General features: G+C 48.6%; 49 protein-coding genes, 1 tRNA gene and 1 riboswitch (2 of these 51 running past the window's edge). Of the genes, 4 read left to right on the plus strand and 46 right to left on the minus strand.

Going from position 1 to position 57,671, the window contains the following annotated elements:
- The 10 genes from LKE33_10685 to LKE33_10730 form a co-directional block, all read right to left on the minus strand.
- Positions 1–649, minus strand: partial view of an ISL3 family transposase gene (locus LKE33_10685; protein MCH3951384.1) — the start only. The gene continues 701 nt to the left of window position 1, outside the view; 649 of the gene's 1,350 nt are visible here — the first part of the coding sequence; it begins with the start codon at positions 647–649; its stop codon lies beyond the left edge, outside the window.
- Positions 650–1,133: 484 nt separating this feature from the next.
- The gene (locus LKE33_10690) at positions 1,134–2,348 is read right to left on the minus strand and encodes a glycosyltransferase family 2 protein (protein ID MCH3951385.1); all 1,215 of its coding nucleotides are present in this window, start codon (positions 2,346–2,348) and stop codon (positions 1,134–1,136) included.
- A gap of 11 nt (positions 2,349–2,359) precedes the next feature.
- Complete coding sequence (locus LKE33_10695; GenBank protein ID MCH3951386.1) at positions 2,360–3,085, minus strand: hypothetical protein; 726 nt, start codon at positions 3,083–3,085, stop codon at positions 2,360–2,362.
- 50 nt (positions 3,086–3,135) lie between these two features.
- Positions 3,136–3,624: a 2-amino-4-hydroxy-6-hydroxymethyldihydropteridine diphosphokinase gene (folK, locus tag LKE33_10700; protein ID MCH3951387.1), complete on the minus strand. Its 489-nt coding sequence runs from the start codon at positions 3,622–3,624 to the stop codon at positions 3,136–3,138.
- The gene (folP, locus tag LKE33_10705; protein ID MCH3951388.1) at positions 3,612–4,811 is read right to left on the minus strand and encodes a dihydropteroate synthase; all 1,200 of its coding nucleotides are present in this window, start codon (positions 4,809–4,811) and stop codon (positions 3,612–3,614) included. Before folP ends, folK begins: the two co-directional genes overlap by 13 nt.
- A 2-nt stretch (positions 4,812–4,813) precedes the next feature.
- Positions 4,814–5,581, minus strand: coding sequence for a GTP cyclohydrolase FolE2 (gene folE2, locus LKE33_10710; protein ID MCH3951389.1), 768 nt, complete (start codon positions 5,579–5,581; stop codon positions 4,814–4,816).
- A complete protein-coding gene (gene queD, locus LKE33_10715; GenBank protein ID MCH3951390.1) occupies positions 5,575–5,937 on the minus strand; it encodes a 6-carboxytetrahydropterin synthase QueD in 363 nt (120 codons plus the stop codon). The genes folE2 and queD overlap by 7 nt, the downstream gene beginning before the upstream one ends.
- Positions 5,934–6,401 (minus strand): tRNA (cytidine(34)-2'-O)-methyltransferase, encoded by a 468-nt coding sequence (locus LKE33_10720; GenBank protein MCH3951391.1) that lies wholly within the window; start codon positions 6,399–6,401, stop codon positions 5,934–5,936. Before LKE33_10720 ends, queD begins: the two co-directional genes overlap by 4 nt.
- A gap of 11 nt (positions 6,402–6,412) precedes the next feature.
- Positions 6,413–7,276 (minus strand): glucosaminidase domain-containing protein, encoded by an 864-nt coding sequence (locus LKE33_10725; GenBank protein MCH3951392.1) that lies wholly within the window; start codon positions 7,274–7,276, stop codon positions 6,413–6,415.
- Complete coding sequence (locus tag LKE33_10730) at positions 7,269–8,699, minus strand: sodium:solute symporter family protein (protein MCH3951393.1); 1,431 nt, start codon at positions 8,697–8,699, stop codon at positions 7,269–7,271. The genes LKE33_10725 and LKE33_10730 overlap by 8 nt, the downstream gene beginning before the upstream one ends.
- A gap of 286 nt (positions 8,700–8,985) precedes the next feature.
- Between LKE33_10730 and LKE33_10735 the strand changes: the two genes are divergently transcribed.
- Positions 8,986–9,651: a metal-dependent hydrolase gene (locus tag LKE33_10735; GenBank protein MCH3951394.1), complete on the plus strand. Its 666-nt coding sequence runs from the start codon at positions 8,986–8,988 to the stop codon at positions 9,649–9,651.
- A gap of 68 nt (positions 9,652–9,719) precedes the next feature.
- On the opposite strand, the gene LKE33_10740 is transcribed toward LKE33_10735, so the two are convergent.
- The 13 genes from LKE33_10740 to LKE33_10800 form a co-directional block, all read right to left on the minus strand.
- Positions 9,720–11,069: an ISL3 family transposase gene (locus LKE33_10740; protein ID MCH3951395.1), complete on the minus strand. Its 1,350-nt coding sequence runs from the start codon at positions 11,067–11,069 to the stop codon at positions 9,720–9,722.
- Positions 11,070–11,287: 218 nt separating this feature from the next.
- A complete protein-coding gene (locus tag LKE33_10745) occupies positions 11,288–14,590 on the minus strand; it encodes a UvrD-helicase domain-containing protein (GenBank protein MCH3951396.1) in 3,303 nt (1,100 codons plus the stop codon).
- 1 nt (position 14,591) lies between these two features.
- Positions 14,592–17,615 carry a PD-(D/E)XK nuclease family protein gene (locus LKE33_10750; protein MCH3951397.1) on the minus strand — a complete coding sequence of 1,008 codons (3,024 nt, stop codon included), beginning with the start codon at positions 17,613–17,615 and terminating at the stop codon, positions 14,592–14,594.
- A gap of 58 nt (positions 17,616–17,673) precedes the next feature.
- A complete protein-coding gene (locus LKE33_10755) occupies positions 17,674–18,087 on the minus strand; it encodes an Asp23/Gls24 family envelope stress response protein (GenBank protein ID MCH3951398.1) in 414 nt (137 codons plus the stop codon).
- Positions 18,088–18,231: 144 nt separating this feature from the next.
- The gene (locus LKE33_10760) at positions 18,232–19,047 is read right to left on the minus strand and encodes a nitroreductase family protein (protein ID MCH3951399.1); all 816 of its coding nucleotides are present in this window, start codon (positions 19,045–19,047) and stop codon (positions 18,232–18,234) included.
- 80 nt (positions 19,048–19,127) lie between these two features.
- A tRNA-Asn gene (locus tag LKE33_10765) sits at positions 19,128–19,203 on the minus strand.
- A gap of 179 nt (positions 19,204–19,382) precedes the next feature.
- Positions 19,383–20,336: a homocysteine S-methyltransferase gene (mmuM, locus tag LKE33_10770; GenBank protein ID MCH3951400.1), complete on the minus strand. Its 954-nt coding sequence runs from the start codon at positions 20,334–20,336 to the stop codon at positions 19,383–19,385.
- The gene (locus tag LKE33_10775; GenBank protein MCH3951401.1) at positions 20,336–21,766 is read right to left on the minus strand and encodes an amino acid carrier protein; all 1,431 of its coding nucleotides are present in this window, start codon (positions 21,764–21,766) and stop codon (positions 20,336–20,338) included. The genes mmuM and LKE33_10775 overlap by 1 nt, the downstream gene beginning before the upstream one ends.
- 506 nt (positions 21,767–22,272) lie before the next feature.
- Positions 22,273–23,304: a mechanosensitive ion channel family protein gene (locus tag LKE33_10780; protein MCH3951402.1), complete on the minus strand. Its 1,032-nt coding sequence runs from the start codon at positions 23,302–23,304 to the stop codon at positions 22,273–22,275.
- Positions 23,305–23,397: 93 nt separating this feature from the next.
- The gene (locus LKE33_10785) at positions 23,398–24,072 is read right to left on the minus strand and encodes a (Fe-S)-binding protein (GenBank protein ID MCH3951403.1); all 675 of its coding nucleotides are present in this window, start codon (positions 24,070–24,072) and stop codon (positions 23,398–23,400) included.
- Entirely contained in the window at positions 24,069–24,965 is an 897-nt protein-coding gene (locus LKE33_10790) for a DMT family transporter (GenBank protein MCH3951404.1), read from the minus strand. The genes LKE33_10785 and LKE33_10790 overlap by 4 nt, the downstream gene beginning before the upstream one ends.
- A 236-nt stretch (positions 24,966–25,201) precedes the next feature.
- A complete protein-coding gene (locus LKE33_10795) occupies positions 25,202–26,047 on the minus strand; it encodes an aldo/keto reductase (protein ID MCH3951405.1) in 846 nt (281 codons plus the stop codon).
- A 14-nt stretch (positions 26,048–26,061) separates the two neighbouring features.
- The gene (locus tag LKE33_10800) at positions 26,062–26,907 is read right to left on the minus strand and encodes an aldo/keto reductase (protein MCH3951406.1); all 846 of its coding nucleotides are present in this window, start codon (positions 26,905–26,907) and stop codon (positions 26,062–26,064) included.
- A 148-nt stretch (positions 26,908–27,055) separates the two neighbouring features.
- Here LKE33_10800 and LKE33_10805 point away from each other — a divergent pair, with 148 nt between their 5' ends.
- The gene (locus LKE33_10805; protein ID MCH3951407.1) at positions 27,056–27,937 is read left to right on the plus strand and encodes a LysR family transcriptional regulator; all 882 of its coding nucleotides are present in this window, start codon (positions 27,056–27,058) and stop codon (positions 27,935–27,937) included.
- A 246-nt stretch (positions 27,938–28,183) separates the two neighbouring features.
- On the opposite strand, the gene LKE33_10810 is transcribed toward LKE33_10805, so the two are convergent.
- Together LKE33_10810 and LKE33_10815 are read right to left on the minus strand one after the other, a co-directional pair.
- Complete coding sequence (locus LKE33_10810) at positions 28,184–28,834, minus strand: DUF6198 family protein (GenBank protein MCH3951408.1); 651 nt, start codon at positions 28,832–28,834, stop codon at positions 28,184–28,186.
- Complete coding sequence (locus LKE33_10815; GenBank protein ID MCH3951409.1) at positions 28,827–29,255, minus strand: MarR family transcriptional regulator; 429 nt, start codon at positions 29,253–29,255, stop codon at positions 28,827–28,829. The genes LKE33_10810 and LKE33_10815 overlap by 8 nt, the downstream gene beginning before the upstream one ends.
- Positions 29,256–29,416: 161 nt before the next feature.
- Between LKE33_10815 and LKE33_10820 the strand changes: the two genes are divergently transcribed.
- Together LKE33_10820 and LKE33_10825 are read left to right on the plus strand one after the other, a co-directional pair.
- Positions 29,417–30,883 carry a helix-turn-helix domain-containing protein gene (locus tag LKE33_10820; GenBank protein ID MCH3951410.1) on the plus strand — a complete coding sequence of 489 codons (1,467 nt, stop codon included), beginning with the start codon at positions 29,417–29,419 and terminating at the stop codon, positions 30,881–30,883.
- 3 nt (positions 30,884–30,886) lie between these two features.
- Positions 30,887–31,426 (plus strand): methylated-DNA--[protein]-cysteine S-methyltransferase, encoded by a 540-nt coding sequence (locus LKE33_10825; GenBank protein ID MCH3951411.1) that lies wholly within the window; start codon positions 30,887–30,889, stop codon positions 31,424–31,426.
- 207 nt (positions 31,427–31,633) lie between these two features.
- On the opposite strand, the gene LKE33_10830 is transcribed toward LKE33_10825, so the two are convergent.
- From LKE33_10830 to LKE33_10930, 21 genes are all read right to left on the minus strand, one after another.
- Positions 31,634–32,524, minus strand: coding sequence for a DMT family transporter (locus LKE33_10830; GenBank protein ID MCH3951412.1), 891 nt, complete (start codon positions 32,522–32,524; stop codon positions 31,634–31,636).
- Between the two features lie 433 nt (positions 32,525–32,957).
- Entirely contained in the window at positions 32,958–34,292 is a 1,335-nt protein-coding gene (locus LKE33_10835) for a M20/M25/M40 family metallo-hydrolase (GenBank protein ID MCH3951413.1), read from the minus strand.
- A gap of 16 nt (positions 34,293–34,308) precedes the next feature.
- Complete coding sequence (locus tag LKE33_10840; protein MCH3951414.1) at positions 34,309–35,133, minus strand: MetQ/NlpA family ABC transporter substrate-binding protein; 825 nt, start codon at positions 35,131–35,133, stop codon at positions 34,309–34,311.
- Between the two features lie 84 nt (positions 35,134–35,217).
- Positions 35,218–35,318, minus strand: a riboswitch (SAM riboswitch).
- A gap of 440 nt (positions 35,319–35,758) precedes the next feature.
- Positions 35,759–37,588 carry a glutamine--fructose-6-phosphate transaminase (isomerizing) gene (gene glmS / locus LKE33_10845; GenBank protein MCH3951415.1) on the minus strand — a complete coding sequence of 610 codons (1,830 nt, stop codon included), beginning with the start codon at positions 37,586–37,588 and terminating at the stop codon, positions 35,759–35,761.
- Between the two features lie 430 nt (positions 37,589–38,018).
- Complete coding sequence (locus tag LKE33_10850) at positions 38,019–39,401, minus strand: hypothetical protein (protein ID MCH3951416.1); 1,383 nt, start codon at positions 39,399–39,401, stop codon at positions 38,019–38,021.
- Between the two features lie 241 nt (positions 39,402–39,642).
- Complete coding sequence (gene rpsO / locus LKE33_10855) at positions 39,643–39,909, minus strand: 30S ribosomal protein S15 (protein MCH3951417.1); 267 nt, start codon at positions 39,907–39,909, stop codon at positions 39,643–39,645.
- Between the two features lie 232 nt (positions 39,910–40,141).
- A complete protein-coding gene (locus LKE33_10860; GenBank protein MCH3951418.1) occupies positions 40,142–41,062 on the minus strand; it encodes a bifunctional riboflavin kinase/FAD synthetase in 921 nt (306 codons plus the stop codon).
- A 14-nt stretch (positions 41,063–41,076) separates the two neighbouring features.
- Entirely contained in the window at positions 41,077–41,952 is an 876-nt protein-coding gene (truB, locus tag LKE33_10865; protein MCH3951419.1) for a tRNA pseudouridine(55) synthase TruB, read from the minus strand.
- A complete protein-coding gene (locus tag LKE33_10870; protein MCH3951420.1) occupies positions 41,952–42,911 on the minus strand; it encodes a bifunctional oligoribonuclease/PAP phosphatase NrnA in 960 nt (319 codons plus the stop codon). The genes truB and LKE33_10870 overlap by 1 nt, the downstream gene beginning before the upstream one ends.
- A complete protein-coding gene (gene rbfA, locus LKE33_10875) occupies positions 42,904–43,263 on the minus strand; it encodes a 30S ribosome-binding factor RbfA (protein MCH3951421.1) in 360 nt (119 codons plus the stop codon). Before rbfA ends, LKE33_10870 begins: the two co-directional genes overlap by 8 nt.
- 2 nt (positions 43,264–43,265) lie before the next feature.
- Complete coding sequence (gene infB, locus LKE33_10880; GenBank protein ID MCH3951422.1) at positions 43,266–45,905, minus strand: translation initiation factor IF-2; 2,640 nt, start codon at positions 45,903–45,905, stop codon at positions 43,266–43,268.
- Positions 45,906–45,924: 19 nt separating this feature from the next.
- Entirely contained in the window at positions 45,925–46,218 is a 294-nt protein-coding gene (locus LKE33_10885; GenBank protein MCH3951423.1) for a ribosomal L7Ae/L30e/S12e/Gadd45 family protein, read from the minus strand.
- Positions 46,208–46,477, minus strand: a complete 270-nt coding sequence (locus tag LKE33_10890; GenBank protein MCH3951424.1) for a YlxR family protein — start codon at positions 46,475–46,477, stop codon at positions 46,208–46,210. Before LKE33_10890 ends, LKE33_10885 begins: the two co-directional genes overlap by 11 nt.
- Positions 46,474–47,550 (minus strand): transcription termination factor NusA, encoded by a 1,077-nt coding sequence (gene nusA / locus LKE33_10895; GenBank protein MCH3951425.1) that lies wholly within the window; start codon positions 47,548–47,550, stop codon positions 46,474–46,476. The genes LKE33_10890 and nusA overlap by 4 nt, the downstream gene beginning before the upstream one ends.
- A gap of 24 nt (positions 47,551–47,574) precedes the next feature.
- Entirely contained in the window at positions 47,575–48,039 is a 465-nt protein-coding gene (locus LKE33_10900; protein MCH3951426.1) for a ribosome maturation factor RimP, read from the minus strand.
- A gap of 476 nt (positions 48,040–48,515) precedes the next feature.
- Positions 48,516–52,133, minus strand: a complete 3,618-nt coding sequence (locus LKE33_10905) for a PolC-type DNA polymerase III (protein ID MCH3951427.1) — start codon at positions 52,131–52,133, stop codon at positions 48,516–48,518.
- A gap of 12 nt (positions 52,134–52,145) precedes the next feature.
- Positions 52,146–52,823: an MgtC/SapB family protein gene (locus LKE33_10910; protein MCH3951428.1), complete on the minus strand. Its 678-nt coding sequence runs from the start codon at positions 52,821–52,823 to the stop codon at positions 52,146–52,148.
- Positions 52,824–52,843: 20 nt separating this feature from the next.
- Positions 52,844–54,559 carry a proline--tRNA ligase gene (locus LKE33_10915; GenBank protein MCH3951429.1) on the minus strand — a complete coding sequence of 572 codons (1,716 nt, stop codon included), beginning with the start codon at positions 54,557–54,559 and terminating at the stop codon, positions 52,844–52,846.
- Positions 54,559–55,629 carry a flavodoxin-dependent (E)-4-hydroxy-3-methylbut-2-enyl-diphosphate synthase gene (gene ispG, locus LKE33_10920; protein MCH3951430.1) on the minus strand — a complete coding sequence of 357 codons (1,071 nt, stop codon included), beginning with the start codon at positions 55,627–55,629 and terminating at the stop codon, positions 54,559–54,561. Before ispG ends, LKE33_10915 begins: the two co-directional genes overlap by 1 nt.
- Positions 55,630–55,641: 12 nt before the next feature.
- Positions 55,642–56,658, minus strand: a complete 1,017-nt coding sequence (rseP, locus tag LKE33_10925; GenBank protein ID MCH3951431.1) for an RIP metalloprotease RseP — start codon at positions 56,656–56,658, stop codon at positions 55,642–55,644.
- Positions 56,655–57,671, minus strand: partial view of a 1-deoxy-D-xylulose-5-phosphate reductoisomerase gene (locus LKE33_10930; GenBank protein MCH3951432.1) — the 3' portion only. 150 nt of this gene lie beyond the right edge of the window; only the last 1,017 of its 1,167 coding nucleotides appear in the window; the start codon falls outside the window, past its right edge; its stop codon occupies positions 56,655–56,657. The genes rseP and LKE33_10930 overlap by 4 nt, the downstream gene beginning before the upstream one ends.

Consider the following 57,671-nt stretch of genomic DNA (forward strand, 5'->3'; position numbering starts at 1 on the left):
TCAGCTTTGTCTGATCATATTCCTTGAAGAAATGCTCGAAGTCAGCTATCGCCCGACCTCTGCCGACCCAGAGAATATAACCTGTCGCTAAATCCATGACGCAAGTGGCATAAGTGTGTCCCTTATGGATAGCAAACTCATCGATGGCCAGAAAACGGGGCTTGTAAGAGGTCAGCTCCAATTCCATTTCATATTTATCGAGAGATTCATCCATGAGCTGTTTGTGGACATAGCGAATCGTGCTCCAGTGAATTCCTGACATCTTGGCAATTGCATTGGCAGGGATTCCATTACGAAGCAGCGTCTCAATCCAAAGGGAAGCCCTCATGGTAATGCGAGTCCCGGGATATTTAAAGGGAATAGGCTCAGTGATGGTTGCATGGCAGCAGGAGCAACGGAAGCGATGCCCTTCAAAGCGGATCATCCTGGTATGCTCAGGATACGCAGGAAAACTTTTCAAGTAGGTAGAAAATGGCTCGTAAGAATACATTTTCTGACCACATTTAGGACAACGGAAGTCGGTATATTTCTTTTCACTGCAAATAACAATCTCCTGGCTGTCATCAAAAGGGTCTTCCGGCATGAAGACATTGTAAAAGACATCTTGACATTCTGCATTATTTTGAATAGTGTAATTAGTAAAGGACATTTTCTCCTCCCAAGGTATGGTTTCGTCGCTTATATTTTGGAGGAGTTAATGTCCTTTTTCAATAGTCAAATGTCTTCTAGTCCACAAATTTCCGTGAAGAACCAAAAATTAAAAAGCGCATTTAGCTTTTGGCCTATGGCATATAGCCTCGGCGATAGCAGTGTGTTAAAGCTTTTGATTTAAATAAAATATAATAAAAAGCTGAAATTTAGCAGGTAACCTAAATTTCAGCTTTTGTTTTAAAAAGGTACTTTTATCCTTTTGTTTATGGCATTTAGCATTGGATTGGTACTATCTTCCGCCACTTCGTGGCCTCCTCCTTCCGACTGCGTGGAAGGAGGTCCCAAAGGAATACCCAACCTGACGGTTGGGTTTAATGAAAGGTCATTTTTCGTCCACAGGCGAAATGCGGGCTGCGGAAAGCGACAAGGGACTGTGAAAAAATGAAATCATTTTTTCACAGTCACCCTCTCTAACACTATATTTATTTTGTCTCCGGCCCTCCCGTGTGAGTATGGGCGATAGGAACCCATGTTCTGGACGGGAAGAAGAAGGCACTGACCGCAACAAGTGTGATCAGGATGCAGTAAAAACCGCAGGTCAGGATACCCGGCAGCATCTTTTTGACGCTGAGACCACTTTTCTTTACAGATAAATATCCTGTTCTGACACTTAAAATGTATAGGAAAATCCACCAGATAATATCCTTGGGAGCAAAAAGCGGAAGACCTTTCACAGCATTATAAACCAGCCAGCACACGTTGGTAATAAAATAAAATCCGAAAATCGTACACAGCAAAATGGGAATAAAGTTATCGATGAGCCGCATATCGAAATTGATTTTAAAATACCGCAGCCACACTCTCCAGTAGGTTGTAGCTATCTGGAAATTTCCGGTGCACCAGCGGCGAAGCTGGCTGATCATGGTATGGAACATAACAGGCTGCTCATCATAAAAGTGAGCCTTATCCTGATATTCCGGGAAGATGCCCTTGAAGTTCATCTGCATGGAAAATTCCATATCTTCCGTTTTGGTCACAGTGTGCCAGCCGTCCTTACGAATCAGGGAAATATCAAAACCGAATCCCGTTCCGGAAATAATAGCCGGCATATAAACATTGTACCTCGGAAGACAGTACAATTTATCAACCGTCAGCCAGTACATGGAATACCACTCACTGATCAGGTTGTCATAGGGATTCAGCGGCAGCCGGTTTCCCATCACAAGCCGTGCACCGTTACAGAAGCTTTCATTCATAGCAGAAAGGAAATCAGGGTCTGCCACATTATCGGCATCGAAGATGATTACATGGGTATAAGCATCTGCATACTGCTTCAGAAAGATTTCCATCCCCCATTCCAGTACAGCCCCTTTTCCGCTGCGGGGACCCGATGTACGCTCGAGTACCGTCACCTGTTCATAGCGTCTGCCGATTGCCACGGTACCGTCTTTACAATGGTCAGCCAAGAGAAAAATATGGAAATCTGCCGGGTCGTAATGCTGGCTGATAAGACTCTTGAGAAGCTTATCCAGCACGCGTTCTTCGTTATGCGCACAAATGACAATAGCGAACTTTTTGTTTTCCTGTGCCGGCATAGCGCTCCGCTTCCGCGTAATCATACCGACAAAAATAGTGCTGCACGCCCAGAGAAAAGTTACCAGCAGAATAACCTGAATGACTAATGTAAAGGTGTACATGGCTATGCTCCTTACATGCCCGTCATGACCAGAATAACCACACTCAGTGCGCCAATCGTATACTCAATGACCGGTTCTCCAAAGTTAGACTGGAAGAGCCAGCAAAAACCGAAAGCCACAGCAAGAGCCGTCAGAGAAATACGCAGGATAGCTACAGCGAGGAGATGGGAAGTCCATTTATCATCACGGATTTGCTCCCATACCGCTTTCCCGTTTTCCCGGAAGAAATAGCGTCCGGCGTACATGAAAACCGTTTGCGCACCGATGATGGAAAAAATCAAAGTCGGAATCATAATCGGTAAAAAAGCCTTAGTAAAAGGAACAATCCGCAGCATTTCACTGCCAAGTCCCATCCAAAGCCCCACTGGAACAGCAGAAATGATGGAAAGGATAAACGCCATGGTTCTCGTCCGTCCATCACAAACAAGAAGTACCGGCTCCCGTTCACTGCGCATTCCCTGCCATACCCGGAACGGCACATAGGCACTTAAAAAGGCCGTTAAAAATTCAAAAGGAAACAATATCGGCTGAGCCATGACAGCCATGGATCCCAAAAGAGCCCCCAAACCGGCCGAAAAAGCTCCCAGTCTGCCAAACACCATCCCGTAAGTCAGGGATAAAAGGGCATTAAGATGCAGATCTGGTACTCCCGGAATCAACGTAAACGCCCGTCCCGCCATGGTCACCAGGGAATACACAAAAATGAGCATGCAGCCCATCTTAATACGTTCTTTCATGTTATTACATCCAGCTTTCCCTCATTAAATTATTTTACTTCCATTCATTTCTATTGACCGCAGTCAGGTTTTTGGCCTTGATTTTGTAATTCTTCCCACAAGGTTTGAATTGTCTTTTTATATACGGGATGAATCACCTGCGGTGCTATCTCTGCCAACGGCTCAAGTACAAAAGAACGGTGAATCATATCGGGATGAGGTAAGTTCAAATCGTCGCTGTGTATGACTTCATCCCCGAAAAGAAGGAGATCCAAATCAATATTCCTCTCCCCCCAATGACGTTTGCGCTGCCGGCCCATGGCAAGCTCAATGCCGAGCAAAGTATGAAGCAATGACTCAGCGTCCCCGTTCCACAGGACTTCACATACGCCATTTAAAAATTCCGGCTGGTCCGTTACTCCATACGGCGCGGTGCGGTAGAAAGAAGACACTTTGCGAATCTGGATTCCTGCCTCTTTCATATGAGCAAGAGCCGTTCTCAGATTGTTCTCCTTGTCTCCCAAATTACTTCCGAGGGCGACATAGGCTATTTGCGGCATTCCTGAATCGCCTCCAGCATCCGAATCAAACGGACATTTTCTTTGACATCGTGCACGCGAACCATCTGAGCCCCGGCATATACGGCCGCTGCGGAGAGAGCCATGGTGCCTTCCAGCCGTTCTTCTGTCGGCTGATCTCCCAGAACGTGACCGATAAAGCCTTTCCGGGATCCGGCCAGGAGCACAGGCATACCATGCCCCGTCAATTCATAGAGTCCTTTACAAAGCTGCAGGTTGCCATCAACATCTTTGGCAAATCCCAGTCCCGGATCGAGAATCATCTGTTTTTTCGTAAAGCCCTTTTCCAGGCAGACATCTACACGCTTTAAAAGATATTCTGCCACGTCCGTAACGACGTTATGATAATTTTTCATTTCTGCCCTGACCATGCTTTTCGGGGTTCCGCGCATATGCATCAGAATGATAGGTGCCTTATATTTCAGGCACGTATCCAGCATAGCCGCGTCTCCGGTACCGGCTGTCACATCGTTAATGATATGGGCGCCTGCATCAAGCGCAGCCTCAGCCGTAGCGGCATGATAGGTATCAATCGAAAGCACGGCCTGCGGATAATACTTCTGCAGGACCTTCACCGCCGAAATGACGCGCCTTTTTTCTTCTTCGGGCGTCACAGGGTCAGCACCGGGACGGGTGGATTCTCCGCCGATATCAAGAATTTCAGCACCTTCCTGCAGCATGCGTCCCGCTTTCGTAAGGAGTGCTTCTTCGCTGCTTACGCGGGAACCGGCAAAAAACGAATCCGGCGTCACATTGAGAATCCCCATGACACACATCTTGTCATAAGACAATACCCTACCATTGGCCAATACCGTCTCCGGTTTTCCCGGGGCCAGGAACTCCTGCAAATCATCGATAACCTTTTGGATTCCGAACCAGGCTGCCATGGAAGAAAGCTTGCGAACCAGATACGCATAGTGGTCGCGCCTTCCGATTAAAAGCAAATCGGAGTATTCGGCCGAACAATTCACGGTTCCCTTCTCATCGGCGCACTCGGCTCCTATGGCCAGACATTCCTGCTTGATGATATTGGCAGCCGGCGATTTGACGTGAAGAATCCTTACCGGGTACCAAAGCGCTTTCTTGGCCATGATTTTCTGTCCGGCCGGATGTACATCCATCTTAGAAAGTTCATAAGCGACTTGGTCACATGGAATCGGAATATACATGACTATTCTCCTTTTTCGACACAGGCAAAGGCGTTGTGATTATGGATACTTTCCTGGCTTTCCACCGTCACAGAATACCATTCAATGCGTTCGTCCGCATTGAGGCGAATTGCAATTTCACGTGTTGCGTCTTCCACAAAGCGCGGATTTTCATACGCTTCTTCTGTCACAAATTTTTCGTCCGGCCGTTTCAGCAGGGAATAAAGAGGAGATGAAGCGGATTTTTCGGCAATATCGACCAGTTCTTCGATCCATACAGGTTTGGTGGAACGAATCACCATTTTGGCCCAGGCACGCTGGTTGTGAGCTCCATACTTACTGATTTCCTTAGAGCACGGGCACAGTGTATGGATAGGCACATCGACGCCGATATCCAGCTGGAACTTATCTCCTTTTTCTGCGCGGTAATGACAGGATACATCCAGGTAGGATTTCTGGCCGGACACAGGAGCAGCTTTTTCAATGAAATAAGGAAAATCCATTTCAATGAGCGCCTTTTTGGCACCCAGTTTTTCTTTCAGCGTATCCAGCATGACTTCCAAGCCGTGAGGATGGACCGGTCCCATCAGTTTCAAACATTCTACAAACCGGCTCATATGAGTTCCCCGCTGTTCATGCGGCAGATCTACCGCCAATTTAACAGTAGCCACAGAATGCTGCACCCCATTCTTGGGATCCTTTAAAAGAACAGGCCAGCGCAAGTCCTTGATACCCACGTGTTTCAGAGGAATATGTCTCACATCTTCCTGAGACTGTACATCTTTCAGCATGTTTCCCCCCTGTATACCAGACCGCTTGTCTTCGTTTCCCACACTTCGATTTCATAGAGCTTGTAATTGGGCCCCGTAAGCGGTTTTTCAAGCTGCTGCCAAACCCAAACGGCAATATTTTCCGCGGAAGGCTGCGGCAGCAAATCATTCAGGCACGTATGGTCCAGCTTATCCACGACCAGTTCCTTCACGGTTTTCTTGAATTGAACAAAATCAAGCACCATGCCTTCTGCATCGCGCGTACCTTCCACTTTGACTACCAGCTTGTAGGTATGGCCATGCAGATGTTCACATTTGCCATGATAGTTGGGAAGATAATGGGCCGCATCAAAATCAAATTCCTTAATACAAATCATATGGTTCCCTCCTGTAAGTCAAAATCATTCTGCCGCAATGCTTCATAAAGCACAATGGCTACGGAATTTGCTAAATTAAGTGACCGTGCTTCGCTGACCATCGGAATGCGTACACAGTCCTCTTCGTACTTTTCCCGGAAAGCAGGATCAAGGCCTGCAGATTCCTTGCCGAAAATCAGGAGAGAATCCGGCCCGTAATGCACCCGTGCGTACGATTTATGGGCATGGGTCGTGAGCAAAAAGCGCGGATTATCCGGATATTTGGCAAGGACTTCTTCCACGGAGTCATAATAATGGATATCTACCAGATGCCAGTAGTCAAGACCGGCACGTTTCAAATATTTATCGTCCACGGAAAATCCCAGCGGCCGCACAAGATGCAGCGTAGCTCCCGTCGCGGCACAGAGCCGGGCGATATTGCCCGTGTTCCCCGGAATTTCCGGTTCTACCAAAACAACATGCATTCCTTACACCTCTAAAATAATTTCTGACCTCCGGAAACGGAAATCATAGATTTCATCTGCTCATGGATATTCATGATTTTCTCTGAATAATAGCTGCCCATGGCCCAGGTACCGTTAAGCTGCGACCAGGTAGTCGCAAAGCCGGTGTTTTTCTTCAGGCGGACAACCATATCATAGCGCGGGTCAACAATCGGCGTCAGCGGAATCCGGTCCGTTGTGTAGGCCATCAGATGCTGGATATGTGCCCGGACGCCAAGCTCCGGCGTGGAAAAATAGGCACCGCGCACACCGCCACCCGTTGTACCCAGCCCGCAGAAGTTATTCTGCGCCGGCACCACGGTTCCGCCAAACGTAAAGAACCCTGTTTCGACAAGGGCCTGACAAAAAGCGATGTCCCAGCGAATACCTTCCCTCCGCGCTTCCTTGTAGTAAAGCTCGACGATTTCTTCCGGCGTAGCCGCAATGGGGAGTTTCGGATTATAAAGTTCCAATAAGGCAATTGCCTGCTGACGCGTCACATCGGCATCCCCCATGATCGTCATCGACTTGTAGTCTTCCGGGATATGCCAGATAGAAGCCTGCGTCATCAGGCGGTCTGAAATTAATTTTAAGTTGGGGTCGGAAATGACTTTGCCGGCCATGTTCCTCTCGCGTCTGGATTCCAAAGTGAGAGGCGCAGGTAAGGAAACAGCCTTGCCTTCAATTTCCGTGACAACCCGTCCCAGAATACCCTTAAACGGGGCCGCCGGGGAAGCTGCCTTAGCATCCGCCTTCTGGTTCTTTGCTGCCTTGTACTGCGCTTCCGAAACGGAAAACGGCATAACAAGAAGCATAAAAAGCAAAAACGGAGTCACTATTTTCATTTTATTATTCACACTTATCTTCCTCTTTTTCTGGCAGCAGCACCAGACTGACAGCCATAATGAGTGCCGCGGCAAGGATACCTGTCGATGTCGCGTTCAGGATACCGATTCCCTTCCCTCCGTTAAAAATCCGGAGTCCGAGAACCACGGCTACGCCAATTCCCGCCGACAGGAATGCTCCTTTGACGGATGCCCGTTTGGTAAACAGCCCGAAAAGGAACGGTGCCGCAAGGCAGACCGTCATAAGTGAATAGAAAATGGCCATGGCCGTAATGATATTTGCCATATAGTAAGCGGCAAATATGCCGATAATTCCACAAATCACTGTGATGATACGGGATACATGAAGCAGCTCGGCATCCGATACCTGCGGCCGGATAAAGGTCTTATACAGGTCCTTGCTGAGCGAAGTAGCGAGCATGTAGAGTACCGTATCACATGTGCTGATTTCTGCCGCGAAAATGGCAGCAAGTGCCAGCGCTGAAATTCCCACGGGGAGCATTTCGCGCATCACCTTAGGCAGTGCCAATTCCTGATTTTGCAAATCTGGAAAGGCCGCAAAGGCACACATTCCGATCAGCATCGGCAAAAAAGCAAAAAGAAGCTGAACAATGCCATTCAGAAGCGTCCCCTTACGAATAGCCGCTTCATCACGGGCACTGTAAATTTTTCCGATAAGTCCCGGGGAAATGCAGAAAGCCGGCGTCAGCATAATGAAATACCCCAGAATCGTCGAAGTTCCCATACCATCCCACGAAAAATAACGGGATACGGCCGCAGGGTCGGCAAGATGACTGCTGACGGCAGCATGAAGCCCGTTCCAGCCTCCAACATACTGCAGGGCAAAAGGAACAGCCAGGCAAAATCCAATCAAAATCACGGCAAGCTCAATGATATTGACAATCGCTGCCGATTTTAAACCGCCTGATGAAAAATAAATGGTCACGACGACGGCGGCAATCATGATACCGTATAGCTTCGGTATATCGGCGGCCACATTCAAAATCCAGGCAATACCCAGAAGCTGTCCCGAAAAAAGAGCCAGCGTTCCGAGCGACATCAGAATAGACGTTACCCCTCGAAAAGCCGGTGAATAACGGTCATCCAGATAGTCACCCATGGTAAAGAAATTTTTCTTTTTGGCCACCCGCCAAACAGCAGGGCCTACTACGTAAGCAAGAAGCAGGGAACCTAGTCCGCTGCAACCAATCCACCACCAGCTGGAAACGCCGTACTTATAGGCCAGTCCGGTCACGCCGACCGTAGAACCGGCACCGATATTAGCGGCAATCAATGTCGTAAAAAGCAGCTGCCAGCTGAAAGAACGTCCCCCTACAAAAAAGTCTGACGCGCCTTTCACGTGATGCCCGATAAGATACCCCAGCAAAACGAGCAGCGCCGCATACCCAATAATGACAATAAGATAAAAGTTCAAGCAGTTCTCCTTTTTATAGAAACTTCCTTTTATAAGTGCACAAATTGATACGTATACAATTCTACTTTACTTCCCGCAACTTGTAAAGCTTTCTTAACAGTAGAAAAAAGCAGTAAAGTACGTAAAACTATGACTATTAACCCTCTGACAAATCCCGAAGGCGGCAGGAGTTTCCGGATAAAAATCGAAGGAGTATAAAGAAAGAGCTGCTTTTTTGTAGTAAAATAAAGGCAGAAGTTTAGAAAACTTTAAGAAGTTTAAATAACGTGAGAAGGAGGATGCAATTATGACTGTTTTCCATTATATCCACCATTCCTGCTTTACCTTGAGTGACGGCAAAACGACGCTGCTCTTCGATCCCTACCTGGACGGCAACCCCGAGGGACTGCACGCCCGCGACATCAAGGCAAACTACATTTTTGTCAGCCATGCTCATGGCGACCATCTGGGTTCAGCCTATGAAATTGCTAAAAATAACGGAGCCCTCATCATCTCGACGGCCGAAATTGCCAATGACGCCCAGGCTCATGGATGCTCTTCCCATGCCATGCACATCGGCGGCACTTTTAAGTATCCTTTTGGCAAAGTGCGTATCACGCCTGCTTTTCATGGCAGCGGCATTGCCGGCGGCCATGCCTGCGGTTTTATCGTCCATTTCGACGGCAAGATCTTCTATTTTGCCGGTGACACGAGTTTGTTCGGCGATATGAAACTTCTGGGAGAACTGGAAAAAATCGATTATGCCTTCCTCCCCATCGGTGATAATTTCACGATGGGTCCCGATGACGCCGTACTTGCGGCGAAGTTTTTGGGCGCTCACACCGTTATCCCGATTCATTACAGCACCTGGCCTATTATCGCTCAGGATCCGGAAGCATACAAGGCAAAAACGGAATCAGAAACGAACGCTAAAGTTCTTGTCGCAGCTCCCGGGAGCACGGTAGAACTGTAAAGCAATTAAAATCAAACAGGCTGTGAAGAAATCAAAAGTCATTTCTTCACAGCCTTTTTTTTGGTTCTTCACGTTTTTTTCGGGAGTATACCTCTTACGGTCGGAATTGAGAGGTAGCGAATTAACGTGAAAAAGTACTCATCATCTCTGTATCCGTACGCTCTTCTTTTGGCCACTTTAATCTTGTTGTTGAAACCCTCAAGCTTCCCTGTGTTTATCGGGTACAGGGCATGGTTCACCAGACCGTCTATCCTTGGCAGCTTAATCTTAGCAAACCTAACCAGGGCCGGAATCCCGCTGCCTAGTGCAGCTTTAAACCAGCGCTTCCATCCTGCAAGAGCCTTGTCATAGTCCCTTAATTCATAGAGGGCTACCATCTCTTCCTTCATGGAATAACATATTGCCAGATCCTCGTGCTCTGCAAAGATGGCCTGCAACGCTTCTTTGTTCTTAGGATTCAGCCTATCTTCATTGGTGAGTAACGGCCAGCGGACTTTCTTCAATTTGTGGTAGCTCTTCTTTTCATTGAATATCTGCTCTTTCAAAGCCGGCTTGTCTTCATTGCTTGCGTCTTTTAATGCTTCTTGCATGTTTCTGGCTTTATCCCTATGCATTCTGGCCTCATCAAGTCTTACTACACCTAATACTTCCTTCCCGAATTGAGCCTGCATGTGGTAACGATCATACACGACCTTAGCTTGCGGCAGATGTTCTTGTACCAGCTTGTTGTAGGAAGCGTTCATATCCATGGCGACTGCCTTGACCTCTGTCAGCTTTGTCTGATCATATTCCTTGAAGAAATGCTCGAAGTCAGCTATCGCCCGACCTCTGCCGACCCAGAGAATATAACCTGTCGCTAAATCCATGACGCAAGTGGCATAAGTGTGTCCCTTATGGATAGCAAACTCATCGATGGCCAGAAAACGGGGCTTGTAAGAGGTCAGCTCCAATTCCATTTCATATTTATCGAGAGATTCATCCATGAGCTGTTTGTGGACATAGCGAATCGTGCTCCAGTGAATTCCTGACATCTTGGCAATTGCATTGGCAGGGATTCCATTACGAAGCAGCGTCTCAATCCAAAGGGAAGCCCTCATGGTAATGCGAGTCCCGGGATATTTAAAGGGAATAGGCTCAGTGATGGTTGCATGGCAGCAGGAGCAACGGAAGCGATGCCCTTCAAAGCGGATCATCCTGGTATGCTCAGGATACGCAGGAAAACTTTTCAAGTAGGTAGAAAATGGCTCGTAAGAATACATTTTCTGACCACATTTAGGACAACGGAAGTCGGTATATTTCTTTTCACTGCAAATAACAATCTCCTGGCTGTCATCAAAAGGGTCTTCCGGCATGAAGACATTGTAAAAGACATCTTGACATTCTGCATTATTTTGAATAGTGTAATTAGTAAAGGACATTTTCTCCTCCCAAGGTATGGTTTCGTCGCTTATATTTTGGAGGAGTTAATGTCCTTTTTCAATAGTCAAATGTCTTCTAGTCCACAAATTTCCGTGAAGAACCTTTTTTTTCACTACAATCCAGGTTTATTTGTCTGTTTAATTCCTTTAGAACAAAATTACCGCTGCAATTTTATTTCCATGGGCGGCCGGCGACGCGACCTGCGACCAGCGGCTTTTTACATTTTCCCTTCCGTACAGAAGTAGACGAACGGACAGTGGTCACACGTATCCGTCTTGGCCGGATAATCTACTTCCTCATGGCAGGACGCAATATGGTTCAGAAGTGCCTGCAGTTCTTCCTCCTCGGTTTTTCGGTTAGTGAGTACATAGATGGAGAGATCTCTCAAAAAATGCAGTTCTGCAGCCGAAACGGGTTTATGGTAAAGTTTTTCCGCTGCCAGCGCATAAATCACGAGCTGCCGCGTATAACCTTTTTTAGCTTCCCCGCTCGCAGGCGGCTGTCCCGTCTTATAATCAATGATTTTGAGAGTACCATCGGGCATAAAGACAAGTTTATCAATGCTGCCCTGGAAACGGACATTCTGATTTCCCACCGTAAGAAGGGGCAGGTCAAAGCCCAATTCGCCCTCTTGTTCCAAGTCTCTGACGTTCTTATAGAGATTGCTTTGTACGTAGTTTTCAATAAGAGGTGTTCCTTCTTCCTTCAGGATCCGCTTTTCAAAGGCGCTGTATTCGCCGTCTTCAAGAGCCAGCTTGACAGCATCGTCCAGCGGGTACTGCAGGGAAAGTTCCAGTGCCTTATGAACAAACGTGCCAAGCGTGGAAGGTGCGATGCGGCTCGTGCCGGCACTGACCAGATCTGGATCTTCCCCGGGCATATGCTGGTCATAAGCATAAAAGAAACGGCGCGGACAAAAATCGTAAGTAAGAAGTGCCGATGCACTCAGCTTCCATTCCCTTGGCAGTTCAATCGGCGCAGTCTGGTCAAAAACTGCATCCGGTACCGTAAACACGCCGGTATTTTTCGCGGCTTGCTCTTTTGCATCCAAAAGTTCCTTGCCTGAAACATCTTCCCACGTTACAAGGTTCTGGGTACCACGCCCAAAGACGCGCTGCAGGGATTCACTCCAATTTTCAGCACCGGAGGATTTCTTTTTAGAACTATCTGTCAGGGCTGATACGTAAAGGTATTTTTCCGCACGTGTCATGGCCACATAGAGCTGCCGTTTTTTCTCAGCATGTTCCAGGTCCTTTTCATGTTCCTTGATTTCACTAAAAAGGCTCGTTTCCACAATGTCTCCATCCGGCCCGGGCACTTTGATTCCCAGACCAGCTGACTGCATAAAATGCAGACCTGAACGGTCGCTTTGGCCGCGGTACTGCAAATCCGGCAGAAAGACGGCCGGAAATTCCAGTCCTTTTGATTTATGAATAGTCATGATATTGACAGACTGGGAATCTTCATCGAGATTGGCTGCACTTTCCCGGGCGCCAAGGCTGCGCATTATGCGGAGTTTCTGCAGAAAGTCGTCCACAGAACCCCCTTCATTCATAGCAAAGGTAACTGCCATAGAGCGCAGTTTGCGCACGTTGGCCAGTTTCTCCCGGCCGTGAGGCTGCGCGCACAGTAACGGTTCCATATGCAGTCTTTCCATGATATCGTCAAAAAGTTCCGGAAGGGAGCTCATTTTTGCTTTGATATGGAGTTCCGTCAGTGTTTCATAACAGGACACAAAAGGTTCCGTAATGGCCTGTCCCAAGGCTTCCCACAGGGTAAGATCAGGCCATTTCTCCCGCAGCTGCATAATTTCATTATCACTGACTCCGCCGTAGGGAGAACGAAGATAGCCGGCAACTGCCCAATCCTGCTGCGTATTGACAAGGCATTCAAGAAGATTGATGATGTCGACAATCTCCTGACGCTCATAAAATCCCTTGCCATCGGTAATATTGCAGGCTATTCCTGCTTCAGCAAGAGCTGCTGCATAAGGATCTGCGAGGCGGATGGCAGAAACCAGGATGGCCACATCGCCGTAAGAAATTTCGGGGTGAGCCGTTTTAAGTTTCTGGATTTTCTTTACGGTCCAGCGGGCCTGTGCCATGGCCGCTTCCTGTTTGGTCAGGTCCGTCGTATCGATAAGACCGGCCACGGGATTCGCTGTGCTCTCCTGATGCGGCACAAGATTCTGAGAGGTAACATCAGCCTGCGGATCATTTCCCAGAAGGTCCCTGAAAAGCGTATTGCAGGCAGTGATGATTTCCGGCGCCGAACGAAAATTGTCGGCCATGACGATGTTCTTGCCGCCGGCTTTTTCGATATCATCGCGCACTTTGCGGAATACGCTTACGTCGGCACCGCGGAAACGATAAATGGACTGCTTGGCATCTCCTACCACGAAGAGCTTATCTCCTTTCAACACATTCGCATCTCCGCCGCACAGAAGATAAACCAGTTCTTTTTGCTGCAAATTCGTATCCTGAAATTCATCAACCATAATCGCATCAAAACGATTCTGATATTTTTGGCAAAGTTCCGGATTATCCTTAAGGAGCTGTACAGCCCGCCCGGAAAGGAAGGAAAAGCTGAAACATTCCTGACGCAGTGCTTCCTGCATCAGCCTTTCATAAAGGTTCTTGAAAACGTGCTGCCAGGCACGGGCAATGGAAATGGCAGCCTCATCGTTTGTCAGCAGGGCATAGTCTTCTACGCTGCTTTTCCAGGCTTTGATGAGGTCAGAAACTTTACCGGCTGCCCGCACTGTCGTAAAGGTGCCAAGCGACTCAAAATCGGCGTGGTCAATCGCTGTCAGGATATCTTCTTTTTGTTCCAGCATGGCCATCAATTTTTCCTGTGTCTTTTTACCGGCCTCATTGATATGAGCGAGCAGTTCTTCCAACGCCCTGCGGCAAGTTTCAGCCAATACATCCTTCTTTGCCAGCCGCTCTTCATACGGGGCAGCCAAGTCTTGAATGGCTAATACATCGGGCAGACGTTCCACAAAGTCAAAAAGAATATCGGCAAGGCGGCGCGGGGTATAAAGATGAAGCAATTCTGCAACATCGTTATTCCCGCTTTTTACCATATCATTCAGGAAAGCAGTAATCGTGTCAGTACGAAACTGCGTCGTCTCATAATCTTCCTGCACTTCAAAATTGGGATCCATTCCTGCTTCAACCGGATTTTCCCGCAGGATGAGACTGCAGAAGCTGTCAATTGTCGTGATAAAAGCGCGGTCAGACGCCTTAAGCTGTTCCTGCCAGTGAGCTTTATCTGCACCGCTTGACGTTTCCACGCGCTCCAAAATGGCCTTTCGTACCCGTTCTTTCATTTCTTTTGCTGCCTTACGGGTAAAGGTAATGGCAAGAATCCGGCCGGCGTCAGCCTTCGGATCTTCCAGAATATGCAGGAACCGCTCTACAAGAACGCGGGTTTTTCCGGAACCGGCACCAGCTGATACGGACACATTGCAGTGAAGGGTGGTAATGGCCTGCTGCTGTTCAGGTGTAAAGTTTGCCATGTTATTCATCCTCTCCTTCCATGCCGTGCTGCGGATTATCCCGGTAGCGGCAGATGTCCCGGGCCGGGCAATAGTCCGGGCACTTGCCGTCTGCCGGCCTGGCCGGAAACTCTCCTGCACCAATGCCGAATGCTGCATTTTGAATCACAGTATCAAGAGACGCCATCACAGCTTCAGCATCTGCGGCCGTCTTCCGCTTCTTGTCCATCGCCTTCACAGTACTCGTCCAGAATCCGCCCTTGCGGGTGCCCTGCTTCAGCGCCCCATACTGGGCTCCGGCAATTTTTTCCACCGGGACATTGTTTTCGGAAACCGCTTTCACATAAAGTGGGAGCTGCACAGCAAGACCATCTGTGATCTGCGCTTTTGAAGGCGGGTCCCCCGTTTTATAGTCCATCACAGCAAATACGCTCTGATCGGGGCTGGCATCGATTCGGTCCACCTGGCCGGATACAAAGACAGTCATATCCCCGGTTTTATAACAGAGTGCGTCCCATTCACTCCCCTTACGGCCAAAAGCTTTTTCCACGGCGTAAGGACGCAGGGCAAGCGGGTCATTTGCCTCATAGGCAATCTCTTTTTTCAGCCATCTGCTCAATTGATTTTCATACTGTTCTTTTAAGTGCCTGGTAAAGGGGGATACGGGCAGCTGCCCGTCGTTTTCCATTTCTTCATACACATCGAGGAAAGACTGTTTCAGTTCGCTTTGGAGACTATTTTCATCCGCCTGAGACAAGTCTTCCTGTAAATGCTTCCCCAAAAAACGCGCCAATGTACGGTGAAACAGGTTTCCTACGGCATCCGGTGTCGGGAGCGCACCGCGTTCTTCCGGCATGTCGAGACTCCAGACATAGCCTGCGAGGTAACGAAATGGGCAGGCAAGATACACGTCCAGTGCCGAAGCAGAAAGATGCAGTTCCTTCTCTTTGCGGTCGAGGCACCCGTTAAAAGGAGACTTGCCTTCCCAGCGATTGGCATTGTGCTGCTTTTTAGCAAAAAAGTCGGCACCACACCGGCTGCTTTCAGTCATCCACTCTTTTTCCTTCTCCCCCAGTTTCGGCTGTTCGGCAAGAAAATTCATGAGCTGCGCCTGACTTGCACACCCGGAAAGAGTACTCCGAACCGAATTGACCGAAAGGGAATCTTCATCAAAGAAGCGTGTCAGCAGCTCGATATAGGAAGAAGGGCCGCCGTCATCATCGGCATACCAGGAAAGCTGTACCTCTTTTTCGGCCATTGCCACGGCAGAGGCAAAGAAATAATGATCCTGCTCAAGGTCCTGAACGGCCAGTGTCAGCGGGATTCCGAGGCTTGTCAGTGTTCCCCGTTCCTTATCGTTATAAATCCAGTTTTCATGAGGAATATACGGGAAAAGCCCATCTCGAACGCCCATGATAAATACGTAGGGAATCGTCATTCCCTGTACGTCAGAGACTTCATTGACGCGGATTCCCTGGCTGTCACCGGGCGCAACAGGCAATGTCGTTCCTCTCAGGAAATCCTGCCAGAACTCGCGGACTTCTGCAGGAGAAACCTGTTCTCCCTCATGACCGCACTGGTTGAGCGTCGTTTCCAGTTGATCAAGGCAATTTCTGACAGTTTCCTCGGTCAGTGCCATGGACTTGACCTGCTGCAGCGTTGCCTTATGCGACTTATGCCATTCACCCCACGTCTTGGTAAGATTCCAGGCGTCGAGCTGTTCTGTGAAATAGTCACGCCACTCTTTTGGTAAGTGAGAAGTCGATACGAATCCCAGCAGCTCTTTCACATCGTGACTTTTCGGCAGATTTGAAACAAGATTAATCATCTGATTCACAGAAGCCACATATTTCGTATAAAGGAGCTCATCGACGGCCTCGCGGGGAACACCCCAGACAAACTCTGCAAGAGGAGCACGGAACAAAGCTTTATAAGTCTCCAGGTCATCATGGTTCAGTGCTGCCGCAAAAAGTTTGGAAAGAAAGTCGCAGAGAGGCTGACCAGCCATATCGGTCTGATTCGTCAAGGTAGTCGGAATGCCATACTCATCAAAATAGCGGCGGAGGCCAGGGTAATCACTCATATTCCGTAAAAGGAGCATCATATCCTGCGGCTTGACTCCGGCCCTTAATTTGGCTTTTACCGCAGTGAGGACACCGCGGATTTCAGCCTCGGCACTCGGTGCTTCCCAAAGGGAAACATGCTGCGCCGGGCAGCCTGCCTTCTGCCCGCTTTGCCAATACTCACAAAATGCAGTAAGATCCTTTTCTCTCTTTCTCGCCGCAGGCACGACTTTAAGTTCAAATCCGAGACCCAAAAGAGCTTCTTCCAAATGGCTCGTCGCTGCACTGAGTTCAGGCCGATTGGCATCATAAAAAATCCCAAACGAGATATCACAGTAAGCGGCAAGCTTCTCGATCAGTTTAAGCTGCAGTCCGTTCAAGCGGTTAAATTCGCTGAAATAAAGGTGCTGCCAGGGTAATTTCAGTTCTCCGTCCTGCAAAGCTTCAACAGCAGCTTCATAAAGTCCCTGCAAGTCACACATTCTTTGGGATTGCAGCAGCGCCTGATAAGTCGTAAAGAAGAGTGCCAGTTCCTTATCCTTCTGCCGCTGCACTTCCGTCCTGTCTTCCCAGGACAAAACGACATGGCTCCATTCTTCCGGCGAGACACCCTGCTTTTCCAGTTCTTCAATGAAACGCAGGAGGCTGTCCCGGAAACCTTTTTTATCGGCCAGCTTCTGAAAGTATTCCAGCTTTCCCTTCTGATTCAGATAAGCGATGCACTGTTCGAGTAATTTGGTCTGAGTATAGCGGGAAATCAACGTGACATCCGGGGCTTTTCCGCTCATCTCCAGAATGGCCCGGGGCAGCACATCGATGGATGCGGTTCTTACCAGGCCGGTATGACCAACGACGCGCCGAAAGAATTTATTAGGGACAAGGAAAAGAGCCTTCCCGTATTCAAATCCGGAGGCTTCCTGAATGAATGAATCCCGCATTGATTCTCCCAGAGCCGTAGTATAAAGATAGTGCTTATATGGCATGCTTCTGACTCCTTTCAATCAGAGAATTAAAAAGGCGGGCCAGCGCCCGCCCTTTTTATCAATCCGCCGTCTCCGGCTGTTTTTCTGCCTCATCCGCAGCAGGCTTGTTATGATAAAGCTTTGCCACGATGACATCAACATGGTCGACATAAAAATCGGTCAAGGCCACCACTTCTTTGACAATGGCTTCCCGCAGTGTTTCAATGACGTCCGAAACGGCAACACCGTATTCCACGGAAACGCGCACTTCAAAAGAAACATGTCCTTTCGTAACCGTTCCGTTTTCATCGACAAAAGCGTCCGTCTTCGTGACGCTGACGGGCGGAATCACTTTATCCGTTACTCTTTTAGCCAGGGAAAATAAGGATCCTCCCTCGCTTTGTGCAAAGGTTACGTGCTCAATCTTTTCCGACGCTACTTTTACAATTTCAACAAACACTTCATCGCTGATAATGGTCTTGCCCTGAATCATGAGAATCCCTCCCTTAAATAAAAAGCCGGCAGCAGCGAACCTTATGAAGATTCGCCCTGCCGGGCAACCTTTTTCCTTATTGTAACATATCAAAGAACCACGTACAATTAGCTATCCCAAAAAATACCCACCATGCGATTACAATCAGTCGCGGAATTCAACTTTCAGATGCTGGCGGTCAGGCAGCTTGTGGTATTTGTATTTTGGATAGCCGACGAGCAGACAGCCCACGGCAATCTGTTTAGCCGGAATGTCGAGGAGTTCGCGGAGCGGCTTATAATCCATCTGTGCACAAGTTTCAATGAAACCCATAATGGTCGTGCCGAGACCCAGTGTCGGTGCATACAGTTCAATGTAAGCCAGGGCCTGCTCACTGTTGCTGATAGCCGTAACATTCAGACGGCGGGTCAGTACAAAGACGAGCTGTTTGGCATTACGCCCGATGATATCAATACCGCGGTCACGGTAGATATGAAGAATTTTCATGAAATAACGGCGGCGCGGCGACTTATTGTCGATTTCTTCCTGCATCCAGTCTGCCACACAATCCGTAATTTTTTTGATAGTTTCACGATTATTGATGACAAGATAATACAATCCCTGGGAATTAGCTGCCGTTGGAGCATAGCGAGCCACTTCCAGCAGTTCCTTCATCTTTTCATCCGAAACCATTTCATCGGTAAAGTTACGGATACTCCGTCTCATCCGCATAAACTGAAAAGCCGTCTTGGAATCCAGCATTGGCATCGTAATCGGATCCATTTCTGCAGACGGGCAGCGGGAATTTTCCAGTGCACCGACCGGGCAGACGGAAACGCAGTGGCCGCAGGACATGCAGGACAAGTCGTTAATGCAGACGGGCCCGTTTTCTCCCATTTCAAGGATGCAACTGGGGCAAACCTTGGCACAAGTTCCGCATTTTACACATTTACTCTGATCAATCGTGATAATTCCAGCCAAAAGTAACACCTCAACATGTTCTGCCGCTGGACACGGCATATCCAAAAAAAGCCGGACTCCCGTCCGGCCTGTTCTTAAATTGGCTCCCCGAGTAAGACTCGAACTTACAACAACTCGATTAACAGTCGAGTGCTCTACCGATTGAGCTATCGGGGAATCTTTCGTCAACGCTGATTATTCTACACTAGACAGGAAAAAATGTCAAGTTTTTTGGTTTATGATTTTAAACAAAAATTTTCCATGTCTCTGCTCGGCTTATTTGATTTGCTGTTCCCTGCTAAAAAGGAGTGCCAGCAACCTAAAACCGGTTTGACACTCCCTGATAAGTACTTGCCTTATTTTCCTGTAAATTCCTTTCTTGCTTCAACGACCTCCCCGATATGCTCAGCCACAGTCGTACAGCAGCCGCCGACAGCCGATGCACCGGCTTTCATATAAGCCAGGGCATATTCCTTGAAGCTGCGGCTATCCGGGCTGCCGTGCCAGGTTTTCGTCACAGGGTCATAGATTTCCCCGCTGTTGGGGTACACGAATATCGGCAGTGTTGTGCCCTTACGAAGTTCTTTGACGAGCCCTTCCATATATTCGGGCTTGGAGCAGTTGGCACCCATCGCTTCCAGATGCAGATACCCCTCCTTAAATGCGCATGCACAATCAACAATAGCATCGCCTTCATTGATATGAGCAGCGTCCTTGCAGGAATAGCTGATCCAGTACGTGGCTCCCAATTTTTCGGCAATCTCCGCTTCAATCTTTGACTCAGCAAGGGACGGCTGCGTTTCAAAAAGGAGCACGTCCGCGCCGGCCTGCCAAAGAAGCTCCGCTCTCCTGGCATGAAAATCATATAAAGTCTGGTCAGACACACCGTAATGGCCTTTATATTCTGAGCCGTCCGCCAGGTAGGCACCATAAGGCCCGATACCGGCAAGGCAAAGCGGATAAGCTCTGCCGGCAGATTTACCTTCTTTTTCCCACCATTCATCGCGGGTTTCCAGGAAAAGTTTGACAGAACGTACAATCAGATCTTCCGCTTCTTTTTCCGAGTAGCCTCCTGCCATGAGCCCCGGAATCGTAGCCTGATAACTGCAGGTAATGTGGGCATCAGCCCCGGCACGCAAATACATCAGATGAACCTGCTTTACGAGTTCCGGCTGTTCGGCCAGTACTTTGGCGGTCCACAATTTATCATTCAAATTGGCTCCCAGCTGTTCGAGCGCCGTACCCATGGATCCATCAATTACACAAATTTTATTTTTTTGCAAAATATCCTTTAAAGAAGCTTTCACCATTAATTACTTCCTTTCTCAATTTCAGTGCCATAAGACACTACAGGAGGATTTTCACCGCGCTCCTTTGCCGGCAGATAGCGGAACCAGAAATCGCGGAAAAGGCGCATAATTTCTCCCTGCTGCGTATAAATAAAGAGCAGTGTAAAGAAGACATAAATTGCAGATAAAATATCCGTCATGGCCCAGAGAGCGTCAGCCTTCACATCGTACATAATGACGCAGGGAATCATATAATAAAGCATGTAGATTTTCGTAGCGAGCCGGTTGCGCTTCGTGTCTCCGAACGCATAGTTGACAGACTTTTCACAGCTGTAATACATACCCACTATTGTCGTCCAGGCAAAGATGGTAATGGCAATTGCCATGAACCAGGCGCCGAATTGACCATAAGCTTCACGGAAAGCAACGGTCGTAAGACGTGCGCTGTCAACGCCCGGATAATCTATATAGACATTCGTCAGGATGATTGACAGGGCTGTAACGGAGCAGACTACAATCGTGTCCAGAAAGACTTCTCCCCAGCCCCAGGAGGCCTGACGCACGGGGTGATCCGTCTTGGCGGAAGCATGCGCAATAATGCCATAGCCCGTGCCGGCATCATTGGAGTAAAGACCGCGGGCAATCCCGTAGCGGAGTGCATCCTTTACCGTTGCCCCTGCAAAGCCGCCAACCGCGGCCATGGGCGAAAATGCGCTTTTGATAATGAGTCCGAAGGCAGCAGGCACTTCTGTCAGATGCTGCAGCAAAATGCCAAGTCCGCCCAGGATATAAAGCAGCGCCATAAAAGGAACGACTTTTTCCATGACGGAAGAAATACGTTTCAGGCCGCCAAAAATCGTCACGAAACAAGTAATGCCAAGGAAAGCAACCGTAATCCGTGAATCCATACCAAAGCCTTCCTTCATGGCACCGACTACGGACTCTGTCTGTACGCAGTCAGTCCAGGGGCCAAGCATGAAGCAGGCCACAGCGAGAACGACAGCACCTTTGGCCCATCCCAGAGCGTTTTTCATGACAAAAGAACGGTCGCACATGTATTCATCCATGGATTTTGAGTATTTCACACGGAAGCGCTGTCCCAAAATGATTTCGCAGGCCTTAGTCGACATTCCGAGAAGCCCGGAAACCCACATCCAGAACACAGCGCCCGGACCGCCGGAAACAATAGCTGTAGCTACGCCGCCGATATTTCCGACACCGATGGTATTGGCCATAGCTGTGCAGGCAGCGGCAAACCCCGATACAGTGCCGCGCCCTTCCCCTTTTTGAAACATTCGGCCAAAAGTATTTCTGAAATTAAATCCGATTTTACGGAAATTATAGCGAAAACCAAAACGGACACTGAGATACAGCCCTGTCCCCACAAGAATGACGACCATGGGCGTGCCCCACAGGGCATCAGAAATAGACGTCAGAATCGATAACAGCAATGCAATTCCCCCAATCAAATATCAATTGCTAATGATTGAGATTGTAACAAGTTATAGTTCAATAGTCAACTAAAAGATTACATTTGTATATAGCAGTCCCTTGAATAGATTTTTTTGATTGTTCAGGACGTATTAGCTACGCGGAGATGATGATTGTCTTCCATACCTCCTGAAAGGCGTGCAAATAGCGTAAAAATCTTTTTTAGGGAAGTAGTTAGTACAAGCAGATGGTTGGTCAAAACACAAGGCAGATAGCTGTTAGCAGTTAGCCGATAGCTGCAGATAGCAGTAGAGAAATTTTTTAATTTTGTTTTCATGAACGGAAGACAAAAAAGGGCCTGTGAAATATGAAACCATTTTCCAGCGACCCTTTTAGTGCTTTCCTCCCCACTTCGTGGTCCTTCCGACTGCGTGGAAGGAGGTGGCAGAGGAATGCCAAACCTAACGGTTTGGTCTATAAAAAACTGTCAATTGCCTCTGCAAAGACAATTGACAGTGCTGTTATCTCAGGTCGTGCGAATCAGGATCTTAATATTTTCTTTTTTATATTCATTAAATATTGCTTTGATGAACTGATGCTTCAGCTTCGGTTCATCGATGATATTTTTGATGCGAAGCACTACGTTAAAAGAAATTCCGTAGTCACCCATTTTGTCATAGCGAACAGCCGGCTGAAATCCTTTGACACCATATTGACTGCGCTCGAGGATGGTCTGCGCAACACGTACAGTAACTTCTTCTACATGCTGCAGGTCATTGTCATAGGTAATGGTAATAGGTATCAGCATTGTGCATTCTGCCTGAGGCTGCTCGTAGTTGGTAATCACTGAAGCCGCAATATTTTTATTCGGGACTATAATCATATTCCCAGTGCTGGTCCGGATGGTCGTATTACGCCAGTTCATATCTACCACGCGTCCTGCCTGCCCGGTAGCAAGGCTGATATAGTCCCCCATGCGAACCTGGTGAGATACAATGGTCGTAATACCGGAGAACAAGTTAGCCAAAGTGTCCTGCAAAGCCAGAGCGGAAGCAAGACCGCCGGCGCCAAGTGCTGTGAGGAGCGGGGAAATAGAGATACCGTAGGAATTGAGCAGAACCACGAAGCCCGCCATATAAACAGCAAGATCAATAACCGTCGTCAAAATGGACATGGACGACGATTCACTTTCACTGCGCGACAAGCGCGATTTAATAAGAGAAGAACACAAATGGGCACAGAAAAACGTAACCGTAAACACGACAAGTCCGTGAAAGTTTTTATTCAGGAGGTCGGTGATAAACGGAGGTACATTCACGAACCTCTCGGTCATCTTAAAACCTGCCAGAAGTCCCAGAAGTACGTCCATAAACTTAAACGTCGAACGCCACGTAGAAGTCCTTGAATGTGTAATCTTAGCAAGAAGTTTAATCAAAAACTTGAATCCCCAGTGAAAAATAACGACACCGAGAATTTCAAACAGAACAAAAGCAATAAAATGAACATGAGGGCCCCCATGCTGCAGCTCTCCAATGAATCTATCTTTATCGAAATCCATAATTGCCCCCATACTAAAAATTTGAAAGAATCTTACTCTCAATAAATGAAAATATCATGAAAAGTTCATAAAATTGACATCAGCGCTCCGGCGTCAGTGTTTCGCCTCATAAGCTTCGAGATCCCTGAACCATTGATTAACGTCGCACGGCTTTTGGTCAGACTCCCGGTGCATCAAAAGGTCCAGCAAATAATAAGACTTCTTACCCGAAAGTGCCAGTATTTTCATACAGGTCACACAATAGGTCAGTACCTCATCAAGAGGCAGACTGTCAGCACTTACCTGCATCGCCCGGCGAATGACTGCCGGATTCCCGCTGTCAAAGGCACGATTTCCGCAGCAAAGAGATTTTTCTCTTGCCCAGGCGGATTCCACGACGGTAATATGCATCTTTTGCAGCAAACTGCGGACTGTATTGTAATATTCAGTTCGTCCCCGAACCCGGCATGAGTCGTGAATTGTCACGGTAAGGCCGCTGTAATCCGGGAAAGGAAAATCATTAAATGTGTCAATAAGATGGTAAATAGAAATTGTCGAAACACCTTCATAAAGCTCCCGCCATCTCATATCGCAGCCGGGACACACATTGATGATTATGGATTCCCTCGGCAGCTTCGGATCTTTGCGGCAGCAGAGTGTATGATGTTTTAAGTGCGGGAAATGAGCCTTAAGGTATGAAAAAAGTGGTTTTTCATACTCCGGACGATATAGTGACAGTGCGCAGCTCATATTAAAGTATAAATTTTCCGCCATAGGATCAATTTTCATGATAAGCTCCTTTGCGTCGCAAATTCGGTCAAAGCGGTTGCCCCGAGAATCAGGATACCGCCCGCGATAATTTCAAGAGTCAGCGGCTCATGGAGAGCCAGCGCAGAAAGTAAAACAGCCAGAATGGGATCAATATAGGTATAAATGGCAACTGTCTGTGCCGGCAAGTACGGCATTGAGCCGAAAAAAAGGGCATACGTAAATCCGGTTACAAACAGGCTCAAAATCATGAGCAGCAAAAACTGAAAAGGCGTACAGCTAAGGGCCCACCAGGCTTCATTGCCAAGAATATAGACGGCAAGAACTACGGCCGCAGAAGCAAGCTGCCCGATGGTTGATTCGAAGGCAGACAGATTTTGAAGCTTCTTGTTGCAGATCAGCACGCCTGCATATAGTACCGCTGCCAAAAGACCATACATGACGCCCAGCGGATTGACGACGCCCTGGTTCTGCAGCAGCCCGGAAACAAGTACGGTACCGGCAAAGGCCATGGCTACCGCCAAAATCTTGACAGGGCCTAACTTTTCCTGAAACAGAAACGGGGACAGGAGCACCACGAAAATCGGGGCCATGTAATAGCAGATGGAGGCGACGGCCACTGTCGTATATTTAAAAGAGGTAAATAGAAAGATCCAATTGAAACCCAGGAGAGCACCGCTCAGCACGAGAAGTTTGGCATTCTTACGCAGCTGCTCCCGGGAAAGCGGAATACGCCGCAGCCGCGTGATAACGTAGAGAAACAGCCCGCCGAACAGGGCTCGGGAAAAAGCAATCACACTGGAGGGCAGCGGAATGTAATGGACCAGGATTCCTACACTGCCAAAAATAACCATCGAAAAAATAAGGGCCGCTTTGGCCTTTCTGACGGTTTGCTGATTCACGTTACGGTTCATTTTCCATTTCACCTGTCCATGCACTTTTTACATTGCTTCTATTTTAATGGGAAAAACAAAAATTTCAAGTATTTTTGATAGGGTTAATTACCTGGAAAGTTCAATTCTTCTTTCCGGCTCCTTTTTCAGCAAAAAACACCATTGGAACTTTCCGTCCCAATGGTGTTTTGAGGAAAGATGAATGCACTTTAAAAATCCGCCAATAAAAATGCCTGCACGATTGCACTAATCCACTCTCACGCTTTGATGGAATGGAGCAGTCTGATGAATTCCGGATCAAAGTGATTCACAATTTCACTGTGGCCGATATCAAGTGCGGCGATTTTTTTCATATCGTCTGCATCGAGGGAAAAATCCCAGATATCGAAGTTCTGTGCCATCCGATCCTTATGGATTGATTTAGGAATCACGGAAACACCGCGTTCGATGTTCCAGCGCAAAGCCACCTGAGCCGCGCTCTTACCGTATTTTTTACCGATTTCCGTAAGTACGGGATGCGTAAAAATCCTATGCTTACCTTCGGCAAAAGGACCCCATGCCTGCGGCACCACGCCGTATTCCTTCATTGTCTTGAGATTCAGCGGCTGCTGGAAGAACGGATGAAGTTCAACCTGGTTGAGCATCGGTTTTTCCTCCACGGTTTCACAAATATCCGTCAGTACATGAGGATAGCAGTTAGCCATGCCGATAGCTCTGACTTTCCCTGCCTTGTAAGCTTCTTCCAATGCTCTCCAGGCCCCAATGTAATCTCCCATGGGCTGATGAAGCAATACCAAATCAAGATAGTTGAACCCAAGTTCTGTTAAGATACGGTCAACGGCCTTGCCGCATTTTTCATAGGAATTATCCTGAACCCAGACCTTGCTCGTGACAAATATTTCTTCACGTTTCAGCCCGGACTCCCGGACAGCATCGCCGACCGCCTTCTGGTTACCATATGCCTGTGCGGTATCAATCAACCGGTAGCCCACGGAAAGTGCGTCTTTCACTGCTTTTTTGCATACGTCGTAATCAGGAACCTGATACACACCAAAGCCTTCCTGGGGCATCTTTACTCCATTTCTAAACGTCAAATATTCCATCGTGCTGCCTCCTCTTATTCCTGTCCGTCAAAATCCAGATCCATGTCCGCATATTTTTGGACTATCTCCGGCGTTGCATAATAATATCTCTTGTTCTTATTGACACTGGCAATAGCCTTCATATCTGCTTCGGTCAGTTTAAAATCAAAGAGGTCAAAGTTGGCACGAATATGTTCCGGATTTTTGGAGCCGGGGAACACCACGTCGCCCATCTGAATGTGCCAGCGCAGAATGATCTGAGCCGGCGTCTTGCCGTACTTCTTGCCAAGTTCGGCAAAAACGGGCTCCGACAGCAGCGCTGTGTCACCATGTCCCAGCGGATACCACGCCATCATACCGATACCGTAAGGAGCCAGTTTTTTCTTCAGTTCGGTTTCCGGGAAATAAGGATGTGCCTCTACCTGCACCATCTGCGGTTTGATTTCCATTTCATCCAGTGCTTCCTGCAGCATATCATCCGGAAAATTTGAAAGACCGATTGCCTTGATTTTGCCTTCTTTGTACGCTTTTTCCAGCTGACGGTAACCGGCTTTCCAGTTCTTCGTCGGCTGATGGAGGAACATCAGATCCACATAGTCCGTATCAAGACGACGCAGGGTGTCATCGACAGCCGTATCCGAATCATAAACGGTCGGCCACAATTTAGATACGAGGAAAATATCGCTGCGCTTTACGCCGCTGGCCTTTATGGCACGGCCTACCGCTTTTTCATTCAGGTACGCATTGGCCGTATCAATCAGGCGGACGCCATCCTTCAGTGCCGTTTTAACAGAAGCTTCCGCTTCAGCGGGGCTGAATAAAAACACACCGATCCCAGCCATTGGCATTTTGATTCCGTTGTTCATAACAAAATATTCCATCTGTCATACCTCCCTGATTTATTTCTTATGCGATTTCGCTTTTAATTATCGTTTTCACGTATACTTTACCGAAAAATTTCTTTCTTGTACAAGGCTTTTGAATCATATATACTATTACTGACATGCATAATAAGAGGGAGGTATCTCCGTGCGGATTGAAACTTATCTGTTAGAACAGCTCAGCGCGTTCCGCAAAGCCGGTACCATATCCGGTGCGGCCGAAGCACTTCATATGTCACAGCCCGCTCTTTCCCGTTCCATGCAAAAACTGGAGAAGATGCTGGGCGTCACCTTGTTTGTGCATCAAAAAAACAGGCTATATCTGACGGAAATAGGGAATCTGGCTGCCGATTATGCCGACCGCATTCTCCGTGACCAGGACGAAATGATAGAGACACTGCTGGCCCGGGACGGCATGCTGCGCACGATTTCCATCGGTTCCTGTGCTCCGGGGCCGCTGCTTGCTTATACTTACTCCCTGCCTTCCTTTTTCCCGGGAAGGACGATTGCTACGGAAATGAATAAGGATGAAGACCAGCTCATAGAAAAACTGAAACGCGGCCATTTTAATTTGATTTTTCTTTCCCATGCGGTCGATATACAAGACTTTTGCTGCGTCCCCTGCGGTACAGAGCATCTTTTTATCAACGTAATTCCGGCCCATCCGGCTGCCCTTTTTAAAGATAAAGGTGTCACTTTTGCCGAGATGGATGGAGAGACGTTCCTCATGAATGCCAGCATCGGTGTCTGGGAAGATATTACACGGGAACACCTTCCTAATTCTCTTTTGGTACTCCAGGATAACATGGAATCCCTTTCAGCTGTGGTCAATACTTCCACTCTGCCTTCATTTACTACAGACCTGGCACAGCGTGTCTTCAACGGCCGCTATAAAAACAGGATTGATGTGCCCTTTAACGACCCGGAGGCAACGCTTTCTTTTTATGCCATCTTCCCTAAAAAGAGCAGGAAAAACTGGACGAACTGGATTGAGCATATCAAAGAGGAGTGGAAAAATCGGACGGAGTAAAAAATCCGCAGCCCGCCACACCAACCTGCCATCAGCCGCCCGCTGCTGATGGCAAAATTGCCGCGGTAATTTTGCCATAAAATAACAAAAACAGCTGCAGCCAAAATATAACGGCTACAGCTGTTTTATTATTCTCGAACAAAAAGCTTGTACCATGCCAAGCTAAAAGCTGAACGCTAAATGCGATTTTTATCTCTATGCCATCAACTCACTAGATTATATCAACACCCTCCGCTGTCCGCCACTTTATTTCTCAAGCAGCTTTTTAGCATAGCGGACAGAAAGCAGACGCGGGGTCAGAAAACTGACAAAACGGCCTACCAGGACTGCAGAGCAAAGGGTACCGAAACCCAGCCCATTCAGGCGATGGAAAAAGATAAAAGAAGAAATAACGGCGAGCACCATGAGCGTTATATCGAAAAGAACCTTAACCTTACCAAATTCTTTCTTCGTAACGATAGCAATTGCTCTCACGATACCTTCGCCCGGCACCAAAAGTACGTCCGGTGCGACTTCCGTACAGATTCCGGCTGCAAGAACCACACATCCGACAAGAAGGGACAGCAGCCGGGCCCACAGACTGACAGGCTGCATCGGCGTCAATAAGTACATGCTCAAATCAATAAAAGAGCTGAAGATAAAATTCACAACGATCTGCAAATATTGGACCGGCTTGAAGTCATCTTTCAGCAGCACTTTCTGAATCAGGATAAAAATCATATTCAAGATAAAAGTCATCATGCCGAAAGTCAGATTCGTAAAATACAAGCTATAGACGTAAGGGACGCTGGAAATAGGCGAAGTACCTAGATTACTTTTGGTAATAAAAGCGATACCAAATGAATTAATGAAGAGGCCGGATAAGAAAATCAGGTTCCGCTGTAATAATTTACTCATTTTCTGCCTCCATATTCCGGTTTACTTTTTCCAAAAGACGCAGAAAAAGTTTCCTTTCTTCTTCCGTCATGCCCCGAAAAATAGCGGCGTCAACCTGCTTTCCGCACTCAGCTACCGCCTGGGCAATCTTTCTTCCTTCTGCAGTCAGAAAAATCCGAACCGACCGGTGGTCTTCTTCATGTACTTCCCGGCGCATCAAGCCGCGTGCTTCCAATTTTTTCAGTAAACTGGTCACTGTCGACTGATCCAGGACGCAACGCTTCCCAATAACTTTCGGCGTCAGCCCATCCTCTGCGAGTAGTGTTTCGAGAATCTTTGGCTGACCGGGAAATAACCCAAGCTTTGCTACAGCCTTCTGCATCAAGCGGTTGCTGCCATGAAAGGCAGTCATTAACGTAAAATGAACATGTGAATGTTCCATAGTGATTCCTTCTTCCATAAATTACTTTGAATTCAAAGTAATTTGTTATACTTTAACTCTTTTTCCACTTTCTGTCAAACAAAAAAATTCATATCTATGTCCGAAAACCGCGAGATTTTTATGTTTCAACATGCTATAGTATCGTCAAGAGGTGAAAATAAATGCTGCCCAACCAAAAAGAAGCCTGTTATGAAGCGTTCCGCTCAAAAGATGCCCGTTTTGACGGCCGTCTCTTTGTCGGAGTCAGTTCTACTGGAATTTACTGCCGTCCTGTCTGCCCGGCACGAGTACCTAAGATTGAAAACTGTACTTTCTTCACAAGCGCTGCCGAAGCGGAAAAAGCAGGCTATCGCCCCTGCCTGCTCTGCCGGCCCGAACTGGCACCCGGTCAGGCCCCGATGGACGCATCCCATGTACTTGCCCGAAAAGCAGCCCGTATGCTGGAAGAAAACTGCAGCGGCGGTATGAGTCTTGCGGAAGCAGCAACTTATCTCGGGTGCAGCGACCGTCATTTACGGCGCGTATTTCAGGAAGAATTCCATGTGACACCCGTGGCCTACACGGAAACCTGCCGTCTGCTCCTTGCCAAGAATCTGCTGACGGACACAGCGCTTTCCGTGATGGATGTAGCTATGGCTGCCGGGTTTGGAAGTGCCCGCCGCATGAATGAATTATTTAAAAAGAGATACCATCTGACCCCTACCCAGCTTCGCCGCAAAGCCGCGGGAAAAGCAGTCGACCAGGAAATTTCTCTGGATATCGGCTACCGGGTTCCCTATTGCTGGGATGAAATCCATGATTTCCTGGCAGGACGTGCCATTGCAGGCGTAGAGACTGCCGATGAAACAAGTTATGCCCGGACAGTTTCCCTTACGAGCCGATCAGGAAAGGAAGTCACGGGATGGATGCGCGTCCAAAATGATGCTAAAAAGCACTGTCTCCGCGTAACCTTAGCCGAATCACTGATTCCGGTTCTCTCCCAGGTACTTGCCGGGGTACGCCGCGTCTTTGATCTGTACTGTGACCCGGAAATCGTCTATGAAAAATTAAAAATCATGAATGAGCTGCACCCGGGTCTTGCAAGACCCGGCATGCGGATTCCGGGCGCCTTCGTACCTTTTGAGACAGCAGTACGAGCTATACTGGGGCAGCAAATCACAGTCAAAGCGGCCGGGACGCTCGCCGGACGCATCGCGGCAAAATTTGGGAAACCGATAGAGACAGGAGTGGAAGGCCTGAACCGGATTTTTCCGACCCCGGCAGTATTACTCTCCATGAAAGATTCACTCGAAGATGAATTCGGAAAACTTGGCATTATCGCCAGCCGTTCCCGCACTATCTTATCCCTTGCCGAAGCAGTTCAGTCAGGAGAGATTCGGCTCGATTCCATTGCCGATGCAGAAATGGAAATGGCTAAACTGAAAAAAATCAAAGGCATTGGCAATTGGAGTGCGCAGTATATTGCAATGCGGACAATGGCTTACCCTGATGCTTTTTTGGAAACCGATATCGGTATTAAACGGGCCCTGCCGGACCTTAGTCCTAAAAAGCGTCTGGAACTGGCAGAAGCATGGCGGCCCTGGCGCAGTTATGCCGTTATTAATTTATGGAACAGGAAAAAGGAGTAACTCATGATTTATACAACTACGTATCACTCCCCCATCGGTTTATTGACACTGGCAGCCGACGATAAAGGAATCTGCGGTTTGTGGATTGAAAATCAGAAATATTTTGCCAATGAACTTCCGCAGGAAACCAAAAGAGGAAATAGTTTTCCTATTCTCAAAGCGGCAAAATCCTGGCTGGACAGGTATTTTAAAGGCGAAAAGCCACTCCCTCAAGAGCTGCCTCTTAATCCGTCAGGCAGTCCGTTTCGTCAGGCGGTCTGGCAGATTCTCTGCACGATTCCTTATGGTCAGACGATGACTTATGGAGAAATTGCAGAGCGGCTTACTGCAAAATTTTCTGGTAAAAAAGCAAGTGCCCGGGCGGTCGGAGGGGCTGTCGGACATAACCCAATTTCCATCATTATCCCCTGTCATCGAGTTGTCGGCGCAAATTGCAATCTTACAGGGTACGCCGGCGGTATCCAGAATAAGATTAAGCTGCTGAAACATGAAGGTGTGAATATGGATAAGTTTTGGATTCCGAAGAAGGGAACAGCGCTGTAAGGAAGGGCCAATTTCAACGACCGGCTGAAGCGCCGCAAAAAAAGAGGCGAAAATAATATCCTCCAAAAACAAAAGATGAGCTTTGAGGAAATACATCAAGTAACTCTTCAAAGCCCATCTTTGATTTTACCAAACAAGTTTATTGCTATGCTGCAGAGGGGGAGTTAAAAGCTATATGCAAAAGGCCAAAAGCGCCTTTAATCTTTTTTACTTTCTGCAATACAGTACTTTGGATGGAAGCTGAGCGAGGACAATACCGACGGCCATCAGGACAGCTCCTGTCATTTCCCGGCCAGACATAACTTCACCGAGAAACAGCCATGCGCTCAAAACGCCAAAGATTGTTTCCATACTGAGAATCAGCGATGATTCGGCAGGCGGTACGTCACGCTGCCCGATCATTTGGAAGGAATAAGCCAGTCCCCCGCCGATGCAGCCGCAGTACAAGATAGGTACAAAGGCCGCCGAAAGTACTTCTCCATTAATCACTTCTCCCGAGATTAAAGCCAGAACAAGGTTATAGATCCCACCAAAGAAAAATTCCCAGGCAATAAACCGGAACCCAGGATAATACACAGAAATCCGACCGATGACAATAATATATACCGACCATATGACCGAACAGATTCCAATGAGAATATCGCCCCGGTTCAGGGCCCCGCCGTCTTCAGGATAGGCCAGCAGGAAAAGTCCGATAACCGCAAAAATCGATCCAGCAAGAGCCGAGCGATAAAGCGGTTTTCCCATAAGACAGGAAAGAAAAGGCACCATGACAATATAAAGACTGGTAATGAACCCTGCCTTCCCTGCTGTTGTATAGAAGATTCCCATTTGCTGAAATCCGGTTCCTCCGGTTAGAAGCAGTGCCATGAGAGCAGACGCTGCCCAGAGAGGTAAGGGAGCCTTGCGCTGTACCGCAGATCCTGTTGTATAACGTTTCTCCCAATAAACCAGCGGAAGCAGTGTCAGCATGCCCAGAAAATAACGTGCTGACAAAAAGGTAAACCCTCCGATGAGGCTCGTACTGACCCTCTGAGCCACCAGGGTTCCGCCCCAGAAAAGAGCCGCCATGAGTAACAGGAATCTTGCTTTCATCATCATCTCTCCAATAAAGTAGAATTACATTTGCGCATAACTGTATCCATTCTACTCTAAATCAGTTAATTTGGCTAGAGAAGCGAGGTGATTGTACTTATCTGCTGCATTGCTAGTGGCACCGGAAGAAAAAGCGCCCCTGGCATTTGGCATATGGCATTTGGCATTTGATCTCGCCTTCGATACATAGAAAAAACTAAACAGTGGTTGGTGGTGAGGGAGTGGTTAGTACAATCGTGCAGACATATGCCCTGGTGGATTCTCAAATATAGATTGCAGGTGAAACTTAGTTTTTAATTCGCTGTAAACCGTTTACTATTTTCTACCTGCAGACTGACCATCAATCTATAGTTTTGGAAATACAAGACAGTAAATGAAAAAGAGACTGTGAAATAATGATTGCTCATTGTTTCACAGTCTCTCATTAAATACAATTTTAATATGCTTTTAACAGACGGGTAAAGAATTCCACGCTGGCTTTCAGACAATCGGCCGGCATCTTTTCATTGACCTGGTGCATCTGTCTCCACCGCTCGTCAAGCTTAAAGCCATTAAAGAGCAATACGTTGTCGGTAATGCGCTTGTAATAGCGAGTATCCGTCGCGCCAAGCATCAAATACGGAATAATCGGCAGGTCCTTGCCATACATATCGTGCAGAATTTTCTCCGTCAACTGGAAAGAAGCGCTGTCCGGTGTTGAAGTCGGCACCGGCGTCTTGCCGGAAATATGCTTTACTTTTACGCCTTCCGGGCAGAAGCTTTCCAGATATTTCTGCACAGATTCCACCGTATCTCCCTGCAGTACGCGCACACTCAGACCTACAGCAGCATGGCTCGGCAGCACGTTAGGCTGATTGCTGGCTGAAGCCATCGTAAAAGCAATGGTAGTATGCAGCAGTGCATCAAGGGCAGGATCCTCGTTGGCAAGTTTGCAAAGTTCGTCCCAATGGCCCTTAGGATCAGCATAAATGCTCTTTCTCGGTTCTTCCTGGAGCCCGGCTTCTGCCTTGAGCTGTGCCTCCGCAAGCGGCGTCAGGCGATACGGGAACGGATGCGCCTCAATAGCAACTACGGCTTTTGCCACAGCACCCAGTCCGGTTCCTTTGCCCGGTTTGCTGGAGTGTCCGCCTGGCCGGTCACAATAGATTTCATAGTTGACGGCCGCCTTTTCACCCAGGCCGATTCGGGCAGCAACACCATGCTTTCCTTCCGGTGCGATTTGTCCGCCTTCATCAAAAATGGTCCCGATCCGCACGCCCTGGTTTGCCAGATGCTGCGTCAACTGTTCCGCCGCATCGACATCATTTTCCAAATAGACTTCCTCGGCATATCCCAAAGAAATATAAAGATCATAATCAGGACGCCAGCCTGATGCCAGGAGGGCATCCACAGCTTCCATTTCGCAGACAAGCAGATTTTTGCAGTCCGTCGTCCCGCGTCCGCATACGCAGCCATCAATGAGCTCCCCGCCAAATGGATCAAATTTCCACTGGCTGCGGTCACCCACTTCGACGACATCCTGGTGACTCATGAGAAGCAGCGGCTTCTTTTTTGTGCCGGGACATTTCAGAGAAAACTGCAGTCCGGCCTTTCCTACTTCATCAAGGTGCATGACACTGTAAATGTGAGGATAAAATTTCCGCAGCAGGTCGTGTAGCTTGCTAAATTCATTCCAATCAACTTTATTTACGTCTGAGTTCGACACGGTAGCGCACTGGACAAGTTGTGACAAATGCGCTGCCAGTTTTTCATCCTCTTGCGATAACGTCATGACTTATACCCCTTTCTCACCACGCAGGAACCAAAGCGCCATTGCAGTTCTTTTCGATATATTCCTTCACAGGAGCACTGCGGAAGATTTCTACAAATTTCTTGTAAGTCGGATTATCCTTGTCTACTTCGCGAGCTGCGATAATGTTGACATACGGGCTCGTGTTGTCTTCTTTGGCAATGGACTTGTTCGGATCAAGTCCTGCGGAGTTCGCATATCCGGCATTGATGACGGAACATGCCGTATCATCGAGAGAACGAGGCAGCTGGGCTGCTTCCAGTTCAAGCAGCTGAATGTGCTTCGGATTATCCGTAACGTCATTGACCGTCAGTGCCGTTGCGCTGACGCCATCTTTAATCTTGAAGAGTCCCAGCTTGCTGAGCATCAGGATAGCACGGCCGCCGTTAGAAGGATCATTCGGAATGGCAATCTTATCGCCATCTTTGATTTCCTTGATGTCTTTAATCTTGTTGGAGTAAACACGAAGCGGAGCCAGGTATGTCTGCCCGATAGAGACCAGCTTGGTTCCATTTTTCTTGTTGAAGGCTTCCAGGAAAGGACCATGCTGGAAGGAGTTCAGATCGATATCACCGCTTGCCAGCGCCTGGTCCGGCGTTACATAGTCGGAGAACACTTTCAGTTCGACCTTAAGGCCCTTCTTTTCAGCTTCCTTCTTGACAACTTCCATGATTTCTTCGGAATATCCCGGCGTAATCCCTACGGTAATGGATTTTTTGTCCGCCGGCGCCTTTTCCGCCTTCTTTTCCCCACCGCAGCCAGCAAATAAACCGACCGCTGCCAGTGCGACGAGCACACCGGCTGTCCATCTTTTCAAATTCATAACAATTCCTCCTTCTTTTCTCCATCCTCTAAGCACAAAAGAAAAACGCCATCCGAACAGATGACGTTTTATTACGTGCACATCAAATCATCTGCCAGGTTTCCCTGTTGGAATTGGCACCTTCCCATCCCTGGGGGTTGCCGCAGCTTCATAGGGCCAAATCCCTCTGCTGCTCTGGATGAAGTATTCAATTTATGTTTAAAATTTTAACGAGCTGATTTCCATTTGTCAAGAAAAGAAAACAAAAAAGCATTAATTTTACGTAAATTAGTGAAAATTGTATACTTTTATACATATATTATAGTGTTTTACTAGGATATGGAGTGGTCATAAACTGAACAATGAAGCGAAAAAGAAAATATAAAAAATAAAACCGCTTTTGGCTTTTAGCGCATAGCATTTAGCCCTGTTCTTGGCAAATCAATACGACCTTGAGGCAGATAAAACAAAAATTAAAACTAACCTTATAACAGTAGGCATGAAGCTAAGGGCTTGTTTTTATAAGTTCAAAGCAAAATACCTTTGTCATTTTGCTTCCACGGGCGGACAGCGGATTTGGCGGGCTGCGGAAAGCGTGAAAAAGGGGCTGTGAAATAGTGCTTTCACAGCCCCTTGTGTTTAAATCTTATTCTACTGTAACGGATTTTGCCAGATTTCTCGGCTTATCTACATCACAGCCTCTGGCAAGAGCTGCATAGTAAGCCAGGAGCTGCAGCGGAATAACCGCCAGAATCGGAGCCAGTTCCTCATCTGCTTTCGGAATGGTAATGACGGAATTAGCATGTTTTGCCAGTTCCTTATCCCCTTCCATTCCAATGCCGATTACAATAGCACCGCGGCTCTTCACTTCCTGCAGATTGCTGATGGTCTTGTCATAGACATGAGGCTGTGTAGCCAGTACGATGACAGGAACGCCTTCTTCAATCAGAGCCAGCGTACCATGCTTTAATTCACCGGCAGCATAAGCTTCAGCATGGATATAGGAAATTTCCTTAAGCTTCAAAGCGCCTTCCAGGGCTACGGCATAGTCCAGGGAACGGCCAAGGAAAAATGCATCTTCGCAGTTTGCATAATTGGTTGCAAAGACCTTGATCGGATCCACATTTTCCAGGATTTCATGCATCTGTTCCGGAATTTCAAGAATATCCTGAATCAGTTCATGAAGTCTCTTGCTCTCAATCTTGCCAAGGAGTTTGGAAATATAAAGAGACAGCACAAGCATAATGATGAGCTGCGTTGTATAGGCTTTCGTCGATGCCACAGCAATTTCCGGACCGGCATACGTGTAAATCACCTGGTCAGCTTCCCGGGCAATGGAAGAACCTACCACGTTCGTCACAGCCATCGTAGCGGCGCCGCGGCGTTTAGCTTCTTTCAGGGCTTCCAGCGTGTCGCTCGTTTCGCCGGACTGACTGATGACAATGCACAGGCAGGAATCGTCAATAATCGGATCGCGATAGCGGAACTCGCTGGCGATGTCGACTTCAACAGGAATACGAGCCATCTTTTCAATGTAGTACTTGCCAACGATACCCGCATGGTAAGCCGTACCGCAGGCCACGATGAAGATTTTTTTAATCTTCTTCAGCCAGTCTGCCGTCCAGTTCAGTTCCGGCAAGTTGATATCATCGCTGTCCTTGCTCAAACGGCCGCGCAGAGTGTCACGGACACACTTCGGCTGTTCGTAGATTTCTTTCAGCATGAAATGCTCGAAACCACCCTTTTCGGCTGCTTCAGCATCCCACGTAACACGGAATACTTCCTTCTTGATGGCGTTCCCTTTCAAATCCGTTATACGGACGCTGTCAGCCTTGACAATAGCCATTTCACCATCTGCCAGGATATAAGTGTCGCGCGTCTTGGAAATAATAGCCGGGATATCGGAAGCAATGTAATTCTCACCTTTGCCCAGCCCGATAACCAGAGGGTTATTTTTCTTGGCACAGATAATCTTATCCGGTTCTTTGGCACACAGGAAGACCAGAGAATAGGAACCCTGGATGATGCCCAAAACCTTGCGGACCGTTGCTTCAAAATTCCCATCGTAGTATTCAGCCATCAGATGCGGAACCACTTCCGTATCGGTCTGGGACTTGAAATGATGTCCTTTCTTCACGAGTTCCTGCTTCAATGACATGTAGTTTTCAATAATGCCGTTGTGAACCACGGCAAACATGCCCGTATCATCTACGTGAGGATGAGCATTGATATCAGAAGGTTTCCCGTGCGTAGCCCAGCGCGTATGGCCGATGCCGACATTGCCGACCGGTTCATGGCCGATCAGTTTCTGACGGAGTGCATCCAGACGGCCTACACACTTTTCTACATCAATTTTTCCATCATGGTATACAGCAATCCCGGCAGAGTCATAGCCTCTGTATTCCAGCTTGCTGAGCCCTTCCAGAAGGAAAGGTGTAGCCTGATGGTGTCCAATATATCCTACAATACCGCACATATAGTTGTGCCTCCTAATTTTCTATTTACCGTCTGCTCCGAAATCTTTGTTCCCTCCGTTACCGGCGGGGTTTGTCATTCGTTTACGGCTGCAGCACACCGAGAGGCATCCGCTGACGTCTCGATACTCCTCTTCCTCGTCTGCCTGTTCACGATTCTATCACAGGCACTTGCGCTCGATGGTCATACAAATCTCTTTGAGAAGCTCCTTTCACCTTCTCCACTTTCCAGCCCGGTACACGGGAAAGCCTGTTTATACGACTTACTTATGATACTATGTTTTGTCAATATGGTCAACTCATGCCGGTTTCAGGCTGCCCGTCAGCACTTTTCCATGCATTTTATGTACCTTTAGATGCAAAATGTGTCCCTCTCGGACAGTTAACGTCCCACTATATGAGAAAGCGTCTCCTTTCCGAATCCGACAAATATTAAAACATTTCATTGACGATATAGGAAACATTATTCTTTCCTTCCCGGTGATCACTGCCTGTCTTCGCTATAGTGACGGAATACCGTTCATCGCCATGATAAATTAATTTATAATGTTTCCCGTCTTCCTTGATAACAAAGCCAAATTTCTCAAGATCCCTGCGCAGACCATCCCCCATCTTTCCGTAGCCATTTAAAAGACGGCGGATAGTCTTTTTGTGCTGCTCTACTAAATGGCCGAATTGATTTTCGTTCAGGATATCTTCCAACACGTCCCGGCGACGCGTTTTCTTATCAGGAAGATTATTTTTCTTTTCTTCCAGGATGGAGAGAAGGATTTCCCGGATTTCTCCCTCATATAAGTCGTGCTCCTGCCCTCTGTAAAGAATGGGTTCCTTACTGCCGCCCATCGTGCTCATTTTCCTGCGCAGCCCGGCAAGTTCTGCTTCAAGGGACATACGGCGCTGCTGCAGCACCTGATTCTGCTTTTCAAGCTGGGCATTTTCATCCATCGCAGCCTCAAGAAGATCATTATCTTCATCTTGATTCTTTATTTTCTCCCTGAGTCCTTCTATACGGCGGGCCAGCAGGGCATTTTGTACGCCTTCCCACGTTTCGAGAGAATCAATGACCTGCACATTAAGGAAAAAGGCAATAAGCCGGCAGATTCGGTTTAGAAAGGCTTCGCCGCTTTCACTACCACCAGCCTTTACGACTTCTTTTCTCCCGTTAGGAAAACAAATACCAATAGCTCCATTGTCCGCAATTTCGGGCAGCGTTCCATTTGAAGCGGCAGTAAATACGTGAGCCTGTCCTTTCAAACGCCATGCGAAAGCCTCTGCATCGCAGGGCAATTGATTTTTCTTGTCCCTGGATATATAGACGAGGGGCAGACGATACGCATCCGAATGACGAAAGGCGTCCTGAAGAAAAGATACCTGTTCCGAATCCACCATTTGGGGCTGACTCAAAATCGGAATTTTTCCATCATCCTGGACGTATCCTTCACGAATGAGGAGCGAAATGAAATAGGGTGTTGAAAACCGGATATTTTCCATTAACGCTCCCTCGGAGTACGTCCGGTCCAGCCGGATTGCCATCTTGTGGCTGCGGAAATTCATGATATAGTCTGTATCCCAAATGGTGCCGTCAGGATCCCGCTTTTCATAGCGGACTGCCTCAATGGCCTGTTCTTCCAGATTTTGAAAAGCGAGCCATAAGCGGTCGTTCCCATATCGAATATTCAATTCTCCGTTCCAGGTAATTCCGGAAATAATATTATCCTGGTGAGGACTTTCCTGGTTCCAACGAATAACCAGTTCTATAAAGGCATCCAGTGTCAGTGATTCCTTGATACAAAGTACTGTAGAGTAAAGCAGCATCGAACTGTTCCTTTCGTGAATATATTCTAATGATTATTGTACCATGAAAAAGTGTATAAAAGCAGCCGGCAAGCGGATAAGTAAACTTCCTCCGTCAGTTTGATAATTCAATAGCTATCTTCCCTCCTTCCGACTGCGTGGAAGGAGGTGATAGAAGATAAGCAAACCTCCGTCGTCGGTTTGCTTTGAAATTAAAAACCCCGGAAAGCACAAGGCTTTCCGGGGTGACACGTCAGAAAAATTACTTTCTCAGACCCAGTCTGTCAACGATAGATCTGTATCTTTCGATGTTCTTCTTCATAAGGTAGTTCAACAGACCACGACGCTGACCAACCATTTTCAGCAGGCCGCGGCGGGAATGATGGTCCTTCTTGTTGTTCTTCAGATGTTCAGTCAGATAGTTGATGCGTTCCGTCAGGATTGCAATCTGAACTTCAGGAGAACCAGTATCAGCTTCGTTGATACGATAGGTTTCGATTAATTCTTTCTTTCTTGCAGGTGTTAACATTGTTTTTTTCCTCCTCGATACTTTAAATGCCATAACTGCAGCCGGCGTTGGAGATCGCTCGACAGCGTTAAGGTTAATGATGCGGGCCGATTGCGGCCCGGGGCTTATTATACCATAGTAAGATAGTCTACACAACAAAAAATATAAAAAGTTCGGCATTACCGGCAAAACTGGCGGTTTATTCCAAGACCATGAGCGCTCTTTACTGGCAGCGTCGCAAGACACTGCCGGTTTACTCACCCGAAAGAATCGTCTCCCGGTCTTTTTTTAGCTGCTCCATGAGCTCTTCAGCTGAAGCAAATTGATGCTCGTCACGAATCTTGCGCAGCAGGGCAACACGCAGGTAATCTCCGTAAAGGTCGCCGTGGAAACCAATGATATGCGCCTCCAGCGTCACCTTTTCAAGTGCAAAGGTAGGATTCTTTCCGATGTTCACCATGACCTTATAGCGTCTGCCGTCCACAACGGATTCGCCTTCATAGACTCCATCAGCCGGTACGGCCATCTTCGTTCCCGTCAGATCCAGATTGGCGGTCGGGAATCCCATCTTACGGCCGCGCTGGTAACCGGGCACGACTTTTCCCTGCATGACGTAGGGCCGCCCCAGCATTTTTCTGGCAAGGGCCACATCGCCTTCCTTGATGGCCTTGCGAATCTGGGTACTGCTCACAATGAGCCCGTCCATCTTCAGCAGCGGGCAGGAAAGAATTTTCAGCCCGTACTTGCCGCCCTGCATATTCAGGTACTGGACATTGCCGCGTCCGCCGGATCCAAAGCTGAAATTCATACCAATACTGACTGCACGAACGCCAAGATTTTTCAAAAGCTGCAGAAAGTCATCTGCCGACATCTGAGAAAGCGATTTTGTGAAGGGAATATTGATCAGCACATTGACGCCGAGACGTCTCATGATAATCTCTTTATCCCCATTGATGAGGAGCCGTTTCGGTTCCAGTTCCGGCATCAGCGTGGCGAGCGGATGACTGCTGAACGTAAAAACCATCTTGCTGAGTCCGTGTGTCTCTGCATAACGGTTACACGTGCTGATGACCCTTTGGTGTCCCAGATGCAGGCCGTCAAACGTGCCAAGTGCCGCCGCTGAAGGTTCAAGAGGTGCAGTTTGCAATTCTTCAAAACTAGTTATGATTCTCATGCGATTTCAGCCTTTTATTTCTCAGTTTCGGGAATATAAATGATTTTATGCGCACAGAGCCGCCCATTTTTTGCTTCTGCCAGCCCGATGACGGGGCCGTCCGAAAGAGCTACACAATAGAGTGTGCCTTCCGTAAGACCCGGCAGCGTCGTGGCAACACCTTGGGCAATGCGCCTTCCCTGCAGAGGGTTAACGACGATCCGCGGGAATTCTTTTAAAATAAATTCTACCGGCAGCATGCAGGCTTCCGGATTTTCGGCAATTTCTTCCAGCGTATGTGCCATTGCAAGGGTAAACATGCCGGCAGATGTCCGCAGAAGAAAACTCATCGTTCCCTTCATGCCGAGTGCCGCCGCAATATCCTCACACAGCGTGCGGATAAAAGTTCCCTTGGAGCAGTCCACATCAAAAAGTAGTTTTGCTCCGTCATAGGCGATGCGCTTCAGTTTATAGATGATGATTGGTCTGGGACTGCGCTCTACTTCAATGCCTTTGCGGGCCAGTTTATAAAGCTTCTGTCCCCCCACACTGATTGCCGAATACATCGGAGGAATCTGTGTGCCTTCCCCAAGGAAAGAAGCAAGAACGCGGTCGAGTTCTTCCACGGGCACCTGGCGAACAGGGCTTTTTTCCAGGACCTTGCCCTCGAGATCACCCGTATCGGTCTTCATGCCGAAAGTCAATTCAGCACGGTACGTTTTGCGGTCGTGAGCGGCATATTCCAAAAACCGAGCAGCCGTCCCCGTAAAAACAGGAAGTACGCCCGCCGCCATGGGGTCGAGCGTACCGCCATGCCCAATCTTCTTCATGTTCAAAATCTTGCGCATGGCCCCCACTACATCGTGGCTGGTCATGCCCGGTGGTTTCAGTACGTTAAAGATGCCATCCATTATTTCAAATTCCTTACTGCCTGGATAAGAGCATCTACTACTCGCTTCTTAGCTGCCTGTAAAGGCGCATTCACTGTGCAGCCTGCAGCGCGTACGTGTCCGCCTCCGCCAAAGCTCAAGGCCACGGCGCTGACGTCAACATTTTTGGAACGCATGCTGACCCGCGTCACTGCAGGTTCCACTTCCTTAAACATGACAGCCGCATCAACACCCTCTACATAACGCGGATAATAGATAAAGCTGTCCGTCGGAATGTCTTTGTTGTACAGTTCATGCGAAATCTCCATGGACGCCACCTTGCCGTCTTCGTAAAAAGTCAGCGTCGGCAGTACTTTGCGCAGCAGTTCCATAGTTTCTCGTGACTTCATTTCAAGGCGGTCAGAAATTTCTGCGGCATGAATTCCATAACCCAGAAGATCAGCTCCTGCCCGCATTGCCTTTACCGTTGTATTGGCGTATTTGAAATAGCCGCAGTCCGTGACAATAGCTGTATAAAGACACAGTGCTGTTTCGTAATCAAACTCCACGTCATTTGCCTTTAAGATATCGTAAATAATTTCACCGGTTGCACTGGCCTCTGCATCCAGAAGCAGTGATTCGGCGTATTTGGTATTGGAAATGTGATGGTCAATGTTGACAAGGGTTCCTGTAAGTACCTTTTCACAAAGCCCCATCCTGTCCGCCGAACTGATATCGATGGATACAACCAGATCAAAGGCAAGAGTCTTACCCTCTTCGGGATGTTCGTAGTCCTTGATGCCCGGCAGGAAATCCATATTTCCGGGTACATCGTCATCGACAAAAAGACGGACGTCCTTTCCCTTCTGCCGCAGCACGCGGGCCAGTCCCAGGGCTGCGCCCAGCGTATCACCGTCAGGACCGATATGGCTGACAAGAGCCAGTTTCCCGGCTCCCATAAGCATCTGCCACATTTCCTTGTAATCCACGATTTTACTCATGATGAGCTTCTTTCTCTTTGATTTCCTTCAGGATGGATTCAATATGGGCACTGTATTCCATCGAAGTATCCTTATGGAAACTCAGAATGGGAGCCACTCTGAGATCGATACGGTGAGCAATTTCAGAACGGAAATATCCCAGTCCGTTCTGCAGCCCCTTCCAAGCCTGATCCTGCTGCTCCGGAGTACCGTACAAGCTTACATACACCTTGGCGTAAGAGAGGTCATTGCTGACCTCCACGCCCGTTACGGTAACAAACTTGATCCGCGGATCCTTTACGTCCCGGATGAGCATCGTACTCAGTTCTTGTTTGATCAGTGCCTGTAATTTTTCTGCACGAAGTTTTCCCATGCTTACTCCTTACTTTCGGGGTTCACTTCTTCCATGATATAGACTTCCAACTGGTCGCCTTCACGGATATCGCGGTAATCCTTTATCGTCAGGCCGCATTCGAAGTTTGCCGCCACTTCTTTCACGTCATCCTTGAACCGGCGCAGGGAATCAAGTTCGCCTTCATGAATGACAATACCGTCACGAATCAAACGAATCTTGGAAGTGCGGGTAATCTTACCATCCTTCACATAAGCACCGGCAATGAGCATCTTGTTGATGGGGATTACCTTGCGGATTTCCACATGGCCGATAATGTTTTCCTTGTACTTCGGTGCCAGCATGCCATTGATAGCATCTTTTACATCGTTCAAAGCATCGTAGATGACGCGATACGTACGAATATCGACTTTTTCGGCATCAGCGGCCTTGCGCGCATTGGCGTCAGGACGGACGTTGAAACCGATGATCAGGGCATTGGAGGCACTGGCCAGCATAACATCGGACTCATTGATGGTACCGACGCCGGAGTGCACGACAACGACCTTGACTTCATTATTCTTGATGTTCGTCAGAGCCTGGTCCAGAGCCTCAATCGTACCCTGAACATCAGCCTTGACAACAATATTCAATTCCTTCATTTCGCCTTCCTGGATGCGGTTGAAGATGTCATCCAGGGAAACCTTGGCTTTCTTCTGCTCTTCCATCTTGGCCTTGGCCAGACGTTTTTCAGCAATAGTCCGGCACAGATGTTCATCGAGCGCATCCATAAAGTCGCCCGCTTCCGGTACATCGTTCAGGCCCAGCACCTCGACAGGCGTGGAAGGCAGTGCCTTCTTAACCTTTTCACCGCGGTCATTGACCATAGCACGTACTTTACCATAAGTCGTTCCGCACAGGATAGAATCGCCAATATGCAGCGTACCTCTGTCGATGAGGACGGTAGCAACAGGGCCGCGGCCCTTATCAAGCTTAGCTTCAATAATCGTGCCGTGTGCCGGCAGTTTCGGGTTGGCCTTCAATTCGAGCATATCAGCTTCAAGCAGAATCATTTCCAAAATATCGGAAATACCGGTCTTCTGACGGGCCGAAACGGGAACCATGATGGTATCGCCGCCCCAGGCTTCCGGAATGAGGCCCTGTTCGGAAAGCTGCTGCATAACAAATTCAGGATTAGCGCCTTCCTTATCAATCTTGTTGATAGCGACAATGATAGGTACCTTTGCCGCACGAGCGTGGTGAATAGCCTCGATGGTCTGCGGCATAACACCGTCATCGGCAGCTACAACGAGGACTGCAATATCGGTGACCTGAGCGCCGCGTGCACGCATTGCCGTGAATGCTTCGTGGCCCGGCGTATCAAGGAAGACTATCGGACGGCCCTGGCAGATAACACGGTAAGCACCGATGTGCTGCGTGATACCGCCGGCTTCACGAGCCGTTACGTTGGTCTTGCGGATGGCATCCAGAAGGGACGTCTTACCATGGTCAACGTGCCCCATAACCGTAACAACAGGCGGTCTGGGAACACGCAGTGCCGGATCATCATAGACTTCCGGTACTTCCGTCGGATCAGCTTCAGGAGGCGGTTCCTTGACTTCACAGTCAAATTCAAGTCCGACAAGTTCTGCAGTATCATGGTCGATTTCCTGATTGATGGTAACCATCTTACCCAGCAGGAACAGCTTCTTGATGACTTCATTGACATCGCGGCCGATCAGTTTGGCGAAATCCTTGACGCTGATGCTCTCCCCGACTTCCACACTGGTCGGTCTTACGACTTCGACCTTCTTCGGTGCGGCATTTTGATTTTGTTTCTTGTTCTTATGGCTCTTCATCATATGATCTGCGCTATGTGTCTGGCGGGTCTCACGACTTGCATAAGAGCCCTTGATTTTCTCCTTCTTTTCCTTACGACCGAAATTATTGCCGCGTCTGCCCATATCCTTACCGGCATGGGTGCTGTTCATGCCCACAGCTGTTTCCTGACGGCTGCCATGCTGATTGTTCTTTTTATTGAACTGGCCGCTGTGAGCATTATTGCGGTTGTCATTATGATGGAAGTTGTTACGACTATTATTACCGCCGCGGTTTTGGTAATTATTGCGGTCATTGCCGCTGCGGTTAAAGTTACTGCCGTGATTCTCATTGCGGCGATTTCCGTCACGATTGTTATCACGGTTACCGCCGCGATTATCGCGGTTATCCCGATTGCCTCCATGGAAATCATGGGCATTGTCATGGCGGTTCCGATTTTCATTGCGGCCGCCAAAATTATTATTCCGATTCTCGTTGTTCCGGTTTTCTACAGGACGATTAGAATGGTTCTCCGGACGAGCAGCCGATTTCTGATCTTTTACCGCAGCTTCATGGGCTGCTGCGGTAGCCTTGGGTGCGGACGCAGGACGCACAGGTGCAGCCGGTTTAACGGTCTTCTTTTCCGGGGCAGCCGGAGCTTTCTTCGGCTGAGCTTCTGCCTGTACCTTCTTAGGAGCTTCGGTCTTCTTGCCGGACAGTTCCTTCAGTACGAGCTGACGCATATCGTCATCCACGGAATTCAGACTGCTTTTCACAGCGACCTTATGCTTTTGAAGGACGTTCATCACGTCCTTGATATCTCTGTTTGCTTCTTTTGCAATTTCATATATTCTAAATTTTGTCATCCGCACACCTCCAGTAAATTTACACCATTAACTGCAGAAAATGGTGATCCAATATCACAACGGCAGCCCGGGGAGAACGTCCGATGGCAAGGCCCATGTCCGACATGGTAAGACCTTGGCGCACCGGCACCTTACAGCGGCGGCACAAACTTTCAATCCGGTCACGGGTCCTGTCAGAAACGTCCGATGCAATAAGCACGAGACAAGCCTGACCATTTTTCAGTGCGTCTTCCACACCTTGGTCGCCCGACGCCAGTTTCCCGGCTTTTTGTGCCAGTCCCAGGGCAAAATAAATTTGTTTATCACTTTTCATGAGAAAGCTCCGTCAGCAAGGCATCCTTCGTTTCTGCCGATACAGAAACCTGCAGGGCCCGTTCCAGGCTCTTGGAATGAATAGCCTTATCAATGCAGGCAGGGTCAGGGCAGATGTACGCTCCACGTCCCGCCATCTTGCCGGTCTTGTCCAGGGCAACTGTCCCGTCCACCCGGCGTACAATACGGATTAATTCTTTCTTCGGTTTGGTTTGGCCGCAGCCGATACAAGTCCGCTGCGGGATCTTTTTTACTTTCATTCTGCGTCACCGTTTTTACTGCCAAAAGCATCCGGTTCCTGTGCCGCCTGAGTCTCGCTCTTGATATCAATCTTCCAGCCGGTCAGTTTCGCAGCAAGGCGGGCATTCTGCCCTTCTTTGCCGATAGCCAGGGAAAGTTGATAATCCGGAACAATCACGCGGCAAATCTTATTGTCAGGATCGGCAATCGCCTTATCCACCTTAGCGGGAGAAAGGGCGTTGGCTACGTATTCTTCAGGGTCTTCGCTGTATTTGACGATATCCACTTTTTCGCCGCGCAGTTCGTCAACGACGGTCTGAACGCGGCTCCCCTTCGGGCCGACGCAGGCTCCGACAGGGTCAACATTCGGATTCGTGCTGTGAACGGCAATCTTGGAACGCATACCCGGTTCACGGGCCACGCTGTCAATGACAACCGTACCGTCCTGGATTTCGGCTACTTCCAGCTCGAAAAGACGCTTCAGGAGGCCGGGATGAGTCCGGGACAGAATAATCTGCGGGCCCTTGGTCGTCTTCTTGACTTCTACGACGTAGCACTTCAGGCGTTCATGGTATTCATAGGTTTCATTAGGAATCTGTTCATTCGGCAGCAGTGTGCCTTCCGCACTCCCGAGGTCGATGAATACACTTTTTCCTTCAATGCGCTGCACGGTACCGGTTACGATGTCATTCTCGCGGTCGGAATATCTCGCATACACCATGCCGCGCTCTGCTTCGCGAATACGCTGTACAATTACCTGCTTTGCGTTCTGGGCAGCAATGCGGCCGAAGTTTTTCGGAGTAATTTCCTCTTCGATGACATCACCGGCCTGGTAATGGCTGTTGATTTTCTGGGCATCCGTTACAGACAATTCCGTGTTGGGGTCATGAACCTCATCCACGATGTTCTTGCGGGCATACACCTTGATTTCACCATTTTCTTTATCCATTGACACCCGTACATTCTGGGCAGATCCGAAATTCTTCTTGTACGCAGTAATCAGCGCTTCTTCCACTGCACTGTACAGAAAATCTACAGAGATTCCCTTCTCCTTCCCAAGCTGTGCAATGGCTTTCACGAAATCTGCATTCACTTTTTATTTCCTCCTTGTCTTTGTCTAAAAATCCAAATGCGGACGTACCGACGAGAGCAGTTTTCTGTCGATGACGAGTTTTCTATTCTTGAAATCTTTTACAGTCAATGAGGCATCATCATGGGACAAAAGGACAACGCCGGGTAGATTCTTCTTTCCTTCATAAGGGGCATAAAATGCCAGGTCTACCTTCTGGCCGTAGTGGTCTGTAAAATCCTTATCTTTCTTCAGCGGACGATCGATGCCCGGGGAAGAAACTTCCAGATAATATTTTTCTTTGATAAAGTCCCTCGCGTCCAGCTCTTTTTCCAGATCGCCGCTGACGGCGCTGCAGTCATCAATGTCGATGCCGCCTTCTTTATCGATGTAGACACGCAGGTACCAATCCCGTTCCCTGACGTATTCCACATCCACGAGTTCCACACCGTACTTTTCCGCAATCGGCCGGGCCAGTTCCGCCACCTTTTTCACGATGTTGTTTTTGTCCATTTCGGATTTTGCCTCTTTCCTTAAAGTAAACAAAAGAGCGGGTATAATACCCACTCTCTAAGGTCTGCCTCAGTTTTCTAGGCTATTATAACACTTGATACAATTTAAAGCAAGGAAAATAGCCGTCGGGCAGCGGCTGACTGCATTGGTTAGTACTGTAGTGCGGGCAGATTTTGGTTTGAAGCCCAAGGCAAACAGCAGTTGGCATTCAGCCGATAGCAGCAGTCAGCAAGAAGCGCTTCCAGCGTATAGCGTTTGGCTTTTGTCCTACTCTTCGGAAAAAAGTAGGTGGTTAGTGAATAGATTAGTACAATCGTACGAACAGCTACTTTAGCGGATTTTTAATGAAAAATCATGCTGACAGAGAAAAAGCGCCTTCAACATTCGTCCCCAATCCACAAACGGTCTGCGGACTGGCGGAAGGCGGATTTTTAAACAACAAGGCTGCCGCAGAAGCGACAGCCTTGCTTATGTGTTCAGAACAATTCAATCTGATCAGTAGCCGGGAGATCTCCGAGAATGCCGAGATCTGCCAGTTCTTCCACAGCGGAATTACTGATTTTGGCTCTCGTGCGCAGGTCTTCACGGGAAATGAAAGGACCCGCTTTACGCGCTTCGACAATGCCTTCCGCAGCCACCCCGCCGATACCGCCGATAGAACCCAACGGCGGCAGCAGTCCTTTTTCAGTCACAAGGAATTTGTGAGCATCGGATTTATACAGATCCACATCTTCGAATTCAAATCCGCGCGCCAGCATTTCCACGGCAAGTTCCATATAAGTTGCCGTATCCTTGTCATTGACGGACGCTTTCGTGCCCTGCACATAGACGTTCTTGATGAACTGCCGCATGTAGTTGATGCCTTTATGCACCTCAGTGTAATCAAAGTGCGGTGCCCGGATGGTAAAATACGCCGAATAGAATTCCTTCGGGTGATGTACCTTACAGTATGCAATGCGATAGGCTGAAAGGACGTATGCCACGGCATGCGCCTTCGGGAACAAATACTGCAGTGTCTGGCATGCCTTGATATAGAACTCAGGGATGTTGGCTTTCTTGAATGCTTCCAGTTGTTCGGCTTTGAACCCTTTTTTGTGAGCCTTGCCTTTACGGCTCCACTCCATGATACCGAATGCCATGCTCGGTTCCATGCCCTTATTGATCAGCCAGTTCATGATATCGTCACGTGTCGAGATTGTATCTTCCGTCGGCGTACCGTTACGAATCAAATCCTGTGCATTGTTCAGCCATACATCTGTACCATGAGAGTAACCGGAAATACGCAGTAAGTCAGAAAAGTTCTTCGGTTTAACGTCGGAAATCATCTGACGTACAAAGTGGGTGCCGCATTCAGGAACCCCATACGTCGCGACGTTCGTGCCGATATCTTCCGGTTCCACTCCGATGGACTTCGTACTGAGGAACAGTTCCATCGTATCTTTATCACCGATAGGAATACTCTTGCAGTAGCCATCCCCCAGCATATTATCCAGCATCTTAATGACCGTCGGATCATCGTGGCCGAGAATATCAAGCTTAACGATACGTTCATCGATAGAATGGAAATCGTAGTGCGTCGTAATCGTTCCTACCGTCGGATCGTCGGCCGGATAGGAGACCGGCGTGATGTAGTGCACATCGAGGTTACGCGGAATAACGACGATACCGCCCGGGTGCTGGCCCGTTGTCCGCTTGACTCCTGCCAGTTTCGGGATAAGGCTCTCAATAAAAGCCATACGCTTTATCTCACCGCGGTTTTCATAGTACTTCTTGATATAACCGTATGCCGTTTTCTCCTTAATGGTACCCAGGGTACCGGCACGGAACACGTTATCACGGCCAAAAAGTTCTTCCGTGTACTTATGAGCACGAGGCTGATATTCACCGGAGAAGTTCAGGTCGATATCAGGCACTTTATCACCATGAAATCCCAGGAATACGGCAAACGGGATATTATGTCCGTCGCGGATCATCGGCGTGCCGCATTCCGGACAATTCTTTTCGGGCAGGTCAAAACCGGATCCGACAGAACCATCCGTAAAGAATTCCGTATGGAAACACTTTGGGCAGCGGTAATGAGGTGCCAGCGGATTGACTTCCGTGATATTGAGCATCGTTGCTACAAAAGAGGAACCGACACTACCACGGGAACCTACCATGTAACCATCGTCGTTAGACTTCTTCACGAGCAGATGAGCAATATAGTACAGCACGGAGAAACCGTTGCCGATGATGGAAGACAGTTCTGCTTTCAGCCGGTCTTCCACAATTTTCGGCAGCTTCGGCCCATACCATTCGTGGGCCCGGGCGTAGGACATAGATTCTACTTTCTGCTCAGCACCGGGGATGTACGGGGAATACAGCTGATCACGATCCGGAACCGGTTTGAAATTCTCAATCTGGTCGCTGATTTTATTGGTATTCGTCACGACCACTTCGTAAGCCCGCTCTTTGCCCAGATAGGAGAATTCCTCGAGCATTTCTTCGGTCGTCCGCAGAAAGAGCGGCGGCTGCTCTTCATCGGGATAGCCCATACCTGCCTGCAGAATCTTACGGGCGAGACCATCTTCCGGATTGAGGAAATGCACGTCGCAGGTAGCCACGGTCAGTTTACCCAGCTCGTCCCCCAGCGACAGAATCGTCTTATTGATATTCTGCAAATCTTCAAAGCTCTTGATTTCAGGATGGGTCTCATCCTTCAGCAAGTACTGGTTGTTGCGCAAAGGCTGAATTTCCAGGTAGTCGTAATAAGAAGCAATCTGCAGCAGCTCCTCATGGGAAGCCCCGGCCAGAATAGCACGGAAAATTTCTCCGGCTGCACAGGCAGAACCGACAATAATACCATCGCGGTACTGGTCTATCAGCCCCTTGGTCATGCGCGGCCGTTTCGGTTTTCCGCCAAAATACTGCAGATGTGACAAAGATACAAGCCGGTACAAATTGCGCAGGCCGGCAATATTCTTGGCCAGCAGGATAATGTGATAATTTTTCTTATCGTCAATGCTGTGGGTCAGATACCCTTCAACGCCATAGATAAGTTTGATATCCTTACCCTTCTTCGCCATTTCTTTGGCTTCGTCATAACAGAACGGGAAAGCCTGAACGACACCGTGATCCGTAATGGCAAGCGCCTTGTGGCCCCAGTTGGCTGCCGTATCAACGAGTTCTTTCATCGGCGTCAGACCGTCCATCTTACTCATCTTCGTATGGCAGTGCAGTTCGACACGCTTATGTTCGGCGTTGTCCATCCGCTTCTCTGTCTTTTCGAGCATGATGCCCTTGACATTGGACATAACGAGTTCAGAGTTAGCGTACTTGTCCACGGCTACATTGCCCTGGATCAGGATTTTAGACCCGACAGGCAGCTTGTTCTGAAGGTCTTCACTTGCCTTTTTATTCTTGACAAGGTCATTGCCCTCCCGGTCGCCGAAGCGAATCTTAACGAGCAGCCCGTTTGTCTCATCAGCGAGATAGATGGACAAAATTACAGCATTCGTGCGCAGCTCACGGGTGTCATACTTGACGATGGTGCCTTCCACCACAACCCCGTTTTCTTCTTCCACGACTTCATCCATAGGCCGTGGTTTCTTCGTGATTTTGCGCCCATAAATGACGCCGTTTCCTTTCGGTCCTGCCATTTCGCCGCGCAGTGCCCGAAGTGCCTGCTGGTAGGCTTCGCTCTGGAACACACTGTTTTCCGTAACCTCACTGCTGTCACTGTCGTCGTCACTGCACTCTTCTTCGCAGGCTTCCGGTGCATCATCGTCAGGCAGCGGGACGTCCGGATCCGGCAGCGGAGCGGCATCCATATAAGGCGGATAATCCGTCTCTTCATGTTCATTGACAAAGGAAACGCGGGTAACGGAACAAGCAGCGGCAAGTTTATTTCCCACCGCTGCCAGATTTTGTTCTTCCAAGGGGTTCGTGACCATGTCATAGGCAACTTTCCACGTATTGTTCCCGCAGTCAATTTCCACGTAATCAAGAACCAGCCGGTTTAAACACGACTGCTGCTCCGGAGACAAATCAATGGTCTTCATAAAGGATAAGAAGTGATTCCTTTCAGGAATCAACCGATAACATGTTTCCTTCACGTCTTTCTCCCTTTATTCTTCTAAAATTTCAATCCGCTCCACCGATTTCTGTTTCTTGATACCTTCCAGAATTTGGTGGGCATTTTCAAATTTACTGATTTTGAGGCTTACCGTGATAGCAATATTTGAAGCTTCCGGGTGGTTTGTAATATTGAGCACACGTACCTTTACATTCATGCGCCTCAGGTAGTCAAGCACATCCACCATGCTGTCCGGCGAATTTGCCATCAGCATGCGCACTTTCCACTTGACATTCCTGCCGGGGGGCAGCACTTTCTTTTCAAGTCCGCGTACCGCCTCGAGCGTTACAAAGGTCACAATGGTGGTTACCGTACCAAGCACGTACATGCCGCACCCTACAGCGAGGCCGATAGCTGATACAATCCACAGGCTGGCTGCCGTTGTCAATCCTTTGACAGTCATTCCTTCGTGCAAAATCGTTCCTGCACCGAGAAAGCCGATGCCGCTGACCACCTGGGAAGCAATGCGGGAGGGATCACGCGACTGAGTGACGCCGTCCGTACCATAAATGGAGACAATCATGAGCAATGCGGAACCTGCCGCCACCAGAACGTGAGTCCGCAGCCCCGCCGGCCGATCACCGGCACTGCGCTCCAAGCCGATAATACCGCCCAAAAAGACTGCCAGCAGGATACGCAGGATCAGATGGCCAATCAGGATTGGCTCCATTGTATTGCCTCCTCTCAAGATCAGAGAGTCTTATCGAGGATCTCCTTGATCTTTTCTACATAATCAGACTCCAGGGGAACATCGCACATTTCCCCGGTATAACGTACTTTGACTTCCATGGCATTACGCGCCATCGTCTTCGGTCCGACAACAATACGAACCGGATAACCGATAAGATCTGCATCTTTAAACTTGACACCGGCACGTTCATCACGGTCGTCGATGATAGCTTCTATGCCCTTTGCGTTCAGGGCATTGTAGATTTCTTCTGCCTTGGCCACACTGGGTTCATCCTTCATGTTGACCGGCAGCACAATCACTTCATATGGAGCAATGCTCTTCGGCATAATCATGCCGTTTTTATCGTGATATTGTTCCACTACAGCGGCGAGGGTACGGCCGACGCCAATACCGTAGGAGCCCATATACATCGGCTTTTCCTTACCGTCAGGATCAAGGAACGTAGCACCGAGTGCGGCGGAATACTTCGTGTAAAGCTTAAAGACCTGGCCTACTTCAATGCCCCGGGCTTCTTTCAAATGCCCCTCGCAATGCGGGCACTTGTCACCGGCCACAGCCGTGCGGATATCAAGGACTTTGGTGTAAACAAAGTCACGGGACGGCTCCGCATTCACATAGTGTGTGTCTTTTTCATTGGCACCACAGCAGACATTATGCATATTCATGACGGTAGAATCAATGAGAATGGTGCACTTCTTTGTATCAAGACCGATAGGTCCCATAAAGCCCGGAACCGTACCAGCAGCCAGAATCATATCATCCGGAGCCATCGTTACTTCATTGGCACCGATAGCATTGGTCACTTTGATTTCGTTAACTTCATGGTCGCCGCGGACAAAGCACAGCACAAGGCCGCCTTTGTCGGAAGTGAAAGCAACAGCCTTTACACTCTTGAGGATCGGAGCTTTGAGGAAGTCACAGACAGCTTCAATCGTATTGCAGCCCGGTGTATTCTTCTTCTCAAGCGGCAGCGGAGCTTCATCCGGTGCCGGCAGTGCTGCACATTCAGCCTTTTCCACATCGGCCGCATAGTCGCAGGTATCGCAGTATACAATGCCTGCTTCACCGCTGTCTGCAATACCCATGAATTCGTGAGACCCATTGCCGCCGATTGCGCCCGGATCAGCTTCTACAGGTCGATACTTAAGGGCACAGCGGTCAAAGATGCGGGAATAAGCATCATACATTTTCTTATAAGACTCATCCAGGCCTGCTTCGTCGGCATCAAAAGAATAGGCGTCCTTCATAATGAATTCACGGCTGCGCATAAGTCCGAAACGAGGTCTCTTTTCGTCGCGGAACTTGCTTTGGATCTGATAGAGGTTTGTCGGCAGCTGGCGATAAGAATGCAGTTCGTTCTTCACGAGCGTCGTAATCATTTCCTCATGCGTTGGTCCAAGGCAGAATTCGCGGCTGTGACGATCGCGCAGACGGAACATTTCAGCACCGTATACATCCCAGCGGCCGCTTTCCTTCCAGATTTCAGAAGGTTGGACAATAGGCATCATAATTTCCTGGGCGCCTGTGCAATCCATTTCTTCGCGAATAATCTGTTCAATCTTTTTGATACTTCTCCAGGCAAGCGGCAGATACGTATAAAGTCCGCCTGCCAGCTTACGAATATAGCCGGCACGCAGCATTAATTTGTGACTTTCGAGGACTGCTTCCGCAGGTACCTCACGAAGGGTCGGTGCATACAGCTTTGAAACGCGCATTACTTTGACTTCCTTTCAGCAATAATTTTTTGAATTTCTACAGCCAATTGAGGAACCAGTTCTTTTTCGGGAACTTTCCTCAGAATCTCTCCCTTACGGAAGAGCAATCCTTCACCTTTACCGCCGGCAATCCCGACGTCGGCTTCCCGGGCTTCGCCCGGTCCATTAACTACGCAGCCCATGACAGCCACGGTAATCGGTTCCCTGACTTCAGCAAGGATTTTTTCGACTTCCGCTGCCATAGCAGCGAGATTGACACTCGTGCGTCCGCACGTCGGGCAGGAAACGAGCGTCGGTCCATGCCGTCTCAGGCCAAGCGCTTTCAGGATTTCATACCCCGTCGTAACTTCCGGACCCGGATCACCGGTGAGAGAAATACGCAAGGTGTCCCCGATGCCTTCTGCGAGAAGCGTCCCGATACCCACGGCCGATTTAATCACACCCGTGTGCACGGTCCCAGCCTCGGTAATCCCCAAATGAAGCGGATAATCACACTCTTTTGCCATCAGCCGATAGGCATCGATAGTCATAGGTACATCGTGGGCTTTGAGTGAAATGACGATATCATTATAATCCATTTCTTCCAAAATATGAATATGACGCCATGCTGCTTCTACCATTCCTTTCGGCGTCGGATGTCCGTCTCTTGCGATGATATCTTTCGGAATCGAACCGGCGTTGACGCCGATGCGGATTGGAATGCCCCGCGGCCGTGCCTCGCTGACTACTTTCCGGACATTATCGGCACCTCCGATATTACCGGGATTAAGCCGCAGCGCATCTACCCCGGAATGAATTGCCTCCAGCGCAAGCCGGTAATCAAAATGGATATCGGCCACAAGGGGGATCGAAATTTGTTTCTTGATTTCCTTCAGTGCCTCTGCCGCTTCCGGCGTCGGTACAGCACAGCGGATAATTTCACAGCCAAGATCGGTCAGACGATGAATCTGCTCGACGGTAGATGCCACATCCTCAGTTTTCGTATTGGTCATAGATTGGACTGCAATCGGATTCTTACCGCCGATTGCCACATCACCGATTTGTACAACCCGGGATGTCCTTCTCTGCATGCAGAAGACCTCCTATCGTAAGATATCATTCACAGTAGCAAAGACAGTCAGTGCCAGAATGAGTGCGACACCAACTCCCTGAATCGCCATTTTCACCTTTGGATTGAGTCTTCTTCCTGCAATTCCTTCCGCGACAAGAATCAGGAACTGACCGCCGTCAAGGGCAGGAATCGGGATAAGGTTCAAAATAGCAAGGTTGAGGCTCAAAAAAGCAATAAAACTGAGGAGCGGTTCCATGCCTTCCTTAGCAACACTGCCTGCCATCTGGGCAACTCCAATCGGGCCGGCCAGCTCAGCCGAAGCCTTCCCCGTCACAATCATGCGGAGACCGTCCAGCATTCCCAGCGTAATCCGTTTTTCGGCGGTGCCGGCGTACTTCAGGCTTTCCACAAAACCCATCTGTTTTTTCTCAAATTTGGGAGATACGCCAATCATATAGCGTTTGACTTCCGGCACATACTTCGGCAGTATAGATTTTTCGAGCTCTTTATCCCCGCGCCGGATGACAACCGTCACCTTTTTTTCCTGTGTTTCCTGAAGAATATCCCGGATATCATACCACTGCGTCAATTTTTTCCCATCAATGGAAAGAATCTCGTCGCCTTCGACGAGACCGGCAAGTGCAGCCGGCTGTCCGGCGACAACATTGCCAAGCACAGGCTGGTTTATGGGAATATCCATGCCGGACACAAAAAAGATGCCAAAATAAATCACAAAGGAAAGAAGAAAGTTCATTCCGACGCCGGCAAGAATCACCAGCATTCTCGCCCAAAGCGGCTTGCTTCCAAAACCGTTCGGCGTGTCTTCTTCCCCCGGTTCCATTCCGGCAATCCGGTTATAACCGCCCATCGGAATCAGGCGTAAACTATATTTTGTTTCTTTATCCTGAGTTTGGTAAAGACGCGGGCCAAAACCGATAGCGAACTCATCTACACGCATGCCCACGGCCTTGGCCATCAGAAAATGGCCTAATTCGTGGACAGAGATGAGAACGCCAAATACGATAATGCTCGCAATGAGTGCTATCAACTTATTCTATCCTCCATCCTCTTCACAATTGCCGAAGCTTTTTCCCGTGCGACACGGTCTGTCTCGACAATGGTTTCATAGGTTAAGGTAAATTCAGGTGTTACTACGTTAAGTGTCTGCTCAATGAGTTCCGCGATTTCAAGAAAAGTAATTTGGCCTTTGACGAAGCTTGCCACAGCGACTTCGTTAGCCGCGTTAAAAACAGCTGGCAGCGTTCCGCCCTTTCTGCCGCATTCAATGGCAATGGGCAGGCAGCGGAAAACTTCATAATCCGGCTTCATAAACGTAAGCGGCCCGCAGGTCAGAAGGTCAAGTGTATCAAAATGGGTATCCCAGCGATCAGGATAGCTGAGCGCGTATTGAATGGGCAGCCGCATATCCGGTGCACCGAGCTGGGCAATGACAGCCCCGTCCTGATATTCCACCAGGGAATGGACAATGCTCTGCGGATGCACAATCGGTACGATCTGATCATAGGAAGCATCGAAAAGCCAGTGTGCTTCGATGACTTCCAGTCCCTTATTGGCCAGAGTGGAAGAATCGATGGTGACTTTGGTGCCCATGTTCCAGGTCGGATGCTTCAGGCACTGGGCCACCGTTGCGTTTTTAAGTTCCTCCCGTTTTTTCCCACGGAAAGGACCGCCGGACGCAGTCAGGAGGATGCGTTTCAATTCTTTGTGATGACTGCCCTGAAGAGACTGAAAAATCGCGCTATGTTCGCTGTCTACCGGTGTCAGATGCACGCCTTCGCGCCGGATGGCATCCATGACAATGCTGCCTGCCGCCACCAGCGTTTCCTTATTGGCAAGCGCCAGGTTCTTCTTGGCATGAATAGCCGCCAGTGTCGGCTTCAGGCCGGCATATCCGACCATAGCACCCAGGACCGTATCTGCTTCGTCACATGTCGCCGCAGCCATGATACCTTCTTCACCGGCAAGAATTTCCGTCGGGCCGTGATAGCGCCTCTTGAGACGTAAAGCCGCCTCCGGGTCGGATAGTGCCGCAATTTTCGG

The sequence above is a fragment of the Acidaminococcus sp. genome (assembly GCA_022482815.1).
Taxonomy (GTDB): Bacteria; Bacillota; Negativicutes; order Acidaminococcales; family Acidaminococcaceae; genus Acidaminococcus.

What these genes read in the sequence shown, in the direction of transcription:
- LKE33_10690 (MCH3951385.1), bottom strand. Translation starts at nt 2,348, where the DNA reads ATGTACACCTTTACATTAGTCATTCAGGTTATTCTGCTGGTAACTTTT.
- LKE33_10695 (MCH3951386.1), bottom strand. Translation starts at nt 3,085, where the DNA reads ATGAAAGAACGTATTAAGATGGGCTGCATGCTCATTTTTGTGTATTCC.
- folK (MCH3951387.1), bottom strand. Translation starts at nt 3,624, where the DNA reads ATGCCGCAAATAGCCTATGTCGCCCTCGGAAGTAATTTGGGAGACAAG.
- folP (MCH3951388.1), bottom strand. Translation starts at nt 4,811, where the DNA reads ATGTATATTCCGATTCCATGTGACCAAGTCGCTTATGAACTTTCTAAG.
- folE2 (MCH3951389.1), bottom strand. Translation starts at nt 5,581, where the DNA reads ATGCTGAAAGATGTACAGTCTCAGGAAGATGTGAGACATATTCCTCTG.
- queD (MCH3951390.1), bottom strand. Translation starts at nt 5,937, where the DNA reads ATGATTTGTATTAAGGAATTTGATTTTGATGCGGCCCATTATCTTCCC.
- LKE33_10720 (MCH3951391.1), bottom strand. Translation starts at nt 6,401, where the DNA reads ATGCATGTTGTTTTGGTAGAACCGGAAATTCCGGGGAACACGGGCAAT.
- LKE33_10735 (MCH3951394.1), top strand. Translation starts at nt 8,986, where the DNA reads ATGACTGTTTTCCATTATATCCACCATTCCTGCTTTACCTTGAGTGAC.
- LKE33_10740 (MCH3951395.1), bottom strand. Translation starts at nt 11,069, where the DNA reads ATGTCCTTTACTAATTACACTATTCAAAATAATGCAGAATGTCAAGAT.
- LKE33_10745 (MCH3951396.1), bottom strand. Translation starts at nt 14,590, where the DNA reads ATGGCAAACTTTACACCTGAACAGCAGCAGGCCATTACCACCCTTCAC.
- LKE33_10750 (MCH3951397.1), bottom strand. Translation starts at nt 17,615, where the DNA reads ATGCCATATAAGCACTATCTTTATACTACGGCTCTGGGAGAATCAATG.
- LKE33_10755 (MCH3951398.1), bottom strand. Translation starts at nt 18,087, where the DNA reads ATGATTCAGGGCAAGACCATTATCAGCGATGAAGTGTTTGTTGAAATT.
- mmuM (MCH3951400.1), bottom strand. Translation starts at nt 20,336, where the DNA reads ATGGTGAAAGCTTCTTTAAAGGATATTTTGCAAAAAAATAAAATTTGT.
- LKE33_10780 (MCH3951402.1), bottom strand. Translation starts at nt 23,304, where the DNA reads ATGGATTTCGATAAAGATAGATTCATTGGAGAGCTGCAGCATGGGGGC.
- LKE33_10785 (MCH3951403.1), bottom strand. Translation starts at nt 24,072, where the DNA reads ATGAAAATTGATCCTATGGCGGAAAATTTATACTTTAATATGAGCTGC.
- LKE33_10790 (MCH3951404.1), bottom strand. Translation starts at nt 24,965, where the DNA reads ATGAACCGTAACGTGAATCAGCAAACCGTCAGAAAGGCCAAAGCGGCC.
- LKE33_10795 (MCH3951405.1), bottom strand. Translation starts at nt 26,047, where the DNA reads ATGGAATATTTGACGTTTAGAAATGGAGTAAAGATGCCCCAGGAAGGC.
- LKE33_10800 (MCH3951406.1), bottom strand. Translation starts at nt 26,907, where the DNA reads ATGGAATATTTTGTTATGAACAACGGAATCAAAATGCCAATGGCTGGG.
- LKE33_10810 (MCH3951408.1), bottom strand. Translation starts at nt 28,834, where the DNA reads ATGAGTAAATTATTACAGCGGAACCTGATTTTCTTATCCGGCCTCTTC.
- LKE33_10815 (MCH3951409.1), bottom strand. Translation starts at nt 29,255, where the DNA reads ATGGAACATTCACATGTTCATTTTACGTTAATGACTGCCTTTCATGGC.
- LKE33_10820 (MCH3951410.1), top strand. Translation starts at nt 29,417, where the DNA reads ATGCTGCCCAACCAAAAAGAAGCCTGTTATGAAGCGTTCCGCTCAAAA.
- LKE33_10825 (MCH3951411.1), top strand. Translation starts at nt 30,887, where the DNA reads ATGATTTATACAACTACGTATCACTCCCCCATCGGTTTATTGACACTG.
- LKE33_10830 (MCH3951412.1), bottom strand. Translation starts at nt 32,524, where the DNA reads ATGATGAAAGCAAGATTCCTGTTACTCATGGCGGCTCTTTTCTGGGGC.
- LKE33_10835 (MCH3951413.1), bottom strand. Translation starts at nt 34,292, where the DNA reads ATGACGTTATCGCAAGAGGATGAAAAACTGGCAGCGCATTTGTCACAA.
- LKE33_10840 (MCH3951414.1), bottom strand. Translation starts at nt 35,133, where the DNA reads ATGAATTTGAAAAGATGGACAGCCGGTGTGCTCGTCGCACTGGCAGCG.
- glmS (MCH3951415.1), bottom strand. Translation starts at nt 37,588, where the DNA reads ATGTGCGGTATTGTAGGATATATTGGACACCATCAGGCTACACCTTTC.
- LKE33_10850 (MCH3951416.1), bottom strand. Translation starts at nt 39,401, where the DNA reads ATGCTGCTTTACTCTACAGTACTTTGTATCAAGGAATCACTGACACTG.
- rpsO (MCH3951417.1), bottom strand. Translation starts at nt 39,909, where the DNA reads ATGTTAACACCTGCAAGAAAGAAAGAATTAATCGAAACCTATCGTATC.
- LKE33_10860 (MCH3951418.1), bottom strand. Translation starts at nt 41,062, where the DNA reads ATGAGAATCATAACTAGTTTTGAAGAATTGCAAACTGCACCTCTTGAA.
- truB (MCH3951419.1), bottom strand. Translation starts at nt 41,952, where the DNA reads ATGGATGGCATCTTTAACGTACTGAAACCACCGGGCATGACCAGCCAC.
- LKE33_10870 (MCH3951420.1), bottom strand. Translation starts at nt 42,911, where the DNA reads ATGAGTAAAATCGTGGATTACAAGGAAATGTGGCAGATGCTTATGGGA.
- rbfA (MCH3951421.1), bottom strand. Translation starts at nt 43,263, where the DNA reads ATGGGAAAACTTCGTGCAGAAAAATTACAGGCACTGATCAAACAAGAA.
- infB (MCH3951422.1), bottom strand. Translation starts at nt 45,905, where the DNA reads ATGACAAAATTTAGAATATATGAAATTGCAAAAGAAGCAAACAGAGAT.
- LKE33_10885 (MCH3951423.1), bottom strand. Translation starts at nt 46,218, where the DNA reads ATGAAAAGTGATAAACAAATTTATTTTGCCCTGGGACTGGCACAAAAA.
- LKE33_10890 (MCH3951424.1), bottom strand. Translation starts at nt 46,477, where the DNA reads ATGAAAGTAAAAAAGATCCCGCAGCGGACTTGTATCGGCTGCGGCCAA.
- LKE33_10900 (MCH3951426.1), bottom strand. Translation starts at nt 48,039, where the DNA reads ATGGACAAAAACAACATCGTGAAAAAGGTGGCGGAACTGGCCCGGCCG.
- LKE33_10910 (MCH3951428.1), bottom strand. Translation starts at nt 52,823, where the DNA reads ATGGAGCCAATCCTGATTGGCCATCTGATCCTGCGTATCCTGCTGGCA.
- LKE33_10915 (MCH3951429.1), bottom strand. Translation starts at nt 54,559, where the DNA reads ATGCGCGTTTCAAAGCTGTATGCACCGACCCTTCGTGAGGTACCTGCG.
- ispG (MCH3951430.1), bottom strand. Translation starts at nt 55,629, where the DNA reads ATGCAGAGAAGGACATCCCGGGTTGTACAAATCGGTGATGTGGCAATC.